Source organism: Microbacterium trichothecenolyticum (assembly GCF_000956465.1).
GTDB classification, from domain to species: Bacteria; Actinomycetota; Actinomycetes; order Actinomycetales; family Microbacteriaceae; genus Microbacterium; species Microbacterium trichothecenolyticum.
This window is the reverse complement of sequence record NZ_JYJA01000037.1, coordinates 1-55,802: the sequence shown is the minus strand read 5'-3', so window position 1 is coordinate 55,802 and position 55,802 is coordinate 1. Positions and strand designations below refer to the sequence as shown.

At 70.4% G+C, this 55,802-nt stretch carries 54 protein-coding genes, 1 tRNA gene, 1 other RNA gene and 1 riboswitch (1 of these 57 running past the window's edge); of the genes, 30 read left to right on the top strand and 26 right to left on the bottom strand.

Annotated elements, in window-relative coordinates:
• From RS82_RS13200 to RS82_RS13190, 3 genes are all read right to left on the bottom strand, one after another.
• A protein-coding gene (locus RS82_RS13200) for a TetR/AcrR family transcriptional regulator (protein WP_045300186.1) crosses the window boundary here: on the bottom strand, nt 1–570 show its 5' portion. 45 nt of this gene lie to the left of the window's left edge; the window shows 570 of its 615 coding nt (coding positions 1–570); the start codon lies at nt 568–570; its stop codon lies beyond the left edge, outside the window.
• Nucleotides 571–636: 66 nt separating this feature from the next.
• On the bottom strand, nt 637–993 hold the full coding sequence (locus tag RS82_RS13195) for an SPW repeat domain-containing protein (protein WP_045300185.1): 357 nt from the start codon (nt 991–993) through the stop codon (nt 637–639).
• A 140-nt stretch (nt 994–1,133) separates the two neighbouring features.
• Entirely contained in the window at nt 1,134–2,165 is a 1,032-nt protein-coding gene (locus RS82_RS13190; RefSeq protein WP_045300184.1) for an LLM class flavin-dependent oxidoreductase, read from the bottom strand.
• 136 nt (nt 2,166–2,301) lie between these two features.
• Between RS82_RS13190 and RS82_RS13185 the strand changes: the two genes are divergently transcribed.
• Nucleotides 2,302–3,255 carry an aldo/keto reductase gene (locus RS82_RS13185; RefSeq protein ID WP_045300182.1) on the top strand — a complete coding sequence of 318 codons (954 nt, stop codon included), beginning with the start codon at nt 2,302–2,304 and terminating at the stop codon, nt 3,253–3,255.
• A 24-nt stretch (nt 3,256–3,279) separates the two neighbouring features.
• On the opposite strand, the gene RS82_RS13180 is transcribed toward RS82_RS13185, so the two are convergent.
• On the bottom strand, nt 3,280–3,732 hold the full coding sequence (locus RS82_RS13180; protein WP_045300180.1) for a MarR family winged helix-turn-helix transcriptional regulator: 453 nt from the start codon (nt 3,730–3,732) through the stop codon (nt 3,280–3,282).
• Between the two features lie 138 nt (nt 3,733–3,870).
• Here RS82_RS13180 and RS82_RS13175 point away from each other — a divergent pair, with 138 nt between their 5' ends.
• From RS82_RS13175 to RS82_RS13165, 3 genes are all read left to right on the top strand, one after another.
• The gene (locus tag RS82_RS13175; protein WP_045300178.1) at nt 3,871–5,091 is read left to right on the top strand and encodes an MFS transporter; all 1,221 of its coding nucleotides are present in this window, start codon (nt 3,871–3,873) and stop codon (nt 5,089–5,091) included.
• A gap of 116 nt (nt 5,092–5,207) precedes the next feature.
• Nucleotides 5,208–5,699, top strand: coding sequence for a bifunctional nuclease family protein (locus RS82_RS13170; protein WP_045300176.1), 492 nt, complete (start codon nt 5,208–5,210; stop codon nt 5,697–5,699).
• 135 nt (nt 5,700–5,834) lie between these two features.
• Nucleotides 5,835–7,229 (top strand): FAD-binding oxidoreductase, encoded by a 1,395-nt coding sequence (locus tag RS82_RS13165; RefSeq protein WP_045300173.1) that lies wholly within the window; start codon nt 5,835–5,837, stop codon nt 7,227–7,229.
• Nucleotides 7,230–7,296: 67 nt separating this feature from the next.
• On the opposite strand, the gene RS82_RS13160 is transcribed toward RS82_RS13165, so the two are convergent.
• A complete protein-coding gene (locus RS82_RS13160) occupies nt 7,297–8,010 on the bottom strand; it encodes an MBL fold metallo-hydrolase (RefSeq protein WP_045300171.1) in 714 nt (237 codons plus the stop codon).
• A gap of 99 nt (nt 8,011–8,109) precedes the next feature.
• Here RS82_RS13160 and RS82_RS13155 point away from each other — a divergent pair, with 99 nt between their 5' ends.
• Nucleotides 8,110–8,634 carry a TetR/AcrR family transcriptional regulator gene (locus RS82_RS13155; RefSeq protein ID WP_045300169.1) on the top strand — a complete coding sequence of 175 codons (525 nt, stop codon included), beginning with the start codon at nt 8,110–8,112 and terminating at the stop codon, nt 8,632–8,634.
• A 10-nt stretch (nt 8,635–8,644) separates the two neighbouring features.
• Here the strand turns inward: RS82_RS13155 and RS82_RS13150 are convergent, their stop codons facing one another.
• Together RS82_RS13150 and RS82_RS13145 are read right to left on the bottom strand one after the other, a co-directional pair.
• Complete coding sequence (locus RS82_RS13150) at nt 8,645–9,208, bottom strand: dihydrofolate reductase family protein (protein WP_045300167.1); 564 nt, start codon at nt 9,206–9,208, stop codon at nt 8,645–8,647.
• Nucleotides 9,209–9,263: 55 nt separating this feature from the next.
• Complete coding sequence (locus RS82_RS13145) at nt 9,264–10,202, bottom strand: RNA polymerase subunit sigma-70 (protein ID WP_052676831.1); 939 nt, start codon at nt 10,200–10,202, stop codon at nt 9,264–9,266.
• A gap of 63 nt (nt 10,203–10,265) precedes the next feature.
• On the opposite strand from RS82_RS13145, the gene RS82_RS13140 reads away from it, so the two are divergent.
• Genes RS82_RS13140 through RS82_RS13130 form a run of 3 tightly spaced genes read left to right on the top strand, consistent with a single transcriptional unit; the run spans nt 10,266 to nt 12,196 of the window.
• Nucleotides 10,266–10,604 (top strand): ArsR/SmtB family transcription factor, encoded by a 339-nt coding sequence (locus tag RS82_RS13140; RefSeq protein ID WP_045300166.1) that lies wholly within the window; start codon nt 10,266–10,268, stop codon nt 10,602–10,604.
• Nucleotides 10,601–11,263: a cation efflux transmembrane domain-containing protein gene (locus RS82_RS13135; RefSeq protein ID WP_045300577.1), complete on the top strand. Its 663-nt coding sequence runs from the start codon at nt 10,601–10,603 to the stop codon at nt 11,261–11,263. The genes RS82_RS13140 and RS82_RS13135 overlap by 4 nt, the downstream gene beginning before the upstream one ends.
• A 45-nt stretch (nt 11,264–11,308) precedes the next feature.
• Complete coding sequence (locus RS82_RS13130) at nt 11,309–12,196, top strand: metalloregulator ArsR/SmtB family transcription factor (protein ID WP_084695639.1); 888 nt, start codon at nt 11,309–11,311, stop codon at nt 12,194–12,196.
• 12 nt (nt 12,197–12,208) lie between these two features.
• Here RS82_RS13130 and RS82_RS13125 read toward each other — a convergent pair whose 3' ends face one another.
• Together RS82_RS13125 and RS82_RS13120 are read right to left on the bottom strand one after the other, a co-directional pair.
• Nucleotides 12,209–12,544: a DUF6804 family protein gene (locus RS82_RS13125; protein ID WP_045300164.1), complete on the bottom strand. Its 336-nt coding sequence runs from the start codon at nt 12,542–12,544 to the stop codon at nt 12,209–12,211.
• A 114-nt stretch (nt 12,545–12,658) separates the two neighbouring features.
• The gene (locus tag RS82_RS13120; protein WP_045300162.1) at nt 12,659–12,904 is read right to left on the bottom strand and encodes a hypothetical protein; all 246 of its coding nucleotides are present in this window, start codon (nt 12,902–12,904) and stop codon (nt 12,659–12,661) included.
• Between the two features lie 316 nt (nt 12,905–13,220).
• Between RS82_RS13120 and RS82_RS21105 the strand changes: the two genes are divergently transcribed.
• The 3 genes from RS82_RS21105 (at nt 13,221) to dinB (ending at nt 15,389) form a co-directional block, all read left to right on the top strand.
• Nucleotides 13,221–13,388 (top strand): DUF2510 domain-containing protein, encoded by a 168-nt coding sequence (locus RS82_RS21105; RefSeq protein ID WP_084695638.1) that lies wholly within the window; start codon nt 13,221–13,223, stop codon nt 13,386–13,388.
• Nucleotides 13,389–13,490: 102 nt separating this feature from the next.
• Nucleotides 13,491–14,051 (top strand): Dps family protein, encoded by a 561-nt coding sequence (locus RS82_RS13115; RefSeq protein ID WP_045300160.1) that lies wholly within the window; start codon nt 13,491–13,493, stop codon nt 14,049–14,051.
• Nucleotides 14,052–14,192: 141 nt separating this feature from the next.
• Entirely contained in the window at nt 14,193–15,389 is a 1,197-nt protein-coding gene (dinB, locus tag RS82_RS13110; protein WP_045300573.1) for a DNA polymerase IV, read from the top strand.
• A gap of 122 nt (nt 15,390–15,511) precedes the next feature.
• Here the strand turns inward: dinB and RS82_RS13105 are convergent, their stop codons facing one another.
• Complete coding sequence (locus RS82_RS13105; RefSeq protein WP_045300158.1) at nt 15,512–16,201, bottom strand: aquaporin; 690 nt, start codon at nt 16,199–16,201, stop codon at nt 15,512–15,514.
• Nucleotides 16,198–16,548: an ArsR/SmtB family transcription factor gene (locus tag RS82_RS13100; RefSeq protein WP_045300156.1), complete on the bottom strand. Its 351-nt coding sequence runs from the start codon at nt 16,546–16,548 to the stop codon at nt 16,198–16,200. The genes RS82_RS13105 and RS82_RS13100 overlap by 4 nt, the downstream gene beginning before the upstream one ends.
• An 87-nt stretch (nt 16,549–16,635) precedes the next feature.
• Here RS82_RS13100 and RS82_RS13095 point away from each other — a divergent pair, with 87 nt between their 5' ends.
• The 4 genes from RS82_RS13095 (at nt 16,636) to RS82_RS13080 (ending at nt 20,157) form a co-directional block, all read left to right on the top strand.
• Nucleotides 16,636–17,952 carry an FAD-dependent oxidoreductase gene (locus RS82_RS13095; protein WP_045300154.1) on the top strand — a complete coding sequence of 439 codons (1,317 nt, stop codon included), beginning with the start codon at nt 16,636–16,638 and terminating at the stop codon, nt 17,950–17,952.
• Entirely contained in the window at nt 17,949–18,470 is a 522-nt protein-coding gene (locus tag RS82_RS13090) for a GNAT family N-acetyltransferase (protein WP_045300152.1), read from the top strand. Before RS82_RS13095 ends, RS82_RS13090 begins: the two co-directional genes overlap by 4 nt.
• A 75-nt stretch (nt 18,471–18,545) precedes the next feature.
• The gene (locus RS82_RS13085) at nt 18,546–18,959 is read left to right on the top strand and encodes an arsenate reductase ArsC (protein WP_045300150.1); all 414 of its coding nucleotides are present in this window, start codon (nt 18,546–18,548) and stop codon (nt 18,957–18,959) included.
• Nucleotides 18,960–19,293: 334 nt separating this feature from the next.
• Nucleotides 19,294–20,157: a YhjD/YihY/BrkB family envelope integrity protein gene (locus RS82_RS13080; protein WP_084695637.1), complete on the top strand. Its 864-nt coding sequence runs from the start codon at nt 19,294–19,296 to the stop codon at nt 20,155–20,157.
• A 701-nt stretch (nt 20,158–20,858) separates the two neighbouring features.
• On the opposite strand, the gene RS82_RS13075 is transcribed toward RS82_RS13080, so the two are convergent.
• From RS82_RS13075 to RS82_RS13035, 9 genes are all read right to left on the bottom strand, one after another.
• A complete protein-coding gene (locus RS82_RS13075) occupies nt 20,859–21,383 on the bottom strand; it encodes a hypothetical protein (RefSeq protein WP_045300146.1) in 525 nt (174 codons plus the stop codon).
• A 52-nt stretch (nt 21,384–21,435) separates the two neighbouring features.
• Complete coding sequence (locus RS82_RS13070; protein WP_045300571.1) at nt 21,436–21,990, bottom strand: putative immunity protein; 555 nt, start codon at nt 21,988–21,990, stop codon at nt 21,436–21,438.
• 194 nt (nt 21,991–22,184) lie between these two features.
• Nucleotides 22,185–22,269: transfer RNA gene (locus RS82_RS13065), tRNA-Ser, on the bottom strand.
• Nucleotides 22,270–22,310: 41 nt separating this feature from the next.
• Nucleotides 22,311–24,590, bottom strand: a complete 2,280-nt coding sequence (locus tag RS82_RS13060) for a transglutaminase TgpA family protein (protein ID WP_045300144.1) — start codon at nt 24,588–24,590, stop codon at nt 22,311–22,313.
• Complete coding sequence (locus RS82_RS13055; RefSeq protein ID WP_045300142.1) at nt 24,577–25,836, bottom strand: DUF58 domain-containing protein; 1,260 nt, start codon at nt 25,834–25,836, stop codon at nt 24,577–24,579. The genes RS82_RS13060 and RS82_RS13055 overlap by 14 nt, the downstream gene beginning before the upstream one ends.
• A 7-nt stretch (nt 25,837–25,843) precedes the next feature.
• Entirely contained in the window at nt 25,844–26,869 is a 1,026-nt protein-coding gene (locus RS82_RS13050) for an AAA family ATPase (protein WP_245619609.1), read from the bottom strand.
• A 149-nt stretch (nt 26,870–27,018) separates the two neighbouring features.
• Nucleotides 27,019–27,546, bottom strand: coding sequence for a hypothetical protein (locus tag RS82_RS13045; protein ID WP_045300140.1), 528 nt, complete (start codon nt 27,544–27,546; stop codon nt 27,019–27,021).
• A gap of 3 nt (nt 27,547–27,549) precedes the next feature.
• Nucleotides 27,550–29,637 (bottom strand): primary-amine oxidase, encoded by a 2,088-nt coding sequence (locus RS82_RS13040; protein WP_045300138.1) that lies wholly within the window; start codon nt 29,635–29,637, stop codon nt 27,550–27,552.
• A gap of 40 nt (nt 29,638–29,677) precedes the next feature.
• Nucleotides 29,678–31,153 carry an APC family permease gene (locus RS82_RS13035; protein WP_045300136.1) on the bottom strand — a complete coding sequence of 492 codons (1,476 nt, stop codon included), beginning with the start codon at nt 31,151–31,153 and terminating at the stop codon, nt 29,678–29,680.
• Nucleotides 31,154–31,366: 213 nt separating this feature from the next.
• On the opposite strand from RS82_RS13035, the gene RS82_RS13030 reads away from it, so the two are divergent.
• From RS82_RS13030 to ffs, 3 genes are all read left to right on the top strand, one after another.
• On the top strand, nt 31,367–32,866 hold the full coding sequence (locus RS82_RS13030; RefSeq protein WP_045300134.1) for an APC family permease: 1,500 nt from the start codon (nt 31,367–31,369) through the stop codon (nt 32,864–32,866).
• Nucleotides 32,859–33,557 carry an IclR family transcriptional regulator gene (locus tag RS82_RS13025; RefSeq protein ID WP_245619608.1) on the top strand — a complete coding sequence of 233 codons (699 nt, stop codon included), beginning with the start codon at nt 32,859–32,861 and terminating at the stop codon, nt 33,555–33,557. The genes RS82_RS13030 and RS82_RS13025 overlap by 8 nt, the downstream gene beginning before the upstream one ends.
• Before the next feature lie 30 nt (nt 33,558–33,587).
• Nucleotides 33,588–33,684: signal recognition particle sRNA small type (ffs, locus tag RS82_RS21100), an RNA gene on the top strand.
• Here the strand turns inward: ffs and RS82_RS13020 are convergent.
• Complete coding sequence (locus tag RS82_RS13020; protein WP_045300132.1) at nt 33,679–34,350, bottom strand: NUDIX domain-containing protein; 672 nt, start codon at nt 34,348–34,350, stop codon at nt 33,679–33,681. The genes ffs and RS82_RS13020 overlap by 6 nt on opposite strands.
• Before the next feature lie 110 nt (nt 34,351–34,460).
• On the opposite strand from RS82_RS13020, the gene pta reads away from it, so the two are divergent.
• The 4 genes from pta to RS82_RS13000 all read left to right on the top strand — a co-directional run bounded on the left by pta (nt 34,461) and on the right by RS82_RS13000 (nt 41,214).
• Nucleotides 34,461–36,608, top strand: coding sequence for a phosphate acetyltransferase (gene pta, locus RS82_RS13015; RefSeq protein WP_045300130.1), 2,148 nt, complete (start codon nt 34,461–34,463; stop codon nt 36,606–36,608).
• 31 nt (nt 36,609–36,639) lie between these two features.
• Nucleotides 36,640–37,866 carry an acetate/propionate family kinase gene (locus tag RS82_RS13010; protein WP_045300128.1) on the top strand — a complete coding sequence of 409 codons (1,227 nt, stop codon included), beginning with the start codon at nt 36,640–36,642 and terminating at the stop codon, nt 37,864–37,866.
• A 94-nt stretch (nt 37,867–37,960) separates the two neighbouring features.
• Complete coding sequence (locus RS82_RS13005) at nt 37,961–38,692, top strand: HAD family hydrolase (protein ID WP_045300126.1); 732 nt, start codon at nt 37,961–37,963, stop codon at nt 38,690–38,692.
• Complete coding sequence (locus RS82_RS13000) at nt 38,689–41,214, top strand: glycoside hydrolase family 65 protein (protein ID WP_045300124.1); 2,526 nt, start codon at nt 38,689–38,691, stop codon at nt 41,212–41,214. Before RS82_RS13005 ends, RS82_RS13000 begins: the two co-directional genes overlap by 4 nt.
• A gap of 111 nt (nt 41,215–41,325) precedes the next feature.
• Here RS82_RS13000 and RS82_RS12995 read toward each other — a convergent pair whose 3' ends face one another.
• The 3 genes from RS82_RS12995 to thiM all read right to left on the bottom strand — a co-directional run bounded on the left by RS82_RS12995 (nt 41,326) and on the right by thiM (nt 44,344).
• On the bottom strand, nt 41,326–42,858 hold the full coding sequence (locus RS82_RS12995) for a bifunctional hydroxymethylpyrimidine kinase/phosphomethylpyrimidine kinase (RefSeq protein ID WP_045300122.1): 1,533 nt from the start codon (nt 42,856–42,858) through the stop codon (nt 41,326–41,328).
• Nucleotides 42,855–43,529 (bottom strand): thiamine phosphate synthase, encoded by a 675-nt coding sequence (gene thiE, locus RS82_RS21380; RefSeq protein WP_045300121.1) that lies wholly within the window; start codon nt 43,527–43,529, stop codon nt 42,855–42,857. The genes RS82_RS12995 and thiE overlap by 4 nt, the downstream gene beginning before the upstream one ends.
• Nucleotides 43,526–44,344: a hydroxyethylthiazole kinase gene (thiM, locus tag RS82_RS12985; RefSeq protein ID WP_045300118.1), complete on the bottom strand. Its 819-nt coding sequence runs from the start codon at nt 44,342–44,344 to the stop codon at nt 43,526–43,528. Before thiM ends, thiE begins: the two co-directional genes overlap by 4 nt.
• Nucleotides 44,335–44,429: riboswitch (TPP riboswitch) on the bottom strand. (Overlaps the previous gene by 10 nt.)
• Nucleotides 44,430–44,584: 155 nt before the next feature.
• On the opposite strand from thiM, the gene RS82_RS12980 reads away from it, so the two are divergent.
• The 3 genes from RS82_RS12980 (at nt 44,585) to RS82_RS12970 (ending at nt 48,550) form a co-directional block, all read left to right on the top strand.
• On the top strand, nt 44,585–46,843 hold the full coding sequence (locus tag RS82_RS12980) for a DNA polymerase III subunit gamma and tau (protein ID WP_045300117.1): 2,259 nt from the start codon (nt 44,585–44,587) through the stop codon (nt 46,841–46,843).
• 3 nt (nt 46,844–46,846) lie between these two features.
• Nucleotides 46,847–47,440 (top strand): recombination mediator RecR, encoded by a 594-nt coding sequence (recR, locus tag RS82_RS12975; RefSeq protein ID WP_045300115.1) that lies wholly within the window; start codon nt 46,847–46,849, stop codon nt 47,438–47,440.
• Between the two features lie 177 nt (nt 47,441–47,617).
• Nucleotides 47,618–48,550 carry a DMT family transporter gene (locus tag RS82_RS12970; protein ID WP_045300114.1) on the top strand — a complete coding sequence of 311 codons (933 nt, stop codon included), beginning with the start codon at nt 47,618–47,620 and terminating at the stop codon, nt 48,548–48,550.
• 2 nt (nt 48,551–48,552) lie between these two features.
• On the opposite strand, the gene RS82_RS12965 is transcribed toward RS82_RS12970, so the two are convergent.
• Nucleotides 48,553–49,041, bottom strand: a complete 489-nt coding sequence (locus tag RS82_RS12965; protein WP_045300112.1) for a hypothetical protein — start codon at nt 49,039–49,041, stop codon at nt 48,553–48,555.
• Between the two features lie 242 nt (nt 49,042–49,283).
• Here RS82_RS12965 and RS82_RS12960 point away from each other — a divergent pair, with 242 nt between their 5' ends.
• Complete coding sequence (locus RS82_RS12960) at nt 49,284–50,585, top strand: aspartate kinase (RefSeq protein WP_045300566.1); 1,302 nt, start codon at nt 49,284–49,286, stop codon at nt 50,583–50,585.
• Between the two features lie 43 nt (nt 50,586–50,628).
• On the opposite strand, the gene RS82_RS12955 is transcribed toward RS82_RS12960, so the two are convergent.
• Nucleotides 50,629–51,225, bottom strand: a complete 597-nt coding sequence (locus RS82_RS12955; RefSeq protein ID WP_045300110.1) for a TetR/AcrR family transcriptional regulator — start codon at nt 51,223–51,225, stop codon at nt 50,629–50,631.
• A 74-nt stretch (nt 51,226–51,299) separates the two neighbouring features.
• Here RS82_RS12955 and RS82_RS12950 point away from each other — a divergent pair, with 74 nt between their 5' ends.
• The 4 genes from RS82_RS12950 to RS82_RS12935 all read left to right on the top strand — a co-directional run.
• Nucleotides 51,300–51,869: a dihydrofolate reductase family protein gene (locus tag RS82_RS12950; protein ID WP_045300108.1), complete on the top strand. Its 570-nt coding sequence runs from the start codon at nt 51,300–51,302 to the stop codon at nt 51,867–51,869.
• 194 nt (nt 51,870–52,063) lie between these two features.
• The gene (locus RS82_RS12945) at nt 52,064–53,134 is read left to right on the top strand and encodes an aspartate-semialdehyde dehydrogenase (protein WP_045300107.1); all 1,071 of its coding nucleotides are present in this window, start codon (nt 52,064–52,066) and stop codon (nt 53,132–53,134) included.
• A gap of 239 nt (nt 53,135–53,373) precedes the next feature.
• Complete coding sequence (locus tag RS82_RS12940) at nt 53,374–54,888, top strand: malate:quinone oxidoreductase (protein ID WP_084695636.1); 1,515 nt, start codon at nt 53,374–53,376, stop codon at nt 54,886–54,888.
• 53 nt (nt 54,889–54,941) lie between these two features.
• Nucleotides 54,942–55,802: DUF2207 domain-containing protein (locus RS82_RS12935; RefSeq protein WP_045300562.1), on the top strand; the 861-nt coding region annotated here is incomplete at its 3' end.

Sequence of the window (55,802 nt, the reverse complement as noted above, 5' to 3'; positions counted from 1 at the left end):
GGCGGGCAGGTCGGCCGGTTCGGCGGGGCTGATCACCGTCTCAGCCGCGTCGTCGCCCGCCGATCCCTCCTTGCCGACGTGGTCGAGGAGCGTCGGGGTGGTGATGATCGCGACCCAGGCCGCGGCCGCGGTGCGCACCCGGCGCGCGGCGATCGGGTGGAGGATGCTCGCCCCGAGCACACGCTCGACGATCGCCTGCAACTGACTGCGGTAGTCGTGGAGCTTCTCGCGCACCTCCGGGTGCGTGCGGTGTTCGCGCCACACGATGACCCGCCGCACCGCCGACTCCGCCTGCAGTTCACGCAGCCGGTCCGTCACGTTCAGCAGGGTCTGTGCCGGATCCCCGCGCGCGATCAGTCCGGAGGTGTCGATCGGATCGAGGTCCAGGCGCTCACCCACCAGGGCGCGGAGCAGATCGGTCTTGGTGGGGAAGTAGTAGAACAGCAGCCCTTTGGGCACACCGGCGAGGTCGGCGATCGCCGTCGTGGGTGTGGCATCGAAGCCGCGCTCCGCGAAGAGGCGCTCGGCGGCGTCGAGGATGAGCGTGCGGCTCTCGCGGCTGCGGGTCATGTCGAGTCCTGGAAAAGGGCCGGCGGGGGCGTCGGTCTGTCCGGCGCCCCCGTCTCGGCTCGCACCTCAGTGCGGGATGGCCTGGTCGTGCATGTGCATGGCGGGTCTCACGGCGAGCGCGGCCACGATCACCGCGACCGCCCCACCGATCCAGCTGACCCAGGCGGCGCCGGACTGCATGTCGGCGTATCCGCCCAGCCAAGGAGCCACGAACAGCAGCGCGCCGAGCGCGAGCTGCACATACTCCATCGCCACCATCCCCGGCATCGCGAGGTTGGCGACGCCTGCGGCGATCAGCAGGACGCCGACGATCAGCATCCACGGCATCGACGCGCCCATCTGCGGCAGGGCGAACGCGCACACCACGGCGATGAGGCCGACACCGGCTGCGACCCAGTCCTCCCAGCGAGTCCACTTCTTCATTCGGATCTCCTCCTTTCCAGATCAGATGGCTCCCGATCGGGGGTCGATTCGAACGGTACGCCTGACTGACCGACCGGTCAAGAACCCGCTCGCGTGACGACGAGGGGTCCTCCGCGGCGCCTCGAGGAGAGTGATTCCGGTCAGACGCGCGTGGACTGCCAGCCCAGCGCCGGCGCGACGTACTTGGCGAACGACTCGACGACCCGCAGGTTGAACTCGACGCCGAGCTGACTCGGGATCGTGAGCATCAGGGTGTCGGCCGACGCGATCGCGGCGTCCTCCTTGAGCTGCTCGACGAGCTCGTCGGGCTCTGCCGCGTAGGTCTTGCCGAACGTCGAGCGGATGCCGTCGATCACGCCGATCTGGTCGCCGTCCTGGCGCCCGCCGAAGTACATCCGCTCCTCGGCGGTGGTGATGGGGAAGATGGAGCGGCTCACCGACACGCGCGGCTCTCCGGTGTGCCCCGCTTCGCGCCACGCGGCGCGGAACGCGTCGATCTGCTGCGCCTGCAGCAGATCGAACGGGGTGCCGTCGGCCTCGGTGAGGAGGGTCGACGACATCAGGTTCACGCCCGTCCGGCCGGCCCATTCCGCGGAGTCGCGGTTGCCGGCGCCCCACCATACGCGCGAGCGCAGGCCGGGGGAGTGCGGCTCGATGCGCTGCAGTCCGGTGGCGCCGGCTCCGAAGGGAGACGAGGCATCGCGTTCCGCCAGTCCTTCACCGTCTATCGCGCGGAGGAAGAGGTCGAAGTGCTCACGTGCGAGGTCGGCGCCGCGCGGATCCTCGGACCCCGTGTAGCCGAACGCCTCGTATCCGCGAACGACGCTCTCGGGGGAGCCACGGCTCACGCCCAGCGCGAGCCTGCCGCCCGAGATGAGATCGACGGAAGCCGCCTCCTCGGCGAGGTAGAGCGGATTCTCGTAGCGCATGTCGATGACGCCGGTGCCGACCTCGATGTTCTCGGTGCGCGCGGCGATGGCGGCCAGCAGCGGCATGGGGGAGGACTGCTGGCGCGCGAAGTGGTGCACGCGGAAGTACGCGCCGTTCGCCCCCAGTTCGTCCATGCCCTGGGCGAGGTCGATCGCCTGCAGCATCGAGTCGGCGGCGGTGAGCTGCCGCCCGCCGCCGAGCGGGCCGTAGTGTCCGAACGAGAGGGTTCCGAATCGCTGCATGTCGTCTGCAACCGTACGCGCGCGGCATCCATTCCGGTGAATGCACTCTCGCTCCGGGAGAAGCCGCGCCCGGTTGCGAGGCGTCATGTCGCGTCATCGGGGAAGCGATCGGCGCGCCGCGTGGTTGCCTCGAAGCATGACCTTCATCGGAACCAGCTCCCTCGACGTCCTTCCCCTCTCGCTCGGCGGCAACGTGTTCGGCTGGACGGCCGATCGCGACGCGTCGTTCGCGATCCTCGACGCCTTCCACGCCGGCGGCGGGAACTTCATCGACACCGCAGACTCGTACAGCGCGTGGGTCGACGGCAACTCCGGTGGCGAGAGCGAGACGATCATCGGCGAGTGGCTCGCGGCGCGGAAGCCAGAGAACGTCGTGGTCGCGACGAAGGTCAGCCAGCACCCCGGATTCAAAGGGCTGTCGGCGAAGAACGTGCGCGCCGCCGCCGAAGCATCGCTGAAGCGCCTCGGCGTCGACACCATCGATCTCTACTACGCTCACTTCGACGACGAGACGGTTCCGCTGGAGGAGACCGTCGCCGCTTTCGGTGAGCTCGTCACGGACGGACTCGTGCGATACACAGCGGTCTCGAACTACAGCGCCGACCGCATCCGCGAGTGGGTCGGGCTCGCGCAGGCCGCCGGCAGCGCGCTGCCCGTGGCCATCCAGCCGCATTACAACCTCGTGCACCGCAATGACGTCGAGGAGCACATCATCCCGCTCGCACAGGAGTTCGACCTGAGCCTGGTGCCGTACTTCTCGCTCGCGAAGGGCTTCCTCACCGGCAAGTACCGGTCGACGGATGCCGCGGGCCAGTCCTCCCCGCGCGCCGGCGCCGCGTCCCAGTACGCCACTGCCCAGGGGCTCGAGATCCTCGACGCGCTCGAGGGCATCGGCCGCGCCCACGGTGTGTCGACCGCCGCGACGGCGCTCGCGTGGCTGCGTGCGCAGCCCACGGTGGCAGCACCGATCGCGAGCGCATCGCGTGTGGAGCAGGTCGCCGACCTCCTGGACGGCGCGCGTGTGGAGCTCACGGCCGACGAGGTCGAGGTGCTCACCCGCGTGTCGGAGTGGACGCCCGCGGCCGTCTGAGCACCGGTCGGTTCCCGCGCCGGGTCATGCCGGCTGCGGGGCCGCCGTCTGCAGCACCTCCACGACCGGCGCGAGCTCGGGCTGCTCCGCGGCGTCGGTGAGAACTCGCGCGAGCGTATCGTCGTGGATGGGCCGGGCGCGCTCGTAGAGCTCCCGCCCGGCAGGGGTCAGTTCGGTGTAGATGCCGCGGCGGTCGTCGGCGCAGAGGATGCGCGTGATGAGGGCGCGGTCCTCGAGCCGGTTCACGAGGCGCGTGGTCGCGCTGGGACTCAGCGCCGTCGCGCGCGCGAGCTGCTGCATGCGCATGTGCCAGCCGTCCTGGCGGCTGAGGGCGTCGAGCACTGTGTACTCCACGACGGACAGATCCACGGATGCTGCGAGCCCGCGCTCGAGTTCGGCCTCGATGAGTCCGTGCAGCGCGGCGAGCGTGCGCCAGCCCTGTGCGCGCACCTCGACGGCGTCGTCTGCAATGCCCATGGGTCCTCCTTGTCGACGCGGCGGGGTCGATGCGAAGGAATAGTTGTTTGCGCGTATACCTAGCGTGTGCAACTATTTATCCCGCCTACGCAATATCCCGCGTGTGCAACTAAACCTCAGCATACCAGGAGACCCCTCATGCCACTCGGACTCGTCGCGCTCGCCATGGGCGCCTTCGGCATCGGACTCACGGAGTTCGTCATCATGGGCCTGCTGCCCGAGGTCGCCCGGGACTTCGCCGTCAGTGAGGCCGCAGCGGGCTGGCTCATCTCGGGCTATGCGCTGGGCGTCGTGGTCGGGGCGCTCGGCCTCACCGCGGCGACCACCCGCCTGCCGCGCAAACCCGTGCTCCTCGGCCTCATCGTGCTCTTCATCGCCGGGAACGTGCTCACCGCCCTCGCCCCGGACTACGGCATCGCGATGACCGGCCGCATCCTCGCCGCGCTGTCGCACGGGGCGTTCTTCGGCATCGGCTCCGTGGTCGCCGCGAGCCTCGTGGCGCCGGAGAAGCGCGCCGGCGCGATCGCGATCATGTTCACCGGCCTCACGGCGGCCAACGTGCTGGGCGTCCCGTTCGGCACGTTCCTCGGCCAGCAGTTCGGATGGCGCTCGACGTTCTGGGTGATCGCCGGCATCGGCGTCGTCGCGTTCGCCGGCATCGCAGCTCTCGTCCCCGCCCCGGCGGAGGCGCAGGAGCGCATCAGCCTCCGTCGAGAACTGCGGGCGTTCAGCTCGGCCCAGGTGTGGCTGTCTCTCGCCGTCACCGTCCTGGCCTTCGGCGGCATGTTCGGCGCATTCACCTACATCGCCTATACGCTCACCGAAGTGAGCGGGTTCGCGTCCAGTGCGGTGCCGTGGCTGCTCGTGCTGTTCGGCGCCGGTCTCGTCGGCGGCAACTGGCTTGGCGGACGCCTGGCCGATCGCCGCCTGGACGCGACGCTGATCGCATTCATCACGGCGCTGGTGGTCGTTCTTGTCGCCTTCGCCCTGTTCGCCGGATCGCAGCCGGCGACGATCGCCGGCCTCGTGCTCATGGGCGCCTTCGGCTTCGGCACCGTGCCTGGACTGCAGAGCCGCATCATGCATTACGCCGACGGCGCTCCCACTCTCGCCTCGGGTGCCAACATCGGCGCGTTCAATGTCGGCAACGCGCTGGGCGCGTGGGCCGGCGGGTTCGGTATCAGCATGGGTCTCGGCTACACCGCCCCCGTCTGGATCGGCGCCGCCATCTCGGCCGCGGGGCTCGTCGTGATGGTCGTCGCCGCCCTCGCCGCACACCGCGCGCGCGGCCGTGTCGTGCGGGCGACGCGTCCGGTGACGCCCGCCACGACGAGCACGGTGCCCGTTCCTGTCATCTGACCCCGCAGTCCGGCGACACCGCGCGCGCACCCCCTGTCCCGGGTGCGCGCGCGGTGCCTACGATGGCCCAGAGAGAAGACGGCGCCGACGGATGCCGCGAGCCGAGGGGGTGCGCAATGGTCCAGGTACGTGTGGCCGGCGTAGCCCTCGACGCGTCGGGACAGCACGTGCTGCTGCTGAAGCCCGTCGACCAGATCCCCGGCGACGGGCTCGTGCTCCCGATCTGGATCGGCCAGCTCGAGGCGACCTCGATCCTGGTCGCCGTCGAGAACGCCGATGTGCCGAGGCCGCTCGCGCACGACCTCATGGGTCTCATCCTGACCGCGCTCGACGCGGTGGCGACGAAGGTCGAGGTCACGCGCATCGAGGACGGCACGTTCTACGCCGAGATCACGCTCTCGACCGCGCTCGGGGACCGTATCGTGGATGCTCGCCCGTCCGATGCCGTCGCCCTCGCGTCGCGCGTGGGTGCGCCGATCTGGGTCGCCGACGCGGTGCTCACCGAAGCGGGCGTGCCCGACGTGCTCACAGAGACCGATGCCGCCGAGCGGCTCGACGAGTTCAAGCGGTTCCTCGACGAGGTCGAGCCGGAGGACTTCGAGAGCTGAGCCGGACTCGCGCCCGCGATGTATCTGGGGCGGCGGAGCCTGCTCTTTCGTGGGGTGGCCGCCGCGTGTGGCGCGGCCACGCGGACGGATCCCGTCGTGATGCTCCGTCGCGCTCCCTGACCGAAAGGCATCTCCATGTCCCTCAACGACCTCGCCCTCGACGTGCCCCACGCCGCCGTTGCCGCCGCCGCGGCCGAGCTGCGCGCCGCTCTCGGTGACCGCGCGCTGCTGCGCGGCGACGCCGGATACGACGCCGCCCGGACGCCGTGGAATCTCGCCGTGGCGCAGCATCCGTTCGCCGTCGTGATCCCGGAGTCCGCGCAGGACGTCGTCGACGTCGTGCGGGCAGCGACGCTCTCGGGGCTGCGCCTCGCGCCGCAGTCGACCGGCCACGGCGCGGGGGCGCTCAGCGACACCGACCTCGCACACACCGTGCTGGTCTCGCTGCGATCCCTGCGCGGCGTGACCGTCGACCCCGAGACGCGCACCGCGCGCGTGCTCGGCGGCTCGCTCTGGAACGACGTGCTCGAGGCGGCCGCCCCGCACGGGCTGACGGCCCTCCACGGCAGCGCCGGCGACGTGTCGGTCGTCGGGTATTCGCTCAGCGGCGGACTGTCCTTCTATGCCCGCGCGCACGGCCTCGCCGTGAACGCGGTGCGTGCCGTCGAGGTCGTGACGGCCGACGGCTCGCTGGTACGAGCATCCGCCGCCGAGCACCCCGACCTGTTCTGGGCGCTGCGCGGCGGATCGGGCTCGTTCGGTGTCGTCGTCGCGATCGAGATCGACCTGCTCGCGGTCGCCGACGTCGTCGCCGGCATGCTGCTGTGGGACGCGTCGCGCGCCTCGGAGGTCGCGCACGCGTGGGCGCAGTGGACGCAGTCCGCGCCCGAGACCGCGACCACCACCCTGCGTATCCTCCACATCCCGCAGATGCCCGAGCTGCCGCCGTTCCTGTCGGGTCGTTCGGTGGTCGTGATCGACGGGGCGATCGAAGAGACGGATGCCGCGGCATCCGCTCTGCTCGGACCGCTCCGTGCGTTGCAGCCCGAGGTCGACACGTTCGCCCGCATCCCGGCGCCCGCTCTCGTCGGCGTGCACATGGACCCGCCCGAGCCTTCGCCGTCGGTGACGTGGCACGCGGTGCTGGGGGAGCTGCCGGCACGTGCCGTCGACGCCTTCGTCGAGGCGGCTCAGACCCCGGGGATCTTCGTCCAGGAGCTGCGTCACCTCGGCGGTGCCGTGAATCGGCGGCCGGAGGGCGGCGGCGCGATCGCCTCGCTCGACGGGGAGTACCTGGTGCACTCGATCGCGATGGTGCCCGCGCCCGAGGCTGCGGCCCCTGCGACGGCTGCGGTGCGCGCGGGCGTCGCGGCCATGGTGGCGTGGCGGGTCGATGCGCTCGCCCTGACCTTCGTCGACGCTCCCGGCGCCGATCGCTCGGTGGCGTTCGGTGCCGCGTGGGCGCGGCTGCGTCAGCTCAAGCTCGACTACGACCCGGCGAACCTCTTCGCAGCCGCGCGGCCGGTCTGAGTCGACGCGTCCACGTCGAGAATCCCGGGTCTCGGCGACCGGCGGTGGGTGTCGAGGCGGGTGCGGCTCAGGCCGTACCCGCCCGGACGGCCGCTGCGACTTCGGCGGGCGATCCCTTCCAGGGCGCGCCGTGACCCGGGAGCACCCAAGAGGCCTGCACGGCTGCGAGGTGGTCGAGCGAGGCCAGGGCTTCGGCCGGATCGTCGGTGAACGGCGCGGGCTGCATGCCTTCACGACCCGTGAGAACGTGGCGCGTCGTGAGGGCGTCGCCCACGAACACGGCGTCGGCGACGGGGATGTGCACCGCGATGCTGCCCGGCGAGTGGCCGGGCATCCCGACGATCGCGGGGGCGCCGGGCAGATCCAGCACATCGCCGTCGTGCACCTCGACCACCTCCGCCACGTAGGCCGTGGGCATCGCGCGCTTGCGCAGCGCGTATGCGAAGAACCCGAGTGTCGGCCCGAGCTTCATCGGCCCCGTCGACACCTTCGGCTTCGCGCCGGTCCGCGCGCGCTCGGCATCGGCCTCGTGCACGTAGACGGGCGCGCCGTGGTCTCGGCGCAGGCGCTCCGCGAAGCCGATGTGGTCGCTGTCGCCGTGGGTGAGCACGACGCCCTTGACGTCGGCGGGGGAGAGACCGAGTCCCTCGAGTTCGCGGACGAGGTCTTTCCAGTGACCGGGAAGGCCCGCGTCGACGACGGTGACGCCGTCGTCGGTCACGACGAGGTAGGCGGCGACGATGTCGTTGCCGATGCGGTGCAGATGGGGTGCGAGCTTCATGGGGGATCCTTCGCGGGTGCCGCCGGTGTCTCCGAACTTGGCATGGCTACGATACGTAGCTATCATGGCTACTGTCAATAGCCATCGAGGGAGGCTCGCATGCCGACACCGGAACGCACGTCGTACGCCGAGATCGTCGCGGCGGGACGCGACATCCTGGAGGAGTCCGGCCCGGCGGGCCTGACGATGCAGAGCGTCGCGCAGCGCGTGGGGGTGCGGGCGCCGTCGCTGTACAAGCGCGTGCGGGACCGCGACGCCCTCATCGGGGCCGTCGCCGCCGCGACCGTGGACGACCTGACCGGCCGGCTCGAGGCATCCGATCGCTCTCTGGAAGGCCTCGCCCGCGCCTACCGGGCGCTCGCGCACGAGCGCCCCGAGGGATTCCGGCTAATGTTCGCGGCCGCTGCTCCCCAGGAGCTGCTCGACCGCGCGGGGCTCACGATCGTCGACAGTGCTGCGGTCATCACCGGTGAGGAACACGCCCTCGACGCCGCGCGCCTCGTGACCGCGTGGGCGACGGGGTTCATCCACATGGAGCTCGCCGGAGCATTCCGGCTCGGCGGCGACGTCGACGGGGCGTTCGACTACGGTCTCGCCGCGCTGCGCCGCGGCCTCGGCTCCTGAGCCGGCCGGGTCATGCGGCGCGGCCCCGGACGCGGTGGATCGTGAGGCTCGCCGGTCCGGTCATCTCGGAGGACACGAGTTCGAGGTCGACGGGGTCGGGGAAGAGCCGGCGGCCGGCCGTCACGGCGGTCGGGAACGCGATGAGCCGGAACTCGTCGATGAGATCCTGCTCACGCAGCGCGCCCACGACGGAACCGCTGCCGATCACGACCACGTCCCTCGTCGCGATGGTCTGGGCGATCCACTCGCCGAGGGGCCCGTCGGCTGCCCGCGAGTTCCTCCACGCACCCTGCGGGAGGGCGTGGCTCGTCGCCACCGCCTTGTCGGCCTGGTTCATCGCGCGTGCGAACGGGGTGTCGCGGCCCGGCCACAGTTCGGCGAAGTGGTCCCAGGTGCGGCGACCGAACAGGAGCACCCCTGTTTCGAGCAGGTCGCCCAGCCGGAACTTGTCGCCCGCGACGCCCTCGGGCCCGTAGCGCATGGCCCATCCGCCGAACGGCGTGCCGCCGCTGCCGTCCGGGTCCTCGACCACGCCGTCGAGCGTGATGTACTGCACGACGATCACTCGTCCCATCCTTGCCTCCTCGTGAAGTGGGTTCATAAGGACATACGGATGGGATGCCGCGAACTCATCGCCCCGGGGAGAACTCGTTCTCGAAGAGGGCGAAGAGCCGCGGGTCCTGGTAGACGAGCACGTGCGCGACCATGCCCGACGCGTCGCCGTCGAAGATCTGCACCGTGTGCGGCCGGCGCCCGTCGGCAGTCAGCCGGTACAGCAGGATCCCGGGCTGACCGTTCGCCGAGATGGGCGCCGTCTCCCAGTCCTCACCGCGCCGGGCGAAGAAGTCCACCATGAAGTCTCGATACGTGTCACGCCCGCGCGACCAGGCAGGCACCGGCGGCATCTCGAAGACGAGGTCGTCGGCGACGAGGGAGGCGAGCGCTGCGACATCCGCTCGCTCGATCGCCCGTGCGTACCGCTCGACAGAGGTCGGAGCGAGGGTGTGCGGACGCCGGGCGCCGGTCGAGATGGCGACGCGAGCCCGCTGCAGAGCCGAGTTCGCGGAGGCGACCGACACCTCGAGTGCCTCCGCCGCCTCCACGGCCGACAACCCCACGAGATCGCGCAGCACGAACGCCCCCCGCTGGAGCGGGGAGAGCGACTGCAGCATGGCGGTGACGGCGAGGCGCACGTCGCTGCGGCGCTCGACGACGGTCTCGACGTCGGAGCCGGCGAGCCAGCCGGTCGGGGCGGGGGTGAGCCACGGAACATCGAACGCGGGCACGAGCGGGGCGCCGATCTCGATCCCCGGCTCCTGCAGATCCCTCGGCAGCGGGCGCCGAGGCGCCTCGCGGAGCCGGTCGAGGCAGACGTTGCGGGCTATGCGGTACGCCCAGGTCGCAATGCTCGCGCGCTCCGGGTCGAAGGAGCGGCGGGCACGCCAGATCCGTTCCATCGCGTCCTGCACGGCGTCCTCCGCCTCGAACGGCGAGCCGAGCATCTGGTAGCAGAACGGCATGAGCCGTCGACGGATGCCGGACAGCTCGACCTCGTCGAACTCAGCCACACGGCGAGCATAGGCGCCGGATGCGGATCGATTCGATACAGCGATCACTGTACTATTGCGGCTATGACCTCGGCGACCGCCACCGTGTCCCACACCGCGGCCCTCGCACGGCTCGGCTACGCGCTCGCCGACCCCACGCGCAGCGCCGTCCTGCTGGCGCTGCGAACCGGGCCCGCATACCCGTCCGATCTCGCGGAAGCCGTGGGTGTGTCGCGTCAGGTGATGTCGAACCAGCTCGCGTGCCTGCGCGGCTGTGGTCTGGTCGAGGCCACTCCCGAGGGTCGGCGCGCATCGTACCGGCTCGCCGATCCTCACCTCGCGCCGGCACTCGACGAGCTGCTGCAGGTCGTCCTGTCGGTCGATCCCGCATGCTGCACGGGCGAGACCTGCGGGTGCGTATGAGCGCCGGCATCCTCACCCACGAGCGACGCAACAGCCTCGAACGTCGCATCCGCTGGATCGTCGCGGCCACGATCGCCTACAACGTGGTCGAGGCGATCGTCGCGATCACGGCCGGCAGCATCGCGTCGTCGGGTGCGCTCATCGCCTTCGGACTGGACTCGACGATCGAGGTGGTGTCGGCGGCGGCGGTCGCGTGGCAGTTCACACGTCGCGATCCAGAGCGCTGGGAGCGGCCGACGCTTCGGGTGATCGCGGTGGCGTTCTTCGCGCTCGCCGCGTATGTGACCGCGACGTCGGCACTGACGCTGATCCTGCGGGTCGACGTAGAGCACAGCCCGGCCGGCATCCTGATCACCGCGCTGAGCGTCGTGATCATGCCCTTCCTCTCCCTGGCCGAGCGGCGCGCAGGTCGCGAGCTCGGGTCGGCGACGGCGGTCGCCGATTCGAAGCAGACGCTGATCTGCACGTATCTGTCGGCGTCGGTTCTCCTCGGACTCGTGCTCAACAGCCTCTTCGCCTGGTGGTGGGCCGACGCGGTGGCAGGACTCGTGATCGCGGTCTTCGCCGTCCGTGAGGGACGGGAGGCCTGGCGGGGCGACGCGTGCGCGACGTCCGTCGGCATGCTCCTCGACGAGGACCACGACCACCATCGCGGCTGACGCAGGGGGCGTCGTCGACCATCGAGCGTCGATAGGATTCCATCTATGAAAGGCGCGGCCCAGCGCGGACTCACGGTCCTGGCCGACCCGACCCGTGCCCGCATCCTTCGCTTGATCCGTGACGCGGACGGCGGGCACGCGCTGGTCGGAAAACTCGCCGATGCGCTCCAACTCCGCCAGCCCACCGTCAGCCACCACATGAAGGCGCTGCTGTCCGAAGGCGTCGTCGTGAGGGAGCGCGACGGACGACGCGTCTGGTATTCGATCGCGCCGGACCAGATCGATCGGGTGAACGCGCTCATCGGGGCCGGCGACAGCGAGGCGGCGCCGGCGGCGCCCGATCTCGAACGGATCGTCGACGACCTTGCGCTCCGGTTCCGCGGCACCTTCAGTCCCGAGACAGTACGTGCCGGCGTTCAGAGCAGCTACGACCTGCTGGTCACCGGCTCGAGCTCGCCGCTGCTCACTTCTCGGACCGCCGCCTTCGCGGCGGCGCGACTCGAAGCGCTCAGCCGAGCCCAGGGCGATCTGCCCGCCCGCCCTGAGGTGCTGTTCGTCTGCGTGCAGAACTCGGGGCGCTCCCAGCTCGCCGCGGGAATCCTCCGGCACCTCGCTGGCGATCGTGTCGGGGTGCGCAGCGCCGGCTCGGCGCCCGGGCCGGAAGTGCGCACATCGATCATCCAGGCGCTCGACGAGATCGGCGTGTCCGTCGGCGGGGAGTTCCCGAAGCCGCTCACCGACGACGTCGTCCGCGCGGCGGACGTCGTCGTGACGATGGGATGCGGCGATTCCTGCCCGGTCTTCCCTGGCCGGCGGTATCTCGACTGGCCCCTCGAAGACCCCGTGGGCAAGCCGATGGTCACGGTTCGCAGCATCCGTGACGACATCGAAGGCCGTGTGCGCGCCCTGCTGGACGAGATCCTCGCGTACTGATCCGGCGAGTCGTCAGCTCCTGGTGGTCCGGATGGTCGCCCCCGCCACAAGGAAAAGCACGGCGGCGACCGGCTGCGCGGCCGTCCAGACGGGCCCGTCGAACGCGAAGGGGAAGATCGGGTTCCAGAGGACGGCGATCGCCGAGAACACGGGGATCCACCACCAGTGCCGTGCCTGGAACGCGAACCACGCGACGATCACGGCCAGGATGGCGACGATGAACCGGATCAGCAGGAACCAATCGCCGCCGATCAGCAAGGGCGCCAGGAACAGGGCGATCGCCGCGATCAGGCTGGGCGCGAAGGCGTTGCGCTGATACGTCGAGGCGGTCCGGTCCTTGTTCGTCATGCTCCGACTCTCTCACCGTTGCGTTGCGCGCGGAGAATCCGCACGTGCTGCACGGCGACGACAGTGCCGGCGGGGCAGCCTCCCTGTTCGGAGGCGGGGGACCGCGTTCTCGGGTTACTGGTCGTCGGACGCCCGCGAGGCCCGGCGGCGTTCGAGCCGCCAGTGGATCTCGTGAGTCTCGGGGTGGCGCCATTCGTGCATCCGGTACTCGAAGCCCGGCAGCAGCACGATCGGGATCGGATCAGGAGAGGCCGGCGCGACGGCGCCGACCACGATCTTGGCGTCAGCCGGGATGAACGGCGACTGCGCCGGCACGGGTGCGGTGATGATCTCGACAGGGTCTCCGTAGGGGCGCGCCATGCGGGCACCTTAGCATGGCCAGGGAACCTCCTGAGAGAGACCTTAGAGCATCTATACACGGCCGATAGCAGCGTCATAGAGTCTAAATAGAAGACGAAGCGCTCGTCGTGTCGAGGCCGAACCCGAAGGCCCCGTTCCTTGCCGGTGTGTGGGGCTGGCGAGCCGGCGGCGCTACCCCACGTCTTCTAGCCGGTGCGGGTTGGGGGCGTACTCGTTACGCGGGGGAACCCGGTCCACAGCACTGCGGCGGCCCGCCTCTGGATGCACCGCGTCCAGAGGCGGGTCGGCCGGGCTTTGTGCGACGAAAGGAACACCCATGCGTGATTCGGTATCCGCTCCCGCGAAGGCCGGGTGGTATCCCACCCCGGTTCACGACAGAGAACGCTACTGGGACGGGGTCCGATGGACCGAGATGTTCCGCCAGGCCCGGGCGAGTGCGCCGACCTCGATCGGTGGCGGCGTGGGGTCCGAAGCCACCGTCTGAGCATCTTGGCGACCCGTCCGCGACATCAGCGGCCGCTAGCACGACCGTCGATCACGCACAATCCCGGCGCGTGAGTCCGCGTGAGTCCGTACGTTCGGCGTCATGGCCACCACCACGAAGAACCCCACCGCGTCCGCCACTCGGAACAAGCGGCGCGCCGCTCGCGGCGCCCAACTCACCAAGGAGCAGAACGCGGAGAGCGGGTTCACCGCCTCCGCCACGCTGAGCGACAACCTCCAGAAGGTGCTCGTCGATCTCATCGAGCTCGCCTCGCAGGGCAAGCAGGCCCACTGGAACGTTGTCGGCAAGAACTTCCGCGACACGCACAGACAGCTGGACGAGATCATCGAGTCGGCTCGTGAATTCAGTGATGACGTAGCCGAGCGGATGCGGGCGCTCCACGCCCTCCCCGACGGTCGCAGCGACACCGTTGCGGAGACCACCAGCCTCCCCGAGTTCCCCCAGGGTGAGATCGCCACCACCGAGGTGATCGACCTCGTCACGGAACGACTCGAGAACACGGTCGCCACGTGCCGGGACGTGCACGACGCGGTCGACGAGGAGGATCCCACCAGCGCCGATCTGCTGCATCAGATCCTCGAGAAGCTCGAGCAGTACGCATGGATGGTGAGCGCGGAGAACCGGGTGCCGAAGCAGGGCTGAGCCGGAGCCGGGGAAACGGGGTGCGGCCTTGTGGCTGCACCCCGTTTCCGCCATTCTCTGAAGCCGCCCGCACGATCCGCGACGGATGTCGTCGGTCGATGCAACCATCATCATCAGAACAAATGTTCGATGGGAGGCGGCATGCGGGGCGAGGCGACCGTGCTGCACGCCGATCTCGACGCCTTCTACGCGTCGGTCGAGCAGCGAGACGCCCCCGCGCTGCGCGGCCGGCCCGTGATCGTCGGCGGTGGGGTGGTGCTTGCGGCCAGCTACGAAGCGAAGGCTCGTGGCGTGCGTACGGCGATGGGTGGGCGGCAGGCGCGCGACCTCTGCCCGGATGCAGTCGTCGTGCCGCCCCGGATGGAGGCGTACTCGGCGGCCAGCAAGGCGGTCTTCGCGATCTTCCGCGATACGACGCCGCTGGTCGAAGGGCTCTCCATCGATGAGGCGTTCCTCGAAGTCGGCGGCCTCCGCCGCATCGCGGGCACGCCCGAGCAGGTCGCGGTGCGCCTGCGGGAGCGGGTTCGTGCGGAGGTCGGACTGCCCATCTCCGTCGGGATCGCCCGCACCACGTTCCTCGCCAAGGTCGCCAGCGCCGTCAGCAAGCCCGACGGGTTGCTGGTGGTCGAGCCGGAGCGGGAGCAGGAGTTCCTGCTTCCGCTGCCGGTGGAGCGGCTGTGGGGTGTGGGCGCGGTAACCGCCGAGAAGCTCCATCGGCTCGGCATCCGTACCGTCGGTCAGCTGGCTGAGCTCGAGGCCGCGACCGCCGAGAGACTGCTGGGGAAGGCGGTCGGGGCCCATCTGCACGCGCTCGCCCGGCTGCGGGATCCGCGCCCGGTCGACACCACGCGTCGCCGTGGGTCCATCGGCTCGCAGCGAGCCCTCGGGACGCGTCCGCGGGGCGCCGAAGAACTGGAGGTGATCCTCACCCAGATCGTCGATCGTCTCGCCCGTCGCCTCCGCGACGGCGACCGCGTGTGCCGCACGGTGGTGCTCCGGCTCCGCTACGGCGATTATGCGAAAGCCACCCGATCCCGCTCGTTCCGCTCGCCGACCGACCGCACCGCGCTGATCCTCGCCGTCGCGCAAGGCCTGCTCGCCGCGGCGCAGCCGGAGATCGCAGAACGCGGCATCACCCTCATCGGCGTCTCGCTGTCGCAGCTCGGCCGCGTCGACAGCGTCCCGCCGGAGCTTCCGATCGACTGGGACGACGGCGTACGCCTCGACACCGTACTCGACGCGGTCCGCGATCGCTTCGGCGCGGCCTCGGTGTCGCGAGCCGCGCTCCTCGGCCGTGATCCGGGCTGGTCGACGCCGCTGCTCCCGGAGCACGAATGAACACGGTCAGTGGGCCTGAAGATCCCCGCGCCAAGAGGTGTCCGTCACGCTGCGCGGGAGGCGTTGCGACCTGGGCAGACGGGGAGTCCCGCCATGCGGATGCCGCGGCGGAGCTGTCTCCGTCAGCCTCGAGAGACAGCGGGCTCGGGTAGCGCCACGGGGAACAACACTCGAACCGCCCCGTAGCCGAGCGCCGCGCCCAGGAGCTGCGCGACGATGAACGGCAGTACGGACGCAGGGGCTATTCCGGCGAACGTGTCGCTCAGGGTGCGCCCGATGGTGATGGCAGGGTTGGCGAAGCTCGTCGACGAGGTGAAGAAGTACGCCGCACCGATGTACGCACCCACGGCGGGCGCGGCGAGATGCGAGCGGCCGGTCCGCACCAAAGCGAAGATCAGGAGGATGAGCCCGGCCGTCGCGACGACCTCGGACAGCAGCAGCGGCCAGGCGGAGCGGTCGGTGGTGCTCAATGTGACCGGTGCAGCCCCGAACATGAGGTTGGCGACCACGGCACCGGCGATGCAGCCCAGCACCTGAGCGGGCAGATACACCGCAGCGATGGACCAGGTCCGTCGGTGGAGGGCGATGTCGACGAGGGTGACCACCGGGTTGAAGTGGGACCCCGATACCGTCGCGAAGACGAGGATCAGCACGGCGAGGCCGAGAGCGGTGGCGAAGGCGTTCTCGAACAGCTGCAGCCCGACATCACCGGGGGAGAGGCGCTGGGCGGCGATGCCGGACCCGATCACGACAGCGGCGAGCCCTGCGCTGCCGAGGAACTCGCCGGCGGCGCTGCGAACGGTGTGCGTCACGAGGCGACGAGGAGTTGTGAGACCCGGTCCAGCGCGCCGGGAACCAGCTTGAAGTACGCCCACGTGCCGCGCTTGCTGCGAGTGAGGAATCCGGCAGTGGTGAGGATCTTCAGATGGTGGGAGACCGTCGGCTGACTGAGACCGACGGGCTCGATCAAGTCGCAGACGCACGCCTCGGAGTCTTCCGATGCTGCGACGATGGAGAGGAGCCGGAGGCGGGTCGGATCGGCCAGGGCCTTCATGGTCGTGGCGAGCTGTTCGGCCTCGTCGGCGGTGAGCGGCTCGCGAACGAGGGGGGTGCAGCACACGTCGGCGGTGACGTCGGTCACGGCGAGCATCGTGGTCATACATCGAGGTTAGTCGATATTGACAAGTGTCGATAGATGAGTTCAGACTCGGGTATCGAAGTTCATCGATATCGACTGGAGGATGCTGTGACCCTGCTGGACCTGACCCCCCGCGTCGTCGACGCCAGTGCGTTGTCGACACTCCCTGTCGCGATCATCGGCGCCGGACCGATCGGACTCGCCGCCGCTGCCAACCTGGTCGAGCGTGGCATCGACTTCGTGGTCTTCGAGGCAGGCGACGAGATTGCCGCGAGCATGCGCTCGTGGGGTCACACGAGACTGTTCTCGCCTTGGAAGCACCTCGTCGACCCGGTCTCGCGTCGCCTGCTCGAAGACCGCGGATGGTCCCTGCCAGAGCCCGAGCGTGCGCCGACCGGGACAGAACTCGTCGAGAAGTACGTCGAACCGCTCGCCGCCCTCGAAGAGATCGCACCGCGGATCCGTACCGGTGTCGCGGTTATCGGCGTGACGCGCGAGGGGATGGACCGCACCCGCACGGCGCGGCGCGCCGCCACTCCCTTCGCTGTGCGGATCCGAACCGCTGCCGGTGAAGTGGAGGACTTCGTCGCGCGCGCCGTCATCGACGCATCCGGGACATATCTCTCGCCGAACTCCCTGTCTTCCAGCGGACTGGAGCTGCTGGGCATGGCCGGCATCGCCGACCGCGTCACCGCCGCACTCCCAGACGTCCTCGGCAGGGATCGCGCGGTGTTCGCGGGTAGGCGGGTGACGGTCGTAGGTGCGGGCCATTCCGCCGCCAATACGCTGTTGGCCCTCGTGCGGCTCGCGCGCGAAGCACCCGGCACTACGGTGACCTGGCTGATCCGCAACTCCAAGGCCGTGCGGGTATCGTCCTCGCCCGATGATGAGCTCATCGGTCGGGCGAGCCTCGGCAGCCGTGTCGACCGAGCCGTGGAGCGCGCCGACATCACCCTCATCGACGGCTTCGAGATCATCCGGGCCCGCCGAACGACCGACGCCGTCGAGCTGCTCGGACATCGCGATGGGGAAGTGGTAACCCACGAGAGCGACATCGTGGTCAACGCGACGGGGTTCCGGCCGAACCTCGACATCCTCAGGGAGATCCGGCTCGAGCTCGACGAGATCGTGGAGGCCCCCAAGCGACTCGCACCGCTGATCGATCCGAACGTGCACTCGTGCGGCACCGTCGAGCCGCACGGCTTCCGCGAGCTGACCCACCCCGAGCAAGGATTCTTCATCGTCGGTATGAAGTCATACGGACGCGCGCCGACATTCCTGCTCGCCACCGGATATGAACAGGTCCGGTCCGTGACGGCATGGCTCGCCGGGGACATCGCGTCCGCGTCGAACGTGGAGCTACTCCTCCCCGCCACGGGCGTCTGCTCCACCGGCGCCGGCAACGGGGGTGGATGCTGTTCATGACCCGATTGCGTGAGATGGTCGCGGCTGACTGGCCCGCGGTCGAAGCGATCTACGCTCAAGGAATCGAGGACGGGGAGGCGACCTTCGAGGTCGCCACCCCCGCCTGGAACGCGTTCGACGCAGGGAAGCTCCCTGCACTGCGGTTCGTCATCCCCGACGAGAGCGGCGCCCTTCTCGGCTGGATCGCCGCCTCGCCTGTGTCTTCGCGTCCGGCATACCGCGGCGTGGTCGAGCACTCGGTCTACGTCGATCGGAACGCCCGGGGGCAGGGAATCGGTCGCCGCCTCCTTGACGCGTTCGTCGCCGGCGCCGAAGAGAGCGGAATCTGGACAATCCAGTCGAGCATCTTCCCAGAGAATGCCGCGAGCCTCCGACTCCATGAGACAGCCGGATTCCGTGTGGTGGGCCGGCGCGAGCGCATCGCCCGGTCAGAGATCGGCCCGCACGCGGGCGCATGGCGCGACACGCTCCTGATCGAGCGACGCAGCACGAGCGTGCACGCGTCTGAGCATGGGTGACGCGATCAGTCGGCCGCGGCACGATATGAATAGATCTACGTCTATGCTTTCCCTGAGAGAGAAAGCGAGGCCGTCATGAGTGACAAGCCGACCGTCCTGTTCGTCTGCGTGCACAACGCCGGGCGTTCGCAGATGGCTGCCGGCTACCTCCGTGCCCTCGCCGGCGCCGATGTCGAGGTGCTTTCCGCGGGGTCCGCGCCCAAAGACGTCATCAATCCGGTCGCCGTCGAGGCGATGGCAGAGGAAGGCATCGACATCGCGGCTCACACGCCGAAGGTGCTGACGGTCGACGCCGTCAAGGAATCGGATGTGGTCATCACGATGGGGTGCGGCGACGCGTGCCCGATCTTCCCCGGCAAGCGCTATGAGGACTGGGAGCTCGACGATCCCGCCGGACAGGGGATCGAGGCTGTGCGACCGATCCGCGACGAGATCCGCCGGCGCATCGAGGCGCTGATCTCCGACCTGTTCCCTGAGCGGGTGGCGTAGTCAGAACGGGACATTCTTTCTCCCACGCTCATCATCTGCGGACTCATCACCCGGGGTGTGCATGCCCTCGAGCGGAAGGCGAGAGCCCGCCCTCCACTCATCCCGCGCTGAAGCGGGGAACGCGAGTCTTCTTCGGGGCCCGCACCCGGCCCGCACAACGCGCGCGACGGGCGTACGTCCGCCCGAAGGCCCGCCCCCGCAAGGCGGTGAACGGATGATGGGCACACAGCCCGCATGGCGACTCGACATCCCCGTTTCCGAACCATTCACGGAGTCCTTCTAGGCGTAGCCTCTGACTGGATCGGGACGTCGTCTCAGATCGTGAGGTGCGCCTATGGCTCGGTGGAGCACGAGTCGTCTTGTCCGCAGCGGTGCGCGGTCACCTGCCGGGCGGTTCGCGTTGCGAGTCGCCCGCGATCTGGCCGATCTGGGCCTGATCGATCGCGGTATGACCCTCGCGGCGCACACATTCACGTCGGTGCTGCCGATATTGATCGTCGTAGGTGCTGTGCAGTCCAGACTCGACACCCGCACTGCCGCGATCTTCGCGGAGCACATGGGATTCGATGCGGCCACGGCCGAGACTCTGGAGAAGTCGCTGCCCGGCGGCGCTCAGGAGCTTCGCGCGACAGGTGTCATCGGGGTGATCCTCCTCGTCATCGCTGCAACCTCGTTCGCGCGGGCCCTGGAACGGAGCCTTCGCAGGATCTGGCGCACGCCCGCCGTCAGCCTGAAGTTCGCCTGGCGGTGGCTGGCGGCGGTTGCCGCGGTCGTCATCGGAATCGCGGTGGTCGTCGCGACGCGCGTCATCATTCGCGACGACGGACCATTGCCGGTGATCGAGTTCATCGTCGAGGTCGTGCTGTGGGGTTCGCTCTGGTGGGTCGCTTCGTGGATCGTCGTCAATCGCGGGGTCAGCCTTCGAGAACTGCTGCCCGGCTCCGTTCTCGCGGGAATCGGATTCGCCGTGGCCGGACGGTTCGGAAGGGTGTTCCTGCCACCGCTACTCGCGGACTCGGCACTGCGATTCGGCGTCTTGGGCATGGCATTCACCTATATCGGATGGCTGCTCGTGCTGGCCTGCGTCCTCCTCGTCGCGGCGACCGTCGGTCGCGTCGTGTATCTCACCTACTCGGGCCGAGCGTGGCGTCACTCCGTTTCGAGGTTCTTAGTCGAGGCTCGAGCTGGTCGGGTGTAGGAGCGGGGAATCTTCGCGCTTCCCCGAAGCACGCCGCGGCGGATCCGGTACGGCTGCTGGCGCTCGTCCCGAGAGGTCAACCGACACACTCGTTGGGCGGAACGCCTCAACCGCCGCTCGTCGTGCAGACACCTCGCCTTTGGGACGGTTGGTCTCAACGGGATCCGCCGAATAGTGTGGTGACGCCGGGCCCGCGCTGCTAGAGCGTCACAACGATGTCCCCAGCGTCGAGCCTGTCCCCAGCGGGCGCGTGACGCACGTGGGCAAGGCAAAGGTCCCTCGGACGCCACAAGCACTAGTTGCGGCGTCCGAGGGGCCGTCTCATGCGCAGGTAGTTGCGCACAGGGAGTCAGTGGCCCCAGCCCCAGATCCCCAGATCGGTGTCGCACGGGGCCAGATCCCAGGGTCCCCGCGAGCTCACGTCGCCCACCCTACCGTGTCCCCCGTTCGGGGGACAGCATCGATTCGCCCGCCGGCGCTCGGAGGGTCGAACGCATGCTCGATGGGCGGCACCCGGCCCATCGCCCCCTGCGCGGTCTACGTCGAGGGTGGCTCGCGCGAGGCCGTCCAGGTTGTCGTCGCTGGGCGGCTGCGGGTCGGCAGAGACGTCGTCGACCCCTCGGGCGCACTGACTACCCGTTCGCCCATCGGGTCGGTGGTCGCGCGAGTCGCGGTCGATGAGCGAGCGGGGCGTGGGCGGTTCAGGGAGAAGGTGAGTTCGCCTGAAACACGAACCGATCGCCTGGGGACCAGATGTGCTCGTCGTCGCATCGATAGCCGCGTAGCCAAGCGCGCCCGTCGACGACTCGCAGATAGAAGCCTTTGGGATAGTCGTCGTCAGCGCTCAGCGGTTCGGATGCCACGGTGAGTGAGCCGTCGGGAGCTTTGCCCGTCGACATCGTCGCGTCGGCCGATGTCGCTTGATCGTTCAGAGCCAATCGCAGGTAGGGGCCCGCTTCGGCAGGACAGAGCGCCAGCCCGAGATTCCGACCGAGCTCGAGGATGTCGGGGAGCGGCGCGCCATGAGGGCGACCGAGGTCAGCGACAGTTCGTTCGGTGACCGCGATGATGTGGGGGCTGCGTTTGTCGAAGACCTCAGCGTCGAGCAGAGTTTCGGCGTGCGCGTTGAGAAGGATGTTTCGAGAGGCGAGGGTGCGTCTGAGTTCGGCTCGCGAAAGGCCGCCGACGGCGACCTCGAGTCGGTCGATGCGAGATGTGTTCACCATGGCTCCGGACACGAGCCGCTCGGCGAGAGATCCGAAGATCGGCAGACGTCGATCATCGGGCGCCGGCGTCGTCGGCGGTGGTGCGCAGCATCGCCTGTATTTGTCTGATGTGCTGTCCGAGGTCACCGGAAGCCAGGAGACCTGGCCCGAGCGGTCCCGCAGTATCGTCGCCCAGCAGGGGCAGCTTTCGCAGCGCAGCCGCTACTTCGAGGCTCATCTGCTTCAGCTGCCATGCAAGCTCGTGGGCAGCGCCGTCGGAGCGGTCGGACGCCGACCCGGCGGCCCTGGCTGCGTAGGCGGACGCGCCGAGCGCATGCGCACCCATGTGTGCGACAGCGGCAGCCTGTGCGGCAGCCCGTGCAGCTGCGACGCCTGCGGGCGTTGTCGCAGAGTGCGCGGCACGGCCGGCGACGAATCGGAGCCGGATCTCGGCCGCCGCTGCGAGCTCGCCGCGGGCGAAGGCTCGAGCACGCTCGATCGCGTCACGGGGCCGGTCGTCGTGCGGGGCCTCCGCCTCGAACACCGGCAGCACCCGTTCTGCGCAGTCGGCCGCCCACGCTGCGACCCGCCGACGGTCTTCTTCACTGAGTGACTGGGGTGACGGCACGCGAGCACTCTGCCACACCCAACCGCCGCGCATGCACCTCCGACCCGGAGACCGGCGTGCTCTCAGCCTGGTCGCTCGGCGGGCGACCTGAGCGAGCAGTGGGCGGAGGCAGGGGCGTCAGGTCGCCGAACGCCACGCGTCTGGTTCTGTTTCGAAGGAGTCGCGATCCCTTGAAAACACTGGGATCGCAGGTGCGGAGGATGGGGGATTCGAACCCCCGAGGGCTTGCACCCAACACGCTTTCCAAGCGTGCGCCATAGGCCACTAGGCGAATCCTCCAGGAGGCCCCGGAGGGCCGCCGACCATCCTACCCTGCTCCGCTACCGTGCCCGAACCGGGGCCGTCCCGGCGTACACGCTGCCGGGCCGGATCACGAGCGAACGCGGCGCCAACAGCGCGAGAATGCGGCGCGAAGGCGGCACAGATGCGAGCAGGGATGTTCGGACGGATGCTGCGGCATCGGCCGCCGCGTCTCCCATCCAGTACGAGCGGGTTCCGGCGCGCGAGTAGCTGGCGCGCTCGATCGCGAGGAGGACCGTGTTCATCTCCGATGCCGCGACCCCGTGCTCGGCGACGAGTCGGCCGGCGAACGCGCGCGGCGTCTCGCTCGCGGGCACGGGGATGCCGACGTCGATTGCGGCCTCCTGGACGGACTGCCACGCGGCCGCCGCGTCGCCGCCCCGGGCGGCGGCATCCTGCTGTCGGCGGCGCAGCTCCCGGATGAGGAAGGGGAGCGCGAGGAGCACGATCATGGCCGCGACCACGCCGAGGATCGGCAGCGGGTCGAGGGCGTCCTGTGACGTGCCGCCCGACGCATTCTGCCGCTGTTCCTCGAGGTCGATCTGCGCCTGGTCGCCGCGCGCCGTCGGGGTGGGGTTCGTCTGAGGAGTCGTGGCGTCGGGGTCGGCGGTCTGGCCAGGAAGCGTGAGCTCCGACGAGAAGGTCGTGGGAACCCCGAGGCCCGAGGTGGGCTCGAACGGGATCCACCCGATGCCCTCGAAGAACACTTCGGGCCAGGCGTGCAGCTGCGAGCTCGACACCGAGAAGACCGGCTGTTCGTCGATGGTGTCGGTGGTCGGCGTGCCCGGCAGGTAGCCGACCACGATGCGCGACGGCATGTGGAGCGTGCGCGCCATGAGTGCGAACGCCGATGCGAAGTGGATGCAGTAGCCCTCGCGGACCTCCAGGAACCGCGCCACCGCCTCGGCCCCGCTGCCGTCGAACCCGTCCTCGACGGGCGACTCGAGCGAGTAGCGGAAGTCGGTGCCGCGGAACCACCGCTGCAGCGCCGTCAGCCGGTCGTAGTCCGTGGTGGCATCGGCCGTCAGCTGCACCGCCAGCTCGCCGATGATCGGCGGGATGTCGTCGGGCAGTTGCGTCGTCTCGTCGCGCACCTGCGAACCCACCGACACCGCGGCCCGCACCTGCTCCAGGGACGGCCGGGGGACGTCGTACGCCACCTCGTAGGACTGGCCCTGCGTCGAGCCGCCGGTCGTGGCCACCGTGTGGTTGTAAGGGACCGCGCCCCACATGCCCCCGCCGAGCCCGGTGATGCCCACCGCCGGGTAAGGCACGGGCGCCCATTGGGAGTCGAGGTTCACCACGTCGATCTTCGCCGTGTACTCGCCGATGCGGATGTCGTCGCCGGAGTCGACGACGCCGAACGCGCGCTCGCTCTGGAGCGAGACGGTCTGCGAACGATCGGGCTCCCACGCCCCGCCGTCGAAACGGGAGAGGGTCGTCGCACGCAGATACGGCACCGACGGCGCGTTCGTGCGGACCCGGAGGACCTCCATCTCCTGCGGGCGGCGCAGGTCGTCTCCGAGCTGCAGCGTCGCGTCGATCCCCGGACCGGGTCCAAGGCCCGATCCAGCCCGCGCACCGGGCTGCGGCAGCACCGGCGTGGCCACGACAGCCACGACGATCGCGATCGCGCCGATGCCGAGTGCGGTCGCGGGGACGCCCGCGGTGCGCTCCGCTTCGCGCTCGGTCGGCTTCTCCCTCGAGCGCGTCTCCGAGCGCAGGAGGAACAGGATCGTGACCGCGAGGAACACGAACCCGATGACGTCGACCTTGCTCGGCGCGGCGATCGCCGGGATGAGCGACACCGCGACGATGCCGACGGACGCCAGCAGCGGCATCCGTGCGGTCACGACGACGTGGTCGACGATGATCGTGAGGAGCCCCATCGACCCCACGACGACGAACGCCAGCGACCGCGTCGGCTCCAGCGGCGCCGCGCCGATGGTGATCTCCTCCATCGCGGCCTGCACCAGCATCGGCACCGCGCGGAAGGTGTCGAGCGTCGGGATCACCCACAGCAGGGCGGTGTCGCGCAGGAAGATCAGTGTCATGAACACGACCCACACCGCGACCTCGATGAGGGTCACGGCGACCGCGGGGAGGCGGTAGAGGCGGGCGGTGTACCCGGCGGCGAGCACCATGGCCGACAGCGCGAGGGCCGCGACGAGCCACCACCCGGGCTCGATGACCCGGACGACCGGCAGCAAGGCCGCGAGCAGCGCCGCAAGGATCGCGAACGTCAGCAGTCGCTCCCCGCCGCGCGCACGTGCCTGGCGCCCTGTCTCAGCCGAAGACATGGTGCACCCCCCGTCCGATCGCGTTCGCCCATGCGCTACCCAGGTCGCGGTCGGGACCGATCGCCGCCACGTGCCAGCCGTGATCCGCCGCGATGTCCAGTGCGTCGCCGACTGGCGCCGCGGACAGGAGGAGCGGGAGCGTGCTGTGGTGCGACACGGGGCCGACGGCCACCGCATCGGCCGGGTCGAGCCGACCGACGATGAGCACGATCGGACCCGTCGACGCCCCTGCGAACAGCCGCGACAGGCGCGGGAGGGTGTCGTCGCGGTGTGCCGTGATCGTCGCGAAGTGCACGAGCATGGCGTCGACCTCGGTCATGTCCCCGCCGTCGATCCGGTCGACGAGCACGGTTCCCTCCGTGTCGAGCACCTCCACGGCGTAGCCGTCGTGCACGAGGCGCGCGACCGCGGAGACGCACGCCGAGATGCCGGCTTCGAAGCCGGGGTCGGCGCCCGGAGCGCGCAGCGCCTCAGGAGACCAGCGCAGCGCGGCGCGGTCGATCACGACCGCCGCCTCGGGCGTGGACTCCTGCTCCTCCTGGCGCACCATGAGCTCGTCGCGGTGGGCGGTCGCCCGCCAGTGGATGCGACGCATCGAGTCGCCCGGGGCGTACGGCCGCGCGACGAGGTTGTCGGCGCCCTGGCCGAGCTGATCGGTCGTGGTGTGGAGCATCCCGCCGGTGGCGCCCGCGTAATCGACGAGCGGCGGCAGCTCGACGATGGCCGGCGCCACGGTGACCGGCGTGCGCTGGCTGAACACGACGGTGCGCCGGGCGAGCCCGAAAGGATCCGACGACCGCACGGTGAGCGGCCCGAGCGAGTGGACTCCGCGCCGCGCTCCGGTGACGGTGTACATCAGGTCGATGCTGCGGGCACCGCCGCGCTCGCCGCCGCGCAGCCCCGAGCCGAGTGCGGGGAACGCGCCCTCCGCCTTGCCGCGCAGCCCCTTCGGCAGGGCGTCGCGCCAGGTTCCCGGCGCCGTGGGCAGCGCGGTGCGCACCTCGACGCGCACCGACACGCGTGCGTCACCTCCGACCGGGACGACGTCCGGGACGAGCGCCCGGGTGACCGCGTCGGAGCGGCGCCCGACATACAGCGAGGCGATGCTCGCGACCACGACCGCCAACAGCAGGATGCCGAAGTACATCAGCTCGACGATGCTCGCCTCGTTCGCCACGATGAAGCACGCGATCGCGAGGACCAGCGCTCCGGTGCCCCGGACGGTCAGCGGCCACACGCTTCTCATCGCTCGCTCACTGACGTGCGGCGATCGGCACCCGCACGGTCGCGGCGATGCGCTCGAGGATCGTCGCGATCGCATCTGCGGCGCTCGACCCCCGGGCGCCGCCCGCGGCGCGGGTCGGGATGAGTCGGTGTGCGAACACGGGGGCGAGGAGCGCCGTGATGTCGTCCGGGATGACGAACGCCCGACCGTCGAGCGCGGCCCACACCTTGGCCGCGCGCACCAGCTGCAGCGTCGCGCGGGGGCTGGCGCCCAGGCGCAGATCGCTGTGCGTGCGGGTCGCCTGCGCGAGGGCCACGGCGTAGTCCTCGATCGCGGGCGCGACGTGCACCGCCCGCGCCCACGCCACGAGACCGGCGACCTCCTCGGCCGAGACGACCGACCTGAGCTCGTCGAGCGGGTTGACCGTGTCGCGCTGGCGCAGCATCAGGGCTTCCGACCGCGCGTCGGGGTAGCCCATCGAGATGCGCATCATGAAGCGGTCGCGCTGCGCCTCGGGGAGGGCGTACGTCCCCTCCATCTCGAGCGGGTTCTGCGTCGCGACGACGAGAAAGGGCTCGGGCACGAAGTGCGTGCGCCCGTCGACGGTGACCTGGCGCTCCTCCATCGCCTCCAGGAGGGCGGACTGCGTCTTGGGGGAGGAGCGGTTGATCTCGTCGGCGATGACGATGTTCGCGAAGATCGCACCCGGCTTGAACTCGAACTCGCGCTCGACCGGGTTGAACACGCTCACGCCGGTGACGTCGCCGGGGAGCAGATCGGGCGTGAACTGGATGCGGCGGACCGTGGCATCCACACTGGTCGCGAGCGCCCGCGCGAGCATGGTCTTGCCGACGCCGGGCACGTCCTCGATGAGGAGGTGCCCCTCGGCGAGGAAGCACACCAGGGCGCTGCGCACCGCGTCCGGCTTGCCGTCGATGACGCTGCCGACCGCATCGAGGATCGCGTCGGTGACGCGGGCGAATCCCTCGGCGGTCGTGGCCCCGAGTGCACCCGAGCCTTTCGAGGCAGCATCCGTCATCGCGGTATCGACCATCGCCGGCTCCTGTTCCGCCCTCGAACGGGCGGGTCGCGGGTGGGGTGCGGGCTCCCTCGCCCACGGGACCGATCCTAATCGCGCGGATATCGGATCGGTATCGATCGCGCTGGGAGAACCCTGGACGGAGTCCGCCGTGGCGTACGCGACTAGACCGACGCGCCGACCGCCATGAGCAGCACCGACGCGCCCATGCAGATCAGCTGTGTCCGGTCCAGGGCCCGATGGGCGCGGAAGACCATGAGCGCCGACAGGGCGGCGTACGCGACCGCACCGCCCAGCAGGAGGACGGCGAGGAGCGTTCCGCCGTCTCCGCCGTGGCCGTGCGCCGGCGCGGCGCTCGCGCCGACCGGCGGATGGGCCATGCCGAGCTGCAGCGCGGCCATCGCCACCAGCCCGAGTCCGGTGTGGACGGTCATCGTTGCCGGGGCTGACGCGGCGCGGCCGTTGCTCCGGCGCGGGCGTTGCCAGACAGCGATCGCCATCGCTGACAAGAGAAGCAGCGCGGCCCAGTAGACGGGTGCCACGAGGCGGGTGGTCACCGCGTCGAGCATTGCGATCAGCATGATCGCCGACGCGACGGCGTCGGACCACCGCGCCCGGCCCCGGTCGGCCGCCAGACAGCAGGCGCCGATCGCGGCCGGGGCGATGGCCCAGGCGTGGAGCAATTCGGTCACGGATCAACCGTGGTGGTGGTGCTCGCCGTGCGCGTGACCGTGGGCGCCCGAGTCGTGCCCGTGAGCGCTCGGGTCATGCCCGTGCGCACCGGGCGTCGGCCCGTAGCCACCGGCCGCACTGTGGACGTGGCCGGTGCCGGCCGAGCAGTGCGCCGACTCAGGCGCGGGCACGTTGAGCGTGGGGTTGCGCTCGAAGAAGTTGTACGGCTTCAGCGTGAACTTCGCGTAGTCCATGGGCATGACGGGCCAGTCCTCGTTGCGCGGGAAGTGCGTGAGCCCGAACGTGTGCCACAGCACCACGTCTTCGCCGATCAGCGGCTCGTCGCCCTCGATGAACGCGGGGATTCCGCCGCCGCCCGGGTGCTGGTTCACGAAGTCGCCGGCCGCGTACCGCTCGGCCGGGTCGTACTTCGTCACGAACAGGTTCTTCGTGGCGAAGGCGGCGCGCGAGGCGATCGACGACGCATCGTCGGCGAGCAGGACGGGCGACTCGGTCGGGAACAGCACGTAGGAGGTGGGCTGTCCCATCGACGTCGTCTTCTCGGTCGATGCGATCTGCCACACGCGGTTGCGCGCGCCGTCGGCGAGGCGGCCCGAGACCTTCTCGGACGCGATCGGCACGACGCTCTTCGTGAACGCGTTGCCCGCCGGGTTCTCGGCCGAGATCGGCACGCGCACGGCATCGATCTCGTTCACGACGTTCGCGATGCCGTCGACGGTCATGTCGAGTCGTGCCGAGAACAGGTGCTGGTGGTAGGGCGCCCCGAGGCCCGGTGCGACCTCGGACGCGTAGCCGTACGGCGAGCCGTCCTCGTTCGGCCCCGGGTAGGCGGAGGTGAACAGGATGCCGGTGAGCTTCGCCTCGCACTCGATCGTGCCGTCGAGGTAGAGGTACCAGAAGAACCCGTAGTCGTAATTGCCCACGGTCGTGAAGAACGAGATCACGAGGCGACGCGACCGACGCACCTCGGACGCCCCGGTGAACAGGTCGGTGTGCTTCCACAGCGACCCGAAGTCCTCTTCGTGCATGCACACGCCGTTGCGCACGGTGCGCGGCATCCCCAGCTCGTCGGCGAGGATCGCGTCGACGTAGGTGATGTCGCCGACGCAGTCGCAGCCGAGCTCGAGCTCGTTGGTGTAGCGGCCGAAGAGGTACTCGCCGGTGTCGAAGTAGTTCTGCCAGAACCGGTTCGGCTGCGGGTCGGCGTACGGCACGACCATCTCGCTGATCGACCCGCGGTACATGACCGGCCGTCCCGCGAACGTCAGCTGCCGGAGGATCAGCCCCTCGCGGGTGTCGAAGCCGATCCGGAATTCCCACTCACCCCATGTCACGTGCTCGTCGTCGACGGTGAAGCTCGACCCTTCCGGCTGGGTGATCACGATGGGCTTCAGACCCTCGAGCGGTGCGCCCTGCAGCTCCGGATCGTCGTAGTTTCCGCTGGTCTGCGGGATGTCGTAGCCGGGGTTGTCGACGATCTTGATCACCGCCCGCGCGGCGACGTCGATGTAGGCCGTCAGCCCGTCCACGGGGTGCGCCCACGGGTGGTCGGCGGCGTGGAACTGCTGGAACGCGAACGTGCGCAGGATGCGCCGGCCCGCCTCGTCTTCGTAGCCGTAGTGGCCGGCGGACAGGGGGACGAGCACCACGTCGTCGGAGGTCAGCCCCCGCGCCGCCAGGGCGGCGACCCACTCCGCGCTCTCGTTCGCGATCACGCCGACCTCTTCGAACTCGGCGTCCAGGATGGGCAGCTGCCCGGCCGTGCCGTCCAGCGTGACGCTCGAGAGCACGGCGCCGGTCGCGAGCGACACGACCAGGTCCAGCGACAGCGCCGAGCGCATGTCGAGCAGCTGCACGCGCGCCCGGCGCTCCGGCAGGGCGCCGGTGCCGGCCTCCCACGCGAGCACCTCCGGTTTCGGCGCCTCCTCCAGCCCCACGTAGGCGAACCGGGTGGCGTCGGTGGTGGACTCGAGCCCGAGGACGATCGTGCGGACGGCTTCGATCTCAGCGGGCGTGAGCGAGGCGAGCGGATGCTGCGGTGCCGGCGCCGGGGTGAACCCCGAGGCGGTGGCGATGTCGGTGATGGTCATGGTTCTCCTTTGTTGCGGGGCGACGCGGGTGGGTCGCGGGTCAGCCGGCGATCGAGTCGGTGAGCTTGGCATAGGCGGCGGGGCGCCGGTTCTTGATCCACGCGGCCTGGGCGTAGCCGATGATCGGCACGACCACCACGAGGCCCAGGAGGAACCAGCTGACGGCGCCGAACACCGGGTTTCCGCCGGCGTCGACATCGCCGACCATGATCGGGAAGTAGGCCACGATGAGCGCCGCCGACAGCACGAGCCCGACGAATCCGAGTGCGGGGGCGATCACGGTGTTCCACGCCCGGCCGTCCTTCTTCGTCCTGGCGAAGTAGACGATGACGGCCACCGAGGTGACGGCCATGAGGATGGCGATGGCGAGCGTCGCGACGCCGGCGAACCACGTGAACACCTGGAGGACGGGGTCCAGGCCCAGCACCGCGAAGACGGCGATGAGCACGACCGCGGTGACGGTCTGCACGAGCGACGACACGTGCGGCGACAGATGCTTCGCGTGGACGGCGCCGAGCTTGTCGGGCAGCACTCCCGCGTTCGCCATGGAGTGCTGATAGCGCGTGACGACGTTGTGGAACGACAGCACGCACGCGAACATGGCCGTGATCAGCAGGATGTTGACGGCGACCTCGCCGAAGGGGCCGAGGTAGCGGGCCATGGTCGCGATGATGAACGTGCCCGGGTCTTCGGCGATCACCTCCAGCACGCTGCTCGGGCCCCACGCCATGACCAGGCCCCACGAGGCGAGCGTGTAGAAGATGCCGATGCCGATGACCGCCGCGTACGTGGCGCGGGGGATCGTGCGGTTCGGATCCTTGGCCTCGTCGCGGAAGATCGCCGTCGCCTCGAACCCGATGAACGCGGCGATCGCGAACATCAGCCCGACGCCGGGCGAGCCGGCGGCGATGTTGGCCGGCTCGAACGGCGCAAGGCTCAGACCCTCGGCTCCGCCGCTCGCGATCACGACGACGATCATCGCGAGCACGATGCCGACCTCGGCGACCAGCAGCACACCGAGCACCTTGCTGGACAGGTCGATGTGCCGGTAGCCGAGCACGCCGACGACGGCGATCGTCGCGAGCGACATGAGCCACCAGGGCAGCGCCGGTCCGCCGAGCGACTGCACCGTGACCGAGAGGATATAGCCGAGGTAGCCGTACACCGAGACCTGGATGGTCGTGTACGTCAGCATCGCGATCCACGCGCTGGCGAGGCCGGTCGATCGCCCCAGGCCGTAGCCGACATAGGTGAAGAAGGCCCCGGGCTTCGGGACATGACGAGTCATCGCCGCGAGGCCCACCGCGAACAGGAGCAGGATGACGGCGCTGATGGCGTAGAGGGCGGGGAAGCCGATCCCGTTGCCGAGCAGCATGCCCAGCGGCGCGGCGCCGCCGATCACGGTGAGAGGGGATGCGGCGGCCACCACCATGAAGACGATGGCGGTGACTCCGAGGGAGCCGGTGAGCGTGCGCTTGGCGGACGCCTCGACTCCCTTCGATTCGAGCTGGGTCATGGCAGGACCTCCGGGGCGAACGCGGGAACGGGATGCCCCGAGCATCGCTGCACCGGATTGCACCGTCGTCACCCGCTCGTGAAACCTCCCGCACGCCGACTGAGACCCGGCGTCGGCGGTGTCTCATTCGGGCGATACGCGGCCGAAACACGAGGGAAGCGGGGTGGCAACGGCAGCCGCGTATCGTGTGGTCCGCAACACCCGGAGGGCGACATGACCGCACTGGAGCGCGCGATCGCGCGGCCCGACCCCGTCCACGACTTCGGAGCCCGCTCGCCCTTGTACGGTCTCGAGCGGCGCAGCGTCGGTTTCATGGACGTGCTCGCGCAGTCCGTCGCCGCGGTCGCACCCGCCGCCGCGGCGACGACCGTCGTGCTCCTCGTCGCGGGCATCTCACCGTCGGCGACCGTGCTGTCGATCGTCCTCGCCGGGGTGCTGAGCCTGCTGGTGGCCCGCACGATCTCGCAGTTCGCGCGCCGACTGGCCGCCGCAGGCTCCACCTACACCTACACGGCGCGGGGTCTGGGGGCGGGTGCGGGCCTCGCGTCCGGCGCGGCGATCCTCGTCGGCTACGGCGCGATCGCGATGTTCGCCCTGCTGGGCGGCGCCTACTACGTGACATTCCTGCTGGAGGCGGTCTGGCCCGCGTTCGGCGGACCCGGCACCCTGGCGGCGGTCCTGGCGGCGGAGGCCGCATTCGTCGCGGTCGTGCTGGTGCGCGGCATCCGCATCTCATCGCGGATCGCCCTCGTCGTCGAGGGGCTGTCGGTGGTGCTCATCGCGGTGCTCCTGGTCGTGCTGCTGGTCCGGATCGGCCCGATCGATCCGGCGGAGGTCCTGGGACTCGGTGGGATCGAACCCGCCGCGCTCGCCGCGGGTTCGGTGATCGCACTCACCGCGTTCGTCGGCTTCGAGAGCGCCTCGACGCTCGGCGTCGAGGCGCGCACGCCTCTTCGCAACGTGCCCCGCGCGATCGTGTGGACGGTCATCCTGTCGGGTGGGCTCTACGTGCTGGCCGCCGTCGCCCAGGTCGCGGGCTTCGACGCGCTCGGAGCATCGCTCGCCGCGAGCGCCTCTCCGATCAACGAGCTCGCCACCGCGTACGGGCTGGGCGGATGGGGCGTCGTGGCCGACATCGGCATCGCCGCGTCGTTCCTCGCGTGCGCGATCGGCTCGACCACCGCGCTCACGCGGGTGGTGTTCACGATGGGCCGCGACGGCGTCCTTCCGCCGGTGGCCGGGCGAGCCCACCCACGCTTCGGAACGCCGATCGGCGCCGTCGCACTGGCCCTGCCGGTGATCATCGTGGTGCCGTTCGCGCTGCTGCTCGCGGGACTCGACGTCCGCGGCGCGATGCACGCGACCATAGCCGTCGGGGGCGCCGGCTATATCGTCGCGTACATCCTGGTGTGCGCGGCGGCGCCGGTGTTCCTGCGGCGCATCGGCGAGGCGACGATCGGGTCGACGGTCGCGGCGACGGTGTCGGCGGTCGTGCTCGCAGCCGCGCTCGTCACCTTCTTCGCGGTCGACGCCGCGGCGGGCAGCGTCGCACTGTGGGTGGTGCTGGCGGTCGCCGGGATCGCCGCCGTCGCGGTGGTCGTGCGGCTGCGACGGGGGCTGCCGTCCCTGGCGCGGATCGGCTCGTACGACGAGCCCGTCGCCTCCCAGGTGCTCGGCGGTGTCGCCCGACCGGAAGCGGCCGATGGTGACTGACGAGCCCTCGCGGGGGCCGACGCTCACGGCACGCCAGCCCAAGGCGGTGCACAGCGCGCTCGGCGTGCTGGAGGCCGTGGCGCATCTGGGCGCGGGGGCGACGGCGCGCGAGATCTCGCAGGAGCTGGGACTGCCGCGCGCGACCGCCTACCGGCTGCTCAACCTCCTCGTGCAGGACGAGTACCTCGTCCGCACGCCCGACCTCACGGGCTTCGCGCTCGGCGCCAAGGTCGTGCAGCTCGCCGCGGTGGCCGCGGGACCGGCGCGCCTGACGTCAGCCGCGCGGGGAATCGTGGCGGAGGCCCGCGCCGCCCTGCGCGGCGGGGTGCACGTGGTGTTCTTCGTCGACGGGCGCGTCGCGGTGGTCGACGCCGATCCCGACTTCCCGCTGTCGGACGAGGTTCGCCTCGCGCGCGAACCCGCCAGGTCCGCGATGGGGCGCCTCCTGCTGGTCGAGCAGGAGAGTGCGCAGAGCACGACCCGACAGGAATTCGCCGAGCTCGGCGCGACGCGGCAGCTGGGCGAGATCGTCCCGGGCTACGGCTGCGTCGCCGTGCCCATCCGGGATGCGACCGGCCGCTTCGCGGGCGCCGTCGGCTTCTCGGGTCCACGTCATAGGGCCGACGAGCCCTCGCAGGTGCTGTCGGTCCTTCACCCGCTCGCCGTGCGTCTCGGGCCGCTGGTGGTGTGACTGACCGGTCTGCGGACGGGTTAGACTTGACCCAGCTCTCCGCGAGGCGGCATCCAGGCCAACTCCCCCAGGACGGAAACGTAGCAAGGGTAACCAGGCTCTGCCGGGTTCGCGGAGAGTCTTAATTTTCCCGGGCGAACGGGCCCTCCAGCATCGACCACTGCAGCAGCATGATGGTCTTCGCGTCCTGGATCCGCCCGTCGCGGACCATCGCGAGAGCCTCCTCGATGCCGAGGTCGAGCAGCTCGATGTGCTCACCCTCCTCCGCCAGGCCGCCGCGCTCGCCGACCCCGGCCGCGCCGTCGTAGGGCGCCGCGAAGAAGTGCAGCCGCTCCGTGACCGAGCCCGGGCTCATGTAGACGTCCCACACGTGCTCGAGCTCGCCGATGTCGACACCGGTCTCTTCGACGGCCTCGCGCCGGATCGCGGTGGCGGGGTCGTCCTCGTCCAGGAGTCCTGCGGCGGTCTCGATCAGCATGCCGTCGGGGTGGTCGTTGACGTAGACGGGGTAACGGAACTGGCGCGTGAGCAGCACCGTGCGTCGGGCCGGGTCGTACAGCAGCACGGTCGCGCCGTTCCCGCGGTCGTACGTCTCGCGCTGCTGGGTCTCCCAGCGGCCGGACGGCCCGCGGTACTCCAGGGTGGTGCGCCGCAGCACGTGCCACGCCGACGCGAGAACCTCGACGTCGGTCACGCGCACGTCCCGGTTGCGGTCGAGCTCCCGCCCCGTCCGGTCGAGGCCGGTCCGGCCGCGATGATCGGGGACGTCGATTCCGGGGCGAGGTTCGTGCATGCCGTCGAGGGTATCCGCGGGGGCCGCCGATGCGGACTCCGTGGGGCGTGCTGCTTTTGTTCCGGTGGCACGCCTGGCCGCGGCATCCGTCCCGCCCATAGGCTGGTCGCGTGGCGCAGAGCATCTACATCACGTCGGCAGAAGGCCACTCGGGGAAGTCAACGGTCGCTCTCGGGGTGCTCGACGCACTGAGCCACGCGACACCGCGGGTGGGGGTGTTCCGGGCGATCGCCAGGTCGACCGTCGAGCGCGACTACGTGCTCGAGATGCTGCTCGATCACGACGGCGTCGATCTTCCGTACGACGACTGCATCGGGGTCACCTACGACGACGTCAGGCATGATCCGGATGCTGCGCTCGCGACCATCGTCGAGCGCTACAAGGCGGTCGAGGCCCAGTGCGACGCGGTCGTGATCGTCGGCAGCGACTACACGGATGTGGGGAGCCCCGCCGAGCTCGCCTACAACGCCCGCATCGCGGCGAACCTCGGAGCCCCGGTGCTGCTGGTGCTGGGAGGCCGCTCGGCTCAGAACCAGACGCAGCCCGAGCAGCTCGGCTCCTCGCTCGCGCGCACGCCCGCCGAGATGGGCCAGATCGCCGACCTGGCGCTCGCGGAACTCGCCCACGGGCGGGCGAAGCTGTTCGCCGTCGTGGCGAACCGCGCCGACGCCGAGCGCGCCGATGAGACCCTCGACGCCATCCGGCGGTCGATCCAGGCGCACCTCGACGGCGCCGCCCCTGCCGCACCTGTTCCCGTCTGGGCGATCCCGGAGGACCGGTTCCTCGTGGCGCCGTCGATCCGCGGCATCATGCGCTCGGTCGACGGAGAGATGCTCGCCGGCGATGCCGGCCGGCTCACGCGCGAGGCGCTCGCGGTGGTGGTCGCGGGGATGTCGATGGTGAACGTGCTGCCGCGCCTGCTGGAGGGTGCAGTCGTCATCATCCCCGCGGACCGCTCCGAGGTGCTGCTGGCGACCCTGCTCGCCAACGCGTCGGGTACGTTCCCCTCGATCTCGGGCATCGTGCTCAACGGCGGGTTCGAGCTGCCCGAGCCCGTCACGCGCCTGATCGACGGCCTCGGCTCGAGCGTGCCGATCATCACGACCGAGCTCGGCACCTACGAGACCGCCGTGCGCATCATGGGCACCCGCGGCCGCCTCGCCGCCGACTCGCAGCGCCGCTACGACACGGCGCTCGCCCTCTTCGAGCAGAGCGTCGACACCGACGAGCTCCTCGTCGCGTTCGGCCTGGCGCGCGCGACGGTCGTCACGCCGCTCATGTTCGAGTTCCAGCTCATCGAGCGGGCGCGCGCGCAGCGCAAGCGCATCGTGCTCCCCGAGGGCGACGACGACCGCGTGCTGCGTGCTGCGGCGACGGTGCTCAAGCGCGGCATCGCGGACCTCGTGATCCTCGGCGAGCCCTTCGAGGTGCGCGCCCGCGCGATCGAGCTGGGCATAGACATCCAGGGCGCCGAGGTGCTCTCGCCCATGGACGCCGTCCACGTGCACAAGTTCGCCGAGGAGTACGCGCGCCTGCGCGCCCACAAGGGCGTCACCGTGAGGCAGGCCGCCGACACCGTCACGGATGTCTCGTACTTCGGCACGATGATGGTGCACCTCGGTCTCGCCGACGGCATGGTGTCGGGCGCCGCGCACACGACGGCGCACACGATCCGCCCCGCGTTCGAGATCATCAAGACCAGGCCGGGCGTCTCCGTCGTGTCGAGCGTCTTCCTCATGGCACTCGCCGACCGCGTGCTGGTCTACGGCGACTGCGCCGTCATCCCCGACCCGACGAGCGAGCAGCTCGCCGACATCGCGATCTCGTCGGCTGCGACCGCTTCGCAGTTCGGGATCGACCCGCGCGTGGCGATGCTCTCCTACTCGACGGGGGAGTCGGGATCGGGTGCCGATGTCGAGAAGGTGAGGGATGCCACGGCCCTCGTCCGCTCGCGAGCCCCGGAGCTCCTCGTGGAAGGGCCGATCCAGTACGACGCGGCGGCCGATGCCGCGGTCGCCGCGGCGAAGATGCCCGGGTCGGCGGTCGCGGGGCGCGCGACGGTCTTCGTCTTCCCCGACCTCAACACCGGGAACAACACGTACAAGGCGGTGCAGCGCTCGGCGGGTGCCGTCGCGATCGGGCCGGTGCTGCAGGGCCTCAACAAGCCGATCAACGACCTTTCGCGAGGCGCCCTGGTCGACGACATCGTCAACACGATCGCGATCACCGCGATCCAGGCGCAGGAGGCCGGGCGCTGAGACGGCGACCGGAAGAAGAAGGGAACGCGCGATGACCCCGGTGCTCGTGATCAACAGCGGCTCGTCGTCGTTCAAGTACCAGCTCCTCGACATGGACTCCGAGCGCACGCTCGCTTCCGGACTCGTCGAGCGCATCGGCGACCCGATGGGCGTCGCGCGTCACACCGTGTACGCCACGCCGACGGACGGCCCCTCGCCGGCCTTCCTCGACGCCACGCGCACCCGCGAGCTTCCGATCCCCGACCACACCGCCGGCTTCGGCGTGATGCTCGAGGCGTTCGCGTCGGACGGCCCGTCGCTCGCCGAGACGCCGCCGGTCGCCGTGGGGCACCGCGTCGTGCACGGCGGTGCACGCTTCTTCGAGCCGACGCTGATCACGCCCCTCGTCGAGATCAACATCGACGAGCTGTCAGTGCTCGCCCCTCTGCACAACCCCGCGAACCTCGCCGGCATCGTCGCCGCCCGTGCGGCCTTCCCCGACGTGCCGCACGTGGCCGTCTTCGACACCGCCTTCCACCAGACCCTGTCGCCGGCGGCCTACACCTACGCGATCGACGCCGAGGTCGCGGCATCCCATCGCATCCGCCGCTACGGATTCCACGGCACGTCGCACAAGTTCGTGAGCGAAGCCGCGGCGGCGTTCCTCGGGCGCCCGCTCGCCGAGCTAAGGCAGATCGTGTTCCACCTCGGCAACGGGGCGTCGGTGACCGCGATCGACGGCGGCCGCTCGGTCGACACCTCGATGGGGTTCACCCCGCTCGAGGGGCTGGTGATGGGCACCCGCTCGGGCGACATCGACCCGGCCGTGCTGTTCCAGCTCGAACGGCGCGCCGGCATGACCGTCGACGACCTCGACGAGCTGCTCAACAAACGCAGCGGGCTGCTCGGGCTCGCGGGCTCCAACGACCTGCGCGACATCCGCGCTGCAATCGAACGAGGCGAGGAACGCGCGATCCTCGCGTTCGAGGTGTACGTGCACCGGCTGCGCGCCTACGCCGGCGCCTACCTCGCGCAGCTCGGCGGCGCCGACGTCATCTCGTTCACCGCGGGTGTAGGCGAGAACGCACCCCACGTGCGCGCGGGAGCGCTCGAGACGCTCGGCTTCGCGGGCGTCGAGATCGACCCGGCTCGAAACGAGAGCCGCGAGCGCGGCATCCGGATCATCTCGACGGATGCCTCGGCCGTGACCGTCCTCGTCGTGCCGACCGATGAGGAGCTCGAGATCGCGCGCCAGACCCTGAGTGTCGCCCGCGCGTGACCGTCACGGGGTGCGACCGGACACCTGCCCGCATTACGCTTGCTGGACGGCGCGATGCAGTGCCGACGCACCCGCACCCGCTCTCGGAGGTTCTGTGGCTGACGACGCCCTGCCCGATCTGACCGCTTACGACGCCGTGCTGTTCGATCTGGACGGCGTCCTCACGCCCACCGCCGAAGTGCACATGCATGCCTGGCAGACGATGTTCGAGGAGCTCTTCGCGGCGTGGGACATCACCCCGCCGTACGCCGAGCGCGACTACTTCGATCACCTCGACGGGAAGAAGCGCTACGACGGAGTGGCGAGCCTGCTGCGCTCCCGCGACGTCGAGGTGCCGTGGGGCCACCCGTCCGATCCGGTCACGGCCGACACGGTGTGCGGCATCGGCAATCGCAAGAACGCCGTGTTCGAGCGCGTGCTCCGCGCCGACGGCATCTCGGCGTACCCGGGCTCGCTGCGGCTTCTCGACGCGCTCGCGGCAGCAGGCACCACCGTCGCGGTGGTGTCGAGCTCCAAGAACGCGGAGGAGGTGCTGGCGGCAGCCGGCATCCGTGATCGCTTCGCCGTCGTCATGGACGGCGTCATCGCCGAACGCGACCACCTCGCCTCGAAGCCCGCACCCGACGTGTTCCTGGAGGCGGCACGGATGCTGGGCGTCGAGCCCGCGCGCAGTGTCGCGGTGGAGGACGCCATCAGCGGCGTGCAGTCCGCTGCGGCCGGCGGGTTCGGGCTGGTGGTGGGCGTCGACCGCGGAGCCGGCGAGGAGGACCTCGTCGAGGCGGGCGCACACGTCGTGGTGAAGGATCTGGAGGAGTTCGCACGATGATCGATCGCGACCGGTTCCCCGTCGACCCGTGGCGCCTCGTCGAGACGTCGTTCGACCTCGATGACGCCGGCGTCACAGAGACGCTGTTCGCCGTCGGCAACGGCTACCTCGGCCTGCGAGGCAACCAGCCCGAGGGCCGCCACGCACATGAGCACGGCACGTTCATCAACGGGTTCCACGAGACGTTCCCGATCCGTCACGCCGAGCAGGCCTACGGCTTCGCCGAGGTGGGCCAGACGATCATCAACGCCCCCGACGCCAAGGTCATGCGCGTCTACGTCGACGACGAGCCGCTGTCGCTCGATGTCGCCGACGTGCGCGAGTACGAGCGGACGCTCGACATGCGCGACGGCGTGCAGCGCCGGCACATCCTGTGGGTCACGCCGTCGGGCAAGGAGGTGCGGATCGATTACGAGCGGCTGGTGTCGTTCGAGGAGAAGCACCTCGCGCTCATGACGGTGGACGTCACCGTGCTCAACGCCGACGCCCCCGTCACCGTGAGCTGCCAGATCCTCAACCGTCAGGATGGCGAAGACGTCTACGGCGGCACTCCGGCGGCGCCGCGCAGGGCCGGATTCGACCCGCGAAAGACAGAGAAGCTGCACGAGCGCGTGCTGCAGCCGCAGGAGTACTGGCAGGACAAGCTGCGCTCCGCCCTGTCGTACCGCGCCACCGACTCGGGCATGACCATCGCCGTCGTGGCCGATCACCTCGTCGAGACGGCGAACGAGTACACCTCGCGCACGCTCATCGAGCCGGACATCGCGAAGAACGTGTTCCGCGTGAACGCGAAGGCCGGTGTGCCGATCCGGGTCACGAAGCTCGTGAGCTACCACACGTCGCGTGGCGTGCCCGCGCGCGAGCTCGTCGACCGCTGCCGCCGCACCCTCGACCGCGCCCTCGGCGAGAGCGTCGATGCGATCCGCGCCCAGCAGCGTGCGTGGCTCGACGCCTTCTGGGAGCGTTCGGACGTGCGCATCGGCGGCCACGACGACCTCCAGCAGGCGACCCGCTGGTGCCTGTTCCAGCTCGCGCAGGCGTCTGCGCGTGCCGACGGCCAGGGTGTGCCGGCGAAGGGCATGACGGGCTCCGGATACTCCGGGCACTACTTCTGGGACACCGAGATCTACGTTCTCCCGTTCCTCGCGTACACGACGCCGTTGTGGGCGCGCAACGCGCTGCGGATGAGGTACCTGATGCTGCCCGCCGCCCGCAAGCGTGCCTTCCAGCTCAACGAGGCCGGCGCGCTGTTCCCGTGGCGCACGATCAACGGCGAAGAGGCCTCCGCCTACTACGCCGCCGGGACCGCGCAGTACCACATCAACGCCGACGTCAGCTTCGCGCTCGCGAAGTACGTGCGCGCGACCGGCGACACCGACTTCCTCTTCCGCGAGGGCGTCGACATCGCCGTCGAGACGGCGCGCCTGTGGGCGACCCTCGGCTTCTGGCGCTCGAGCGACGGCGTGCTGGACGGCGAGGGCGACACGTTCCACATCCATGGCGTGACCGGGCCCGACGAGTACACCACCGTCGTCAACGACAACCTCTTCACGAACGTCATGGCGCGCTTCAACCTCCGCTTCGCCGCCCGCACCATCCGGGAGATGGCCGAGGCCGACGGCGAGGTCTACCGCCAGATGGTCGATCGCCTCGCCCTCGAGCCGGGCGAGCCCGAGGCGTGGGAGCGGGCCGCCGAGGCCATGCACATCCCGTTCAGCCCGAGCCTCGGCATCCATCCGCAGGATCACGTGTTCCTCGAGCGCGAGATCTGGGACCTCGAGAACACCCCGCCCGACAAGCGGCCCCTGCTGCTGCACTTCCACCCGCTGGTGATCTACCGGTACCAGGTGCTCAAGCAGGCCGACGTCGTGCTCGCCCTGTTCCTGCAGGGCAACCACTTCTCCGACGAAGACAAGCTCGCCGACTTCGAGTACTACGACCCGCTGACCACCGGTGACTCGACCCTGTCGGCGGTCGTTCAGTCGATCCTCGCCGCGGAGGTGGGCTACCAGGACCTCGCGCTGGAGTACTTCCGGCAGTCGATCTTCGTCGACCTCGGCGATCTGCATCACAACGCGTCCGACGGTGTGCATGTGGCGTCCGCCGGTGGCGTGTGGACCGCACTGGTGTCCGGATTCGGCGGCATGCGCGACCACTTCGGCGAGCTGTCGTTCGACCCGAGGCTTCCCGCCTCGTGGCCGTCGCTCGAGTTCGTGCTTCACTGGCACGGCACGCGCCTGGTCGTCACGGTCACCCGCGACGAGGTGCGGGTGCGCGCCACGGAAGGCGACCCCGTGGGCTTCAGCGTGCGAGGCGCGGGCTACGTGGTCGGCGCGGGCGAAGAGGTCGTCGCTCCGCTCGACGGGCAGGGCCCGGTGATCCCGGGGCGCCCATCGCTGCGCGAGCTCGGCGACGCTCGCCGTGAGGACGGCTCGCTGCTGTCGGCATCGGTGCCCACGGTCACCTCGACGATCCCCATCATCGTCGGCGCCGCCGACGTCGAGCACGGCGCCGACGTCTGACGCGCCTGCGAGATCAGGAGATCTGGCCAGAGCAGGGCGATTCGCGGGGAATCCACCTGTCGCCGCCGGATCTCCTGATCTCACCGACGTCGCGGTGCCGCCGCGGCACCGTCACGCTCGGGCGAAGAACTCCCGCTCGTGCGCCATCGAGCACGCGAAGGCCGCGTCCATGCGCGCCCGTTCGATCGGCCCGGCCTCGAGCGCAGACGCATCGGCGATCTCGGTCGCGCGGGCGGTCGCGGCGGTGAAGCCGGGGTCGCCGTACATCGCGAGCCAGTCGTCGTAGGGATGCGCATCGTGTCGCCGGGCGGCGAGACGGATTCCGAGGTCCGTATAGAGCCAGAAGCACGGCAGCAGCGCGGCCACGAGTTCGCCGTAGGAACGGGCCGACGCATGGAGGTGGTTCGTGTACGCGAGCGTCTGCGGCGCGGGGGCGACCACCGCCGAGCCGAGGTGCGACTCGTGGAGCCGGCGCTCCTCGACGATGGCGGACTCCGCTGCGCGCGCCCAGAACGCCTGCTCCTGCGACGTCGGAGCGAGCGCGCTCGCCTTCGCCAGCACGCGCGAGTACTCGCCGAGGTAGATCGCGTCCTGCGCGAGGTAGCGCAGGAACGTCTCGCGCGGCAGCGTGCCGTCGCCGAGCCCGCGCACGAACTCGAGGTCGTCGACGTCGGCGCGCACCGCTGCCGCGGCCTCCCACACGCGTGCCGACCATGAGGGGAGGGGACTGGTCCCCACGACCGCTCCGCACGCCGCCGGCGCGTCGCGCAAAGCCTCCGGCGGGGGCCCAGCCTCGCCCCGGAGCTCGTGGAAGTGGTCGACCGGACCGTTGCCCTCCCCCACCCGCAGCGCGTCGGCGTGCGCGAGCGCGCCGGTGAGCCACGTCTTCGCCCGCTGCAGTGCATCGGGCCAGGTCGCGCCGCCCGCACGCAGCGTCGCCATAGCGGACGAGAGCGAGCAGCCGGTGCCGTGGGTGTGACGCGTTTCGACGCGCACGCCCCCGACTTCGTGCACCGTGCCGTCGGCCGCCACGATCGCATCCGGGCATTCGGCGCCGTGGAGGTGCCCGCCTTTCAGCAGCACCGTCGTGCCGGTGTCGCGTGCGAGGGTCTGCGCGTGATCGATGGCCTGCACCCACGAGGTCGCGTGAGTGCGTCCGATCAGCACCGCGAGCTCCGCGAGATTCGGGGTCACGAGATCGACCTCGCCGGCGAGCGCTCGCAGTGACTCCTCGGCAGCGGGGTCCAGCAGCGGGTCGCCGCTCGTCGCCACCATCACCGGGTCGAGCACCACGATCGGCGGGCGCACGCGTCCGAGCCACTGCCGAACGGTGGTGATGATCTCCGCCGACTGCAGCATGCCGATCTTGACCGCGTCGATCTCGACGTCGTCCGACACGGCGTCCAGCTGCGCGGCGAGGAACGCCGTCGGCGGCACGTGCACGTCGCGCACGCCGAGCGTGTTCTGCGCCACGAGTGCGGTGACCACGGCCATGCCATAGCCGCCGAGGGCGCCGATCGACTTGAGATCCGCCTGCACACCGGCGCCGCCGGTCGGGTCGGTGCCGGCGATGCTGAGCACCCGCGGGATCGACACGGCTCGAACCGGCGTCGGTGCGGGCGCGGCGAGCGAGGTGCCGGTCACTGCGCGACCCCCTCGAGCGAGGTCGCATCGGCTGCGCTCCGCAGCGCGCGGGCCGCCGCGGCCGGGTCGTCCGCGCCGCAGATCGCCGACACGACCGCGACGCCCGCAGCCCCGCAGTCGCGCAGGGCAGCGACATCCGACTCGGTCACCCCGCCGATCGCGATGCACGGCAGGTCCGTGCCCGCGGCGAACGCCGCGAAGCCCTCGACGCCGAGCGCCGGCGGGTGGTCGGGCTTCGTCGACGTCGGCCGGATCACCCCGACCCCGAGGTAGTCGATCGTGCCGTCGCGGGGGAGACGCGCTGCAGCCCGATGCTCCGCGGAGTTCGCGGTCCATCCGATCACGGCCTGCGACCCGAGCAACCGGCGCGCCGTTTCGGGCGGGAGGTCGCTCTGTCCCAGGTGGACGCCGTCGACGCGGGCTCCGGCATCCTGGGCGGCGACGGCCACGTCGACGCGGTCGTTGACGAGGAGCAGGCAACGGCGGTCGATGGCGTCCGAGAGGGCTCGCGCCTGGCGCAGCATTTCGCGGGCGGTCACCGACTTCGCTCGCAGCTGCACGACGTCGACCCCCGCGCCGACCGCGGCGTCGACGACCTCGAGCAGCCGGTCGAACGGCAGGCGGTCGTCGGTCACGAGGTGCAGCGCGAGACGCGCGCCGAGCCTCGTCATCGGATCGCCAGCACGTCGGCGACGCGCGCGTCGAGCTCGGCCGGTGCTGCGGCCACGGCGTCGAGCGCGTCGAGCAACGCCACGCCGAACGTGCCCGGTCCCTCCGCGCGGGCCGCGGCCAGTTCGGACGCGACCGCGTAGAGGACGGATGCCGCCACCGCCGCCTCGAACGGAGCACACACGCCGACGAGCGCGGCCATCACCGCGCCGAGCGAGCAGCCGCCGCCGGTGACGCGCGTGAGCAGCGCATCCCCACCGGGGATGCGGACCACCCGCTCGCCGTCGGTCACGAGGTCGACCGGGCCCGACACGGCCACCACGCCGCCGGTGCGCAGCGCGAGGGATCGCGCGGCGCCGGCGGCGGCATCCGTTCCGTCCGTCGCATCGACTCCGCGACCGCCGCCGCCTCCGCCGGCGAGGGCGAGGATCTCGGAGGCGTTGCCGCGGATGATCGCGGGACGGTGCTCGAGAAGCTCGGCGGCGAGGGCCGTTCGCACGGGCAGCACGCCGACCGCGACCGGGTCGAGCACCCACGGGGTGCCGGCGCGCACCGCTTCCCGGGCGGCCTCGCGCTGCTCGGCGGTCGGGGTGCCCAGGTTGACGAGCACGCCGTCGGCGACGCCGGCGAAGAGCCCGGCCTCGCCCGGTATGTCGCACATCGCGGGGGCGGCGCCCACCGCCAGGAGTGCGTTCGCGGTGTAGTTCGTCACCACCGAGTTGGTGATGCACTGCACCAGGGGCGAGGTCTCCCGCAGCGCCGTCAGCGCGGCGGCGGGGGAGAGGGCGGACAGGTGTGCTTCGGCGCGCGCGTTCATCGCGACATCCCTTCGCTCGCATGATCGAGATCAGGTTCGACGGGTGTGTTCTCAGCCCGCCGTGCGGGCACCCCGTGTCACTGCCGAGCAATCTAGCAGGGGATCCCGACGGGCCATCGCCGTGTGTCGCCGGCCGGCGCGGCTCGGGTCCGACCTCCGTCGCCGAGCCTGTCGAGGTGCGGTCGCGGTGCGATGGGCTGAGCCTGCCGAAGTGTCGGCCCCACGCCGTAGGCTGGGGGAGTGACCACCGCCCTCTACCGCCGCTACCGGCCCGAGTCGTTCGGCGAGATGATCGGGCAGTCGCAGGTCACCGAGCCGCTCATGACCGCGCTGCGCGGCGACCGGGTCGGTCATGCGTATCTGTTCTCGGGCCCCCGCGGGTGCGGAAAGACCACGTCGGCGCGTATTCTCGCCCGGTGCCTGAACTGCGCGCAGGGCCCGACCGACACGCCGTGCGGCACGTGCGACAGCTGCGTCGAGCTCGGCCGTGGCGGCGGAGGTTCGCTCGACGTCGTCGAGATCGACGCGGCGAGCCACAACGGCGTCGACGATGCCCGAGACCTGCGCGAGCGCGCGGTGTTCGCGCCGGCCCGCGACCGGTTCAAGATCTTCATTCTCGACGAGGCGCACATGGTCACCCCGCAGGGCTTCAACGCCCTGCTCAAGCTCGTCGAAGAGCCGCCCGACCACGTGAAGTTCATCTTCGCGACGACCGAGCCCGAGAAGGTCATCGGCACCATCCGGTCGCGCACCCATCACTACCCGTTCCGGCTCGTGCCTCCGGCCGCGATGCTCGAGTACGTCGAGCAGCTGTGCGCGCAGGAGAGCGTGAACGTCGAGCAAGGCGTGCTGCCGCTCGTCGTGCGCGCGGGCGGCGGATCGCCCCGAGACACCCTGTCGCTGCTCGACCAGCTGATCGCCGGCTCGGAAGACGCCAAGGTCACCTACGCCCGCGCGGTCGCGCTGCTGGGCTACACTCACGCCGAGCTGCTCGACGAGGTGATCGACGCGTTCGCCGCCTCTGACGCATCGGCCGCCTTCGCCGCGGTCGACCGCGTGGTGCAGACCGGGCAGGACCCGCGCCGCTTCGTCGACGACCTGCTCGAGCGCCTGCGCGACCTCATCGTCGTGTCGGCGACCGGACAGGGCGCCGCCGCCGTGCTGCGGGGCGTCTCGGCCGAAGACCTCGCGCGCATGCAGCGCCAGGCCGGCGCGTTCGGTCCGTCGCGGCTGTCGCACATCGCCGACCTCGTCATCGCGACCCTCGACGACATGACCGGCGCCACCTCGCCGCGTCTGCAGCTCGAGCTGATGGTCGCCCGCGTTCTGGCGCGCGGCGCCGCTCCCGTCGCCGCGCCCACGGCAGCTGCTGCACCCGCTCCCGCTTCGACGGCTCCCGCCGCCACCGCACCTGCAGCCGCTGCGCCCGCCGCCACTGCACCTGTACCTGCAGCCGCTGCGGGTACCCCGCCAGAAGTGGCTGCGCCGGCGGCTCAGGTCGCGCAGCCTGCCGAGCCCGCGCCTGTGGCGTCCCCTCCCGTCCCCGCCGGCCCGGTCACGCTCGACCGCCTCCAGCAGGCTTGGCCGCACGTGCTCGCGCAGCTCGAGAACGTCAGCCGCTCGTCGTGGATGCTCGCTTCGGGCGCCCGTACCGTGGCGCTCGACGACGACGTGCTCACCCTCGCGTTCTCGAGCCAGAGCGACGTCGCGAAGTTCAAGCAGCTCGCCGCGGGCAAGGGACCCAGCGAAGACCTGCGGCAGGCGATCCTGGCCGTGCTCGGCATCCGCGTGAAGTACATCGCCCGTCACGACGCAGCCGGCGGCTCCGGTGGAACCGGTGGTGCGGGCGGCCCGGTGGCGCCGGCACCCTCCGGCCCCGGTCGCGAAGCTCCGCGCCAGGCGGCCGCAGCCGAGGCGCCGGCCGCCCGCGCCACGGTCGCCCCGCCGAGCGGGTCGCGGCCTGCGCAGGCGGCGTCACCGCGTGCGTCGGCACCTGCTGCGCCCGCCCCGGTAGCGGCCGCGCCGCGTGCGACAGCTCCCGCCGCGCCGCGACCGACCACGCCGGCTGCGGCTGCGCCGGTCACCGACTGGGCCGTCGCACCCATCCCGTCCGACGACGACGCGCCGCCGCCCGAGCCGGGCCCCGCCGCCTTCCCCGCCGAGACTCCCGCGCAGTTCGCGGTCGACGACGAACCCGAAGACGCCGAGGCAGCGACCGCTCGGGTCGCGACGCTCGCGCCGCCTCGCGAGGGCGAGGTCCTGCCGCGTGCCGAGATCGCGCCGGCGCTCGAACGCGATGACGATGACGATGACGACGAGGACGACACGGATGCCGCCGCCGACCTCCCGGTCCCGCCCACGGTCGCGCCGCCGCTGACCCCGGTGGTCACGACCCGCAACGGCGGCGTGCAGCGCTACGGCGAGGCGGTCGTGCGTCAGGTGCTCGGCGCGACGTTCGTCCGCGAGGAGCCCTACGAGCCCCCGACGAGGTTCAGCTAGCCCATGTACGACGGCATCGTCCAAGACTTGATCGACGAGTTCGGCCGCCTTCCCGGGATCGGGCCGAAGTCGGCGCAGCGCATCGCGTTCCACATCCTGCAGACGCCGAACTTCGACGTGTCGCACCTCGCCGAGCTGCTCAGCGAGGTGCGCGAGCGGGTTCGCTTCTGCGAGGTGTGCGGCAACGTCTCCGAGCAGGAGCGCTGCTCGATCTGCCGCGACCCCCGCCGCAATCAGACGCTGATCTGCGTCGTGGAGGATGCCAAGGACGTGGCGGCGATCGAGCGCACCCGGGAATTCCGCGGGCTGTACCACGTGCTCGGCGGCGCGATCAGCCCGATCGCGGGCATCGGGCCTGACGACCTGCGCATCACGCAGCTCATGCAGCGGCTCGCCGACGGCACTGTGCAAGAGGTCATCCTCGCGACCAACCCGAACCTCGAGGGCGAGGCGACGGCGACCTACCTCAGCCGTCTGCTGCACACCCTCGAGATCACGGTCACCCGCCTCGCCTCCGGTCTCCCGGTCGGCGGCGACCTCGAGTACGCCGACGAGGTCACGCTGGGTCGCGCCTTCGAGGGCCGCCGCTCGGTCTGACCCCGATGCCGGTCCAGGAGTCCTCCGCGATCGCCGAGGATGTCGGAAGTCCGTCGTAGATTGGCGGTCGGCCGTCTCGCGCGCAACGCCGGCGACCGCGGAACCTGAGTCCATGACGACGTCGTCCGTCCGGCGACGTCTCGGCTGACTCGCCACACCATTTTGGAGACACCCCGCATGAACTCCTCACAGCGGTTCGACACGCGCGCATGGCTGCTGTTCGCCGCGATGGCGCTGCTGTGGGGTGTCCCGTACCTGTTCATCAGCGTCGCCGTCGAGTCCTACTCGCCCGCGGCGGTGGTCGCCGGGCGCACGCTGCTCGGCGCGCTGCTCCTGCTGCCCTTCGCGCTGCACCAGAAGGCACTGCGCCCCGCGTTCGCGAAGATCGGCTGGGTGCTGCTGTTCGGCGCCATCGAGATGGCCGGGCCATTCCTGCTGCTCGGCCATGCTGAGCAGACGCTGCCTTCCGGACTCACGGGGCTTCTGGTGGCGACCGTGCCGCTGTTCGCGGCGCTGATCGCCTTCGGCGGCGGCGACCGGTCGGTGCTCAGCCCGGCGCGGGCGATCGGCCTCTTCATCGGCTTCGCGGGCGTGTTCGTGATCGTCGCCGGTCCGGGGCTCGCCATCGAGGGCGGCGGTGGTCTCCTGGCCGTCGGCGAGGTGCTCCTCGTCGCGCTGCTGTACGCGATCGCGCCTTTCGTCATCGCGACCAAACTGCGCGACGTGCCGTCCCTGGGCTCGATCACCCTCGCCCTCTTCGCGGTCGGCATCTTCTACACGCCGATCGCGTTCCTGACACAGCACCAGGTGCCGACCGTCGAGAGCACCGTGTCGCTCGTGGCCCTCGCCGTGCTCTGCACCGCGCTCGCGTTCATCGCCTTCTTCGCGCTGATCTCGCGGGTCGGCCCGGTCAGGGCCCCGCTGTTCACCTACGTCAATCCCGTCGTCGCGATCGTCCTCGGCACGATCATCCTCGGCGAGCCGCTGACGCCGGGCCTGCTGATCGGCTTCCCCCTGGTGCTCCTCGGGTGCTGGCTCGCAGCCACCGGCGGCGCGCTGCGCGCACGCAAGACCGAAACGGCCGACCTGCCGCCGATCGCCCCGAACTGAGGTCAGCGCAGTACTTCGACCAGCACGATCCACGACACCAGCAGCGCGGCGCCGATCGCGACGATCGACCCGACGGCGAACCACGCCAGTCCGGCGGGCTGGCCGGCCGCCAGGAGTGCGCCGCCGATCAGGTAGGCGAGCGGGGCGAAGAAGCCCACCGCCGACTTGAGCCAGCGCATCCGGTTGGCGGGATGCTGATTCTCGAAGATCCTCCGGGTCGCCTGCACCTGGAACAGCCCGGCGCCGAGCGCGATGACGATCATCGCGACTCCGTACGGGACGGGCCCGACCTCCGGAATGAGCCCGATTGCGGAGCCGATGAGCGCGAGCACGAGGCTCGAGATGCCCGCGGCGAGACGGGCAGTGAGCGACGGCTCCTTGATGATGTCGCCGATGTTGACGCTCGCGGCGACGATCACGAGACCCGCGAGCGCCGCCGTCGCACCGACCATGGCCACATTGAAGTCCGACCACGTCTCGATCTGCTCCATCCTCGGATGCTACTGGCGCCGCACAGAATCGGGACCTTTCGCCGACACGCCGGTCGGTGGGCGCCCTGAGCGGCGTGTCGGGCAGAAGCTCCGATTCTGTGCAGCGCTCGCCGCACTCGGGCGGTGCGACACATGGCCGGGCGCGCATCAGCGCGTCCGTAAGATGGACCCTTGGGTGAGAGGAGACCGCGGTGAGCGGCATCCGTTCTCACCCGTCCTCAGACAAACGCGTGGAGTTCGATGTGGCGCTGATCGTCCAGAAGTACGGCGGATCGTCGGTGGCTGATGCCGAGAGCATCAAGCGCGTCGCGAAGCGGATCGTCGACGCCCGTCGTGCCGGTCACGACGTCGTGGTGGCCGTCAGCGCGATGGGCGACACGACTGATGAGCTTCTCGATCTCGCAAGCCAGGTCGCGCCGATCCCGGCGCCGCGCGAGCTCGACATGCTGCTGTCGAGCGGGGAGCGCATCTCGATGGCGCTGCTCGCGATGGCGATCCACTCCATGGGCTTCGAGGCCCGCTCCTTCACCGGCAGCCAGGCGGGCATGATCACGACTGCCGACCACGGCTCGGCTCGCATCGTCGATGTGACGCCGATCCGCCTGCGCGAGGCCCTCGACGAGGGCGCGATCGTCATCGTCGCCGGGTTCCAGGGGTTCAACCGCGACACCCGCGACATCACGACGCTCGGCCGGGGCGGCTCCGACACCACGGCTGTCGCCCTCGCGGCGGCGCTCGAAGCCGACGTCTGCGAGATCTACAGCGATGTCGACGGCATCTTCACGGCCGACCCGCGTGTCGTGCCGAAGGCGAAGAAGCTCACCGTCGTGTCGGCCGAGGAGATGCTCGAGCTCGCCGCCAACGGCGCGAAGGTGCTGTACATCCGTGCCGTCGAATACGCGCGCCGTCACGGCGTGCTCATCCACGCCCGCTCCACGTTCAGTTCGGGCGTGGGGACCTACGTGCTCGGCCAAGGGATGAACCTTCCCGAGGGCACAGTTCCCGACATTTCAGGGGGAGAAGAGATGGAAGAGCCCATCGTCGCCGGCGTCGCCACCGACCTCGGCCAGGCCAAGATCACCGTGATCGGCGTCCCCGACGTGCCCGGCAAGGCGGCCGAGATCTTCAAGGTCGTCGCGAAGTCCGGTGCCAACGTCGACATGATCGTGCAGAACGTGTCGGCGGCGACGACCGGTCGCACCGACATCTCGTTCACTCTTCCCAAGACCGACGCCGCCACTGCGCTCAAGGCGCTCGCGGCCGACCAGTCCGAGATCGGGTTCGAGAACCTGGTGCACGACGACCAGATCGGCAAGCTCTCCGTCGTCGGCGCGGGCATGCGCACCCACACGGGCGTCTCCGCCACGCTCTTCGAGGCGCTGAGCGTCGCGGGCATCAACATCGAGATGATCTCGACCTCCGAGATCCGCATCTCGGTCGTGGTGCGCGGCGATGACCTGGCCGAGGCCGCCCGCGTCGTCCACACCGCCTACGGCCTGGACGGCGACATCGAGGCGACCGTCTACGCCGGCACCGGCCGCTGACGACATCTCGGGTCAAGCGGATGCCTCGGCCCGAGGCATCCGTTCATCCCCGGCGCTCGCCGTCGCGGGTGCGACCTCCCAGCAGCCCCTCCACGAACGCCTCGACGATCTCGTCCGTCGACGCCTCGGGGTCGATCGACACCGTGAGCCGGTCGAGGATCAGCCCTTCGATCGCATAGTGGAACAGCGCGATCTCGAACGCCCCGCCTGGGAGCCCGGCGTCCCGGTTGAAGGCGACGTCCGCGGCGAACCCCGCCCGCATCCAATCGCCGAGCGCTGAAGCGATCGCGGGCGAGCGCGCTGCTTCCAGCCGCAGCGTGAACAGCGCGAGGGTCACGTCCCGCTCGGCGCTGAGCCGGCGCACGATGTCCCGGGTGTAGTCCGCGAACAGTGCGGCGGTCGGGGTGCGGTCGCGCCACTGCGCGTGGACCGCGGGATCGGGGGCGAGGCGTTCGCCGATCCGCTCCACGAGCGCTCCGACGAGTGCCTCCCGGCTGCGGAAGTAGTTCGACGCGGTCCCTGTCGGCACTCCTGCGCGCGCGTCCACCGCCCGGTGCGTCAGCCCCCGCATGCCGTCCGCGGCGAGGACGCCGATCCCGGCATCCGTGAGCAGTCGGCGCCGTTCGTCGTTGCGTGCCATGGCCCTCACTCTAGCTAATCCACGACAGATGTCGTAGTCTGTTCAATCACTACACATGTCGTGAAAGGACAGCCATGCGCGAGCTCATCTATTACGCCGCCGTGTCGCTCGACGGCCGCATCGCCGCACCGGACGGAGCCTTCGACGCGTTCCCCGTCGAGGGCGACCATATGGACGCGATCAACGCGGAGTGGGCAGACACCGTGCCCGGCCTGCTCTACGAGGCGCTGGGGTCGACCGCCCCGCGCGGACGCTTCGCGACCGTGCTCATGGGCTGGAACACGTTCGCGGCGGGACTGCCGCTCACCGATGATCCTTATCCGCACCTCGAGCAGATCGTCTTCTCGCGCTCGCGGACCTCTCGTGATGTCGGAGGCAGTGTCCGCATCACGGCCGACGATCCGCGCGGTGTGGTAGCCGACCTCAAAGGGCGGCCGGGTGCCGACATCTGGCTGTGCGGCGGCGGAGTGCTCGCGGCGCAGCTGCGCGATGACATCGACCGGCTCGTGCTCAAGGTCAATCCGATCGTGTTCGGTGACGGCCTGCCGCTGTTCGCCGGCGGCTACGCCCCGGAATCGTTCGTGCTCGAGCGGTCGCGCGCCTTCGGTTCGGGAGTCGTCATGAACGAGTACCGCCGCCGGTGACATGTGCGGCGGAAGAGGCGTTCGCCTCGATCGGCGGGCCAGGGGCGGGTCATCCTTCGGAGCCTGTCGTGGCCCACCGCTCGCCGTAATCCGGCCTGCCCCGCTCCCGCCCAGCGGTAGAATCGCCCAAACCCCGCGCGTCCGACGGTGCCCGCGCGTCCGCTCCACGCTTGTGCCCACGCTGAGGAACCACCATGACCCGCATCTCCGATTCAGGACTCTCCGTCGCCGTCGTCGGCGCCACCGGCCAGGTCGGCGGCGCGATGATCGACATTCTCGAAGAGCGCGGGTTCCCGATTCGTGAGATCCGTGCCTTCGCCACCGCGCGCTCCGCCGGCTCCGACATCGTCTTCCAGGGCAAGGCCGTGACCGTGGAGGATGTGGCGACCGCCGAGCTCGGCGGCATCGACATCGCCCTCTTCTCAGCCGGCGCCACCGGCAGCCGCGCCCACGCCCCGCGCTTCGCCGAGGCCGGCGCCATCGTGATCGACAACTCCAGCGCCTGGCGCATGGATCCCGACGTGCCCCTCGTCGTGAGCGAAGTCAACCCGCACGCGATCGCGGAGGCACGCAAGGGCATCATCGCCAACCCCAACTGCACCACGATGGCCGCGATGCCCGTGCTCAAGGTGCTCGACGCCGAGGCCGGCCTCGAGCGCCTCATCGTCAGTACGTATCAGGCGGTCAGTGGGTCCGGCCTCGCCGGCGTGCAGGAGCTGCTCGGCCAGGTCGAGGGCGTGCTCGCGCAGGGCGACGTCGAGCGCCTCGCCCGCGACGGCTCGGCGCTGGACTTCCCGCAGCCCGACAAGTACATCGCCCCGATCGCCTTCGACGTGATCCCCTTCGCCGGCAACCTCGTCGACGACGGCCTGAACGAGACCGACGAGGAGAAGAAGCTCCGCAACGAGAGCCGCAAGATCCTCGAACTGCCCGACCTCCGCGTCGCCGGCACCTGCGTGCGCGTGCCCGTCTTCACCGGCCACTCGCTGTCGATCAACGTCGAGTTCGCCCGCGACATCACTCCCGAGCGCGCCACCGAGCTGCTCTCGAGCGCTCCCGGCGTGAAGTTCGAAGAGGTGCCGACCCCGCTGCAGGCCGCGGGCACCGATCCCAGCTACGTCGGCCGCATCCGCGCCGATCAGTCCGCACCCGAGGGCAAGGGCCTCGTGCTCTTCATCTCGAACGACAACCTCCGCAAGGGCGCAGCGCTCAACGCGGTGCAGATCGCCGAGCTCGTCGCCGCCAAGCTGGGCGCGAACGCCTGACGCCTCGCGCGAACCACCACGAAGCGAGCGGATGCCGCCCCCCGGCACTCGGATTCAACCGCATGTCCGTTTCCGAGGTCGGCCCCACGCGCCCCGAGGCTCCACGCAGCGCGAAGCGATGCGCGGAGAGGGCGCGGGGAGCATCCGCTCGCTTGGCGTTCCGGAAAGAATCGCCGGATTTTCGGTGTGAGAACCCGGCCAGGGTCGGGGATGCTTTCACGCGGAACTAGAATCGTCTGGTGACCGCAACGCCCGCTCAGAACCACGCCGACAACAATCCCCACGTCGAGACCGTCGACGTGCTGCTGATCGGCGGCGGGATCATGAGCGCGACGCTCGGCACGCTCCTGCAGGAGTTGCAGCCCGACCTCAAGATCGCCGTGTTCGAACGGCTGAGCGACGTCGCGCTGGAGAGCTCGAACGCGTGGAACAACGCCGGCACAGGCCACGCGGCCCTGTGCGAGCTGAATTACATGCCCGAGGGCAAGGACGGCTCGGTCGACCCCGCCAAGGCGATCTCGATCAACGAGCAGTTCCAGCAGAGCCGGCAGCTGTGGTCGTCGCTCGTCGAGGCCGGCGTGCTCGACGCCCCGTCGACATTCATCAACTCGGCCCCGCACATGACGTTCGTGCGGGGCGAGAAGGACGTCGCGTACCTCAAGAAGCGCTACGAGGCCCTCAAGGACGAGCCGCTGTTCGCCGGCATCGAGTACAGCGAGGACTCCCGCGTGATCAACACGTGGGCACCGCTGCTCATGCAGAAGCGACGCAAGGGCGAGCCGTTCGCGGCGACGCGTGTGCCCGCCGGCACGGATGTCGACTTCGGCGCCCTGACCCGTCAGCTGGTCGACAGGCTCGCCGAGAACGGCGCCGACGTCCGAGTCAACACCGAGGTGCGCAAGCTGAAGCGCCTCTCGGACGGCACTTGGAGCGTGAAGTACCGCCGCACGATCGGCCGCACGCCGGGCGAGATCCGGGCGAAGTTCGTCTTCGTCGGCGCCGGGGGCTGGGCGCTCAAGCTGCTGCAGCGCTCCGGTATCCCCGAGATCTCGGGCTATGGCGTGTTCCCGATCGGCGGGCAGTTCCTCAAGACGTCGAATCCCGCGGTCGTGGCGCAGCACAAGGCGAAGGTGTACTCGCAGGCCTCGGTCGGCGCGCCGCCGATGTCGGTGCCGCACCTCGACACGCGCGTCGTGGACGGCGAGGCCTCGCTGCTGTTCGGGCCGTTCGCGACGTTCAGCCCGAAGTTCCTCAAGACCGGATCGTGGTTCGACATCGTGGGCCAGGTGCGCCCGGGCAACCTCGGCCCGATGCTCAAGGTGGCGTGGGACAACCCCAGCCTCATCACCTACCTGGTCGGCGAGCTGCTGAAGAACCACAAGAAGAAGGTCGACAGCCTCCGCACCTTCATGCCCACCGCGAAGGACGAGGACTGGGAGATCATCCAGGCCGGCCAGCGCGCGCAGGTCATGAAGAAGGACCCGGAGAAGGGCGGCGTGCTGCAGTTCGGCACGGAGGTCGTCACCGGAGCCGACGGCACGATCGCCGGCCTGCTCGGCGCCTCCCCGGGCGCCTCGACCGCCGTCTCGATCATGCTCGGCCTGCTGAAGACCTGCTTCCCCGACCGCATCGAGGGGTGGGAGCCGCGCCTGCGCGAGCTCATCCCGAGCTACGGCGACACGCTCAACGCGCGTCCCGAGGTCGCGCGGGAGTCGCTCGACGAGACCGCCGAGGCGCTGGCGCTCACCGCCTGATCCGCCGCGCGCCCTCCTGGGCGAGCGGGCCCGCGCGCCCCTAGGGTGGGTGCATGTCGGTGTCACGACGCGGATGGCGTCGCTGGGGGATCGCCACCGGGGTGCTCGTCGCGCTCGTCGTCGCGGGTGCGATCACGCTCGGGGTCGCGGGTGCCTCCGCCACGCCCGCGGCGGTAGCGGCGCGGGGGAGCGAACGCCCCGCCGTCCTCGACGCGGTGGGGGCAGCATCCGTCGACGATTTCACGTTCGATTCGTTCCGGGCCGACTACTGGCTCGTCCGCGGCACGGGCGAGCGCAGTCGCCTGCTCACCACCGAGACGATCGTGGCGCGCTTCCCGGACTTCGACCAGAACAAGGGCATGGTGCGGGCGCTGCCGGTCGTCGACAGCGGCATCGACCTCGGCACCGTCGTCTACACCGTGACCGGCGCCGACGGCGCGGCGATCCCGTGGTGGACCGAACGCGACGGCGACTGGATCTACGTGCTCACCGGCGACGACTCCTACGTGCGCGGTGCGCAGACCTACGTCATCACGTACGAGATGAGCGACGTCGTGCTGCGCTACGAGGACACCGCGGCCGACGAGTTCTACTGGGACACGGTCGGCACCGACCACGCGCAGCCGTTCGATGTCGTCACCGCTGACGTGCATGTGGCGACGGATGCTGCAGCCGGCCTGATCGAAGGGCGTGCGTTCTGCTATGCCGGGCCCTACGGATCGACCGAGCAGTGCGCGATCGAGCGCGCGGCGGAGCCTGAGTCGCTGCCGGACGCCGTCCAGGCGTGGGCGCAGGCCGTCGGCGCGTCGGCGACGAGCGCGGTCGTGTTCAGCGCGGGTGACGAAGGCCTGGGCCCGAACGAGAACGTGACGGTGGCGCTCGGCTTCGAGCAGGGCACCTTCGCAGCCCCGAGC

Bases quoted from the DNA above. Each gene is read 5' to 3' on its own strand.
- RS82_RS12945 (WP_045300107.1), top strand. From the start codon at position 52,064: ATGACCCGCATCTCCGATTCAGGACTCTCCGTCGCCGTCGTCGGCGCC.
- RS82_RS13020 (WP_045300132.1), bottom strand. From the start codon at position 34,350: ATGCACGAACCTCGCCCCGGAATCGACGTCCCCGATCATCGCGGCCGG.
- RS82_RS13120 (WP_045300162.1), bottom strand. From the start codon at position 12,904: ATGGCGCGCCCCTACGGAGACCCTGTCGAGATCATCACCGCACCCGTG.
- RS82_RS13090 (WP_045300152.1), top strand. From the start codon at position 17,949: ATGACCCGATTGCGTGAGATGGTCGCGGCTGACTGGCCCGCGGTCGAA.
- RS82_RS13165 (WP_045300173.1), top strand. From the start codon at position 5,835: ATGTCCCTCAACGACCTCGCCCTCGACGTGCCCCACGCCGCCGTTGCC.
- RS82_RS13150 (WP_045300167.1), bottom strand. From the start codon at position 9,208: ATGGGACGAGTGATCGTCGTGCAGTACATCACGCTCGACGGCGTGGTC.
- RS82_RS13125 (WP_045300164.1), bottom strand. From the start codon at position 12,544: ATGACGAACAAGGACCGGACCGCCTCGACGTATCAGCGCAACGCCTTC.
- RS82_RS13050 (WP_245619609.1), bottom strand. From the start codon at position 26,869: ATGGTCGATACCGCGATGACGGATGCTGCCTCGAAAGGCTCGGGTGCA.
- thiM (WP_045300118.1), bottom strand. From the start codon at position 44,344: ATGAACGCGCGCGCCGAAGCACACCTGTCCGCCCTCTCCCCCGCCGCC.
- RS82_RS12970 (WP_045300114.1), top strand. From the start codon at position 47,618: ATGAACTCCTCACAGCGGTTCGACACGCGCGCATGGCTGCTGTTCGCC.
- RS82_RS13080 (WP_084695637.1), top strand. From the start codon at position 19,294: ATGGCTCGGTGGAGCACGAGTCGTCTTGTCCGCAGCGGTGCGCGGTCA.
- RS82_RS13170 (WP_045300176.1), top strand. From the start codon at position 5,208: ATGGTCCAGGTACGTGTGGCCGGCGTAGCCCTCGACGCGTCGGGACAG.
- dinB (WP_045300573.1), top strand. From the start codon at position 14,193: ATGCGGGGCGAGGCGACCGTGCTGCACGCCGATCTCGACGCCTTCTAC.
- RS82_RS13155 (WP_045300169.1), top strand. From the start codon at position 8,110: ATGCCGACACCGGAACGCACGTCGTACGCCGAGATCGTCGCGGCGGGA.
- RS82_RS13055 (WP_045300142.1), bottom strand. From the start codon at position 25,836: ATGAGAAGCGTGTGGCCGCTGACCGTCCGGGGCACCGGAGCGCTGGTC.
- RS82_RS13115 (WP_045300160.1), top strand. From the start codon at position 13,491: ATGGCCACCACCACGAAGAACCCCACCGCGTCCGCCACTCGGAACAAG.
- RS82_RS13030 (WP_045300134.1), top strand. From the start codon at position 31,367: ATGACCGCACTGGAGCGCGCGATCGCGCGGCCCGACCCCGTCCACGAC.
- RS82_RS21105 (WP_084695638.1), top strand. From the start codon at position 13,221: ATGCGTGATTCGGTATCCGCTCCCGCGAAGGCCGGGTGGTATCCCACC.
- recR (WP_045300115.1), top strand. From the start codon at position 46,847: ATGTACGACGGCATCGTCCAAGACTTGATCGACGAGTTCGGCCGCCTT.
- RS82_RS13040 (WP_045300138.1), bottom strand. From the start codon at position 29,637: ATGACCATCACCGACATCGCCACCGCCTCGGGGTTCACCCCGGCGCCG.
- thiE (WP_045300121.1), bottom strand. From the start codon at position 43,529: ATGACGAGGCTCGGCGCGCGTCTCGCGCTGCACCTCGTGACCGACGAC.
- RS82_RS13195 (WP_045300185.1), bottom strand. From the start codon at position 993: ATGAAGAAGTGGACTCGCTGGGAGGACTGGGTCGCAGCCGGTGTCGGC.
- RS82_RS13160 (WP_045300171.1), bottom strand. From the start codon at position 8,010: ATGAAGCTCGCACCCCATCTGCACCGCATCGGCAACGACATCGTCGCC.
- RS82_RS13100 (WP_045300156.1), bottom strand. From the start codon at position 16,548: ATGACCACGATGCTCGCCGTGACCGACGTCACCGCCGACGTGTGCTGC.
- RS82_RS13010 (WP_045300128.1), top strand. From the start codon at position 36,640: ATGACCCCGGTGCTCGTGATCAACAGCGGCTCGTCGTCGTTCAAGTAC.
- RS82_RS13190 (WP_045300184.1), bottom strand. From the start codon at position 2,165: ATGCAGCGATTCGGAACCCTCTCGTTCGGACACTACGGCCCGCTCGGC.
- RS82_RS13075 (WP_045300146.1), bottom strand. From the start codon at position 21,383: ATGGTGAACACATCTCGCATCGACCGACTCGAGGTCGCCGTCGGCGGC.
- RS82_RS13085 (WP_045300150.1), top strand. From the start codon at position 18,546: ATGAGTGACAAGCCGACCGTCCTGTTCGTCTGCGTGCACAACGCCGGG.
- RS82_RS13180 (WP_045300180.1), bottom strand. From the start codon at position 3,732: ATGGGCATTGCAGACGACGCCGTCGAGGTGCGCGCACAGGGCTGGCGC.
- RS82_RS13140 (WP_045300166.1), top strand. From the start codon at position 10,266: ATGACCTCGGCGACCGCCACCGTGTCCCACACCGCGGCCCTCGCACGG.
- RS82_RS12950 (WP_045300108.1), top strand. From the start codon at position 51,300: ATGCGCGAGCTCATCTATTACGCCGCCGTGTCGCTCGACGGCCGCATC.
- RS82_RS12965 (WP_045300112.1), bottom strand. From the start codon at position 49,041: ATGGAGCAGATCGAGACGTGGTCGGACTTCAATGTGGCCATGGTCGGT.
- RS82_RS13035 (WP_045300136.1), bottom strand. From the start codon at position 31,153: ATGACCCAGCTCGAATCGAAGGGAGTCGAGGCGTCCGCCAAGCGCACG.
- RS82_RS13060 (WP_045300144.1), bottom strand. From the start codon at position 24,590: ATGTCTTCGGCTGAGACAGGGCGCCAGGCACGTGCGCGCGGCGGGGAG.
- RS82_RS12955 (WP_045300110.1), bottom strand. From the start codon at position 51,225: ATGGCACGCAACGACGAACGGCGCCGACTGCTCACGGATGCCGGGATC.
- RS82_RS13175 (WP_045300178.1), top strand. From the start codon at position 3,871: ATGCCACTCGGACTCGTCGCGCTCGCCATGGGCGCCTTCGGCATCGGA.
- RS82_RS13130 (WP_084695639.1), top strand. From the start codon at position 11,309: ATGAAAGGCGCGGCCCAGCGCGGACTCACGGTCCTGGCCGACCCGACC.
- RS82_RS13000 (WP_045300124.1), top strand. From the start codon at position 38,689: ATGATCGATCGCGACCGGTTCCCCGTCGACCCGTGGCGCCTCGTCGAG.
- RS82_RS13185 (WP_045300182.1), top strand. From the start codon at position 2,302: ATGACCTTCATCGGAACCAGCTCCCTCGACGTCCTTCCCCTCTCGCTC.
- RS82_RS13135 (WP_045300577.1), top strand. From the start codon at position 10,601: ATGAGCGCCGGCATCCTCACCCACGAGCGACGCAACAGCCTCGAACGT.